This window comes from Streptomyces sp. NPDC057682 (genome assembly GCF_042799575.1).
Classification (GTDB): Bacteria; Actinomycetota; Actinomycetes; order Streptomycetales; family Streptomycetaceae; genus Streptomyces.
The window spans coordinates 163,175-220,664 of the sequence record NZ_JBHVIN010000007.1 but is presented as its reverse complement, the minus strand read 5'-3'; the positions used below and the strand labels follow the sequence as shown (position 1 = coordinate 220,664).

Here is a 57,490-nt window from a genome sequence, read left to right as displayed (position 1 = left end):
GCGGACTGCGCGTCCTCGACGCCACCTGCCCGCTGGTCACCAAGGTGCACAGCGAGGTCCGCCGCTACGCCCGACGGGGCGACCGGATCCTCCTCATCGGCCACGCCGGGCACGAGGAGAGCGAGGGCACCCTCGGCGAGGCCCCCGAACGCACCACCCTGGTCCAGAGCGTCGCGGACGTCGCCGCCCTCGACGACCCGGAGCCCGGGACCCGGGTCTCCTACGCCCTCCAGACCACCCTCGCCGTCGACGAGGCCGCCGAGGTCGTCCACGCCCTCCAGGAGCGGTTCCCCGGCATCCAGGGCCCCGGTTCCGACGACATCTGCTACGCCACCACCAACCGGCAGGCCGCCGTCCGGGCCGTCGCCGGCGACTCCGGTCTGGTCCTCGTCGTCGGTTCCCGCAACTCCTCGAACTCCGTACGGCTGGTCGAGGTCGCCGAACGGGCCGGAGCGCGGGCCCGGCTCGTCGAGGACGTCGGCGAGGTCCGGCTCGCCGAACTGCGGGACGCCGCCACCGTCGGCCTCACCGCGGGCGCCTCCGCCGCCCCCGCGCTCGTCGACGAGATCGTCCGGGCCCTGCGCGGCCTCGGCCCGGTCACCACGTCCGTGCGCCGCGTGGCCCAGGAAACAGTCACCTTCTCGCTGCCCAAGGAGCTCTCCCGATGACGGTCACCGCGCCCCGGCCCCTCGCCGTCCCCCAGGCCCCCGGACGCCTCCCGCTCCTCGGCCATGTGCACCGGCTCCTCACCCGGCCCCGCGAGTTCTTCAACTCCCTGCGCGGCAGCGGCGACATCGTCACCATCGGCCTCGGCCCGGCCCGCGCCTACGTCATCAACGACCCCGCCCTCGTGCACCGGATCCTCACCAAGGACGTCCGCAAGCTCGACAAGGGCGTCGCCTACGAGAAGTCCGCCCCCTTCCTCGGCGACGGACTGCTGAACTCCTCCGAGCCCACCCACATGGCACACCGCAGACTCGTGCAGCCCGCCTTCCACCACCACCGCATCGCCGAGTACGCCCACCACATGCGCGAGGCCGCCGACGAGGTCGTCTCCCGCTGGCAGGACGGCAGCAGGCTCGAACTCGACCAGGAGATCCACTCGTTCGCCGTCACCGTCGTCTGCCGGGCGCTGTTCTCCTCCGAACTCGGCGACAAGGTCGCGGACGAGGTCGAGGCCTCCCTGCCCGTCCTCCTCAAGGGCGTCACCCGCCGCATCGCCTTCCCCGTCGGCTGGCTGGAGAAGCTGCCCACGCCGTCCAACCGCCGTTTCGAGCAGGCGCGCGAGCGGCTGGGCGACACCCTCGGCGGCGTCATCCGCGAATACCAGCGGCGAGGCGGTGACGAGGCCGACCTGATGGCGCTGCTCCTCTCCGCCCGGGGCGAGGAGGGCCGGCCCGGACTCAGCGACGAACAGATCCACGACGAGGCGATGGCCCTGTTCCTCGGCGGTGTGGAGACCGCCCGCGACGTCCTCAGCTGGACCTGCCACCTGCTCTCCGAACACCCCGAGGTCCAGCGGAAACTGGCCGAGGAGGTCGACGGCGTCCTCGGCGGCGGCCGGCTCCTCGACCACGAGGCCGTGACGCTCCTGCCGTACACCCGGCAGATCCTCACCGAGGCCATGCGGCTCTACCCGCCGGCCTGGCTGCTCACCCGCCGCACCATCACCGACCTCGACCTGGCCGGCCACCGCATCCCGGCCGGCCGCAACGTCCTCTTCTCCCTCTACGCCATCCAGCGCGACCCCTCCGTCTACGCCCGCCCCGACTCCTTCGAACCGGAGCGCTGGGCCGGCCGGGCGGGCGGCGAGCTGCCCCGCACCTCCTACCTGCCCTTCGGCGCGGGGAACCGGGGCTGCATCGGGGAGCCGTTCGCCTGGGAGGAGATGGTCGTCTTCCTCGCCACCGCGGCCCGGCGCTGGACGCTGGAGGCCGCCCCCGGCGAGCGGATACGTCCCGTCCGCTCGCCCATGCTCCAGCCCAAGAGGCTGCCGATGATCGTGCGGGCCCGCGCCGACCGGCCCTGAGGCCCGCCGTCCCCCCGACACACGTACCACTGGAGTTGTGTTGTCCACTTCCGCCCAGACCAACACCGAGAAGCCGGCCGCCTCCGGCGACGAACGGAAGGGCCGTCACCTCGGCGTCGTCCTGACGCTCCTGGTGACCTGCTACCTCATGATCACCGTGGACAACACGGTGATGACGATCGCGCTCCCCGACATCCGCGGCGATCTCGACTTCTCGCCCACCGGCCTCGCCTGGGTGCAGAGCTCCTACACCCTCACCTTCGGCGGACTGCTGCTCCTCGGCGGCCGCACCGGGGACGTGCTCGGCCACCGCCGCACCTTCGTCTGGGGCGTGGCGCTGTTCACGCTCTGCTCGCTCGCCGGCGGACTCGCCACCGAACCCTGGATGCTGCTGACCGCACGCACCCTCCAGGGCGTCGGCGCCGCGTTCGCCTCGCCCGGGGCCATGTCGCTGCTGATCACCAACTTCGAGGAGGGCCCGCGCCGCAACCGGGCGCTCGCCGTGTACTCCACGCTCGCCGGGCTCGGCATGGCCACCGGCATGATCCTCGGCGGGGTGCTCACCGAGTACGCCTCCTGGCGCTGGGTCCTCTTCGTCAACGTGCCCTTCGGCATCGCCGTCGCCCTGCTCACCCCGCGCTTCGTCGCCGACTCGAAGCGCCACCCGGGCCGGCTGGACCTCGTCGGCGCGATCACCGCGACCGGCGGCATGGCCGCGCTGGTGTACGGGGTGATCCGGGCCTCCTCCGACGGCTGGGGCGATCCGCTCACCCTGGTCTCGTTCGCCGCGGCCGTGGTGCTGCTCGCCGTGTTCCTCACCGTCCAGGTGCGCGTCGAGACACCGGTGGTGCCGCTCGGGCTGTTCGCCAGCCGCAACCGCGCCGCCGGCTATGTGACGATCTTCCTGACCATGGCCACGCTGTTCAGCGCGCTGTTCTTCCTCTCCCAGTTCCTCCAGGGCCCCCTGGGCTTCTCTCCGGTCAGGGCCGGACTCGCCTTCCTCCCGATGGCGCTCGGCATGTTCGGCATGTCCCGGCTCACCCCGAAGCTGCTGCCGCGCCTCGGCGCCCGGCCGCTCATCGTCTCCGGGATCACCCTGGTCGTGGCCGGTGCCGTCTGGCTGGCGCGACTGGAGGCGACCACCGCGTACGCCCCGCACCTGGCCGGGCCCATGGTGCTGCTCGGCGTCGGCATCGGCGCCTTCCTGATGCCGCTCAACTCCCTGATCCTGTCCGGGGTCGCCCCGCAGCAGGCCGGTGCCGCCGCGGGCGTCATGCAGACCATGCAGCAGGTCGGCGGCTCGCTCGGGCTCGCGGTGCTGGTCACCGTGTACGGGACCACGCTCGCGCACTCCGACGCCCCCGCCGACGAGGCGGTCGCCCACAGCATGGCCAACGCCTTCATCGGCGCGACGGTCTTCTCCGCCCTCGCGCTCGTCCTGGTCGCGGTCGCCATCCGGGTCGCCGCACCCGCCGCGGTCCCGGCCGCACGGGCCGCCGCCACCCCGGAGGACCGGGACTGACCCCCGGGTGACGAGGACCTGCCCCCGGTGGGCGGGGCGCCGCCCCGCCCACCGGAACCCCTCACCAGGCGTGCCCGTCCGGCGCGGAGGCCAGGGCCCGGGACGCGGCATGGGCGACATGACGCAGCTGCCGGGTCGTCTCCGCGGGGTCCAGCCGGTGCGCGGGACCGCTCACCGAGACCGCCGCCGCCAGGGTCCGCCCCCGGCCCCACACCGGGGCCGCCAGGCACATCACCTGCGGCCGGAACTCGCCCCGGTCCACGGCGAACCCCCGACTGCGCACCAGCTCCAGCTCCCGCTGGAGCGCCGCTCCGCCGGTCAGCGTCCGGGCCGTGTGCGCGGTGAGCCGGGTCGTCAGCCACTCCTCGCGCAGTACGTCGTCGGCGAAGGCGAGCAGCACCTTGCCCATCGCCGTGCCGTGCGCCGGCAGGATGCTGCCCACCCGGACGGGCAGCGCGGCGCTGCGCACCCCGTGCAGCCGCTCCAGGCACAGCACGCCCTGGTCGCGCAGCACCCCGAGGTGGACCGCCTCGTCGGTCAGCCGGTAGAGGTCGCAGAGATAGGGCAGCAGCCGGTCGCGCAGCTGGGTGGTCCGCATGCACGGCGTTTCGCGGACCAGATCGATGATGCGGCGGCCCAGCCCGTACCCGGCCGGGCGGTGCTCCGCCAGGCCGAGTTCGGTGAGCAGGCCGAGGATCCGGTGGACGGTCGTCTTGGGCAGGCCGATGCGCCGGGCGACCTCCGAGACACCGATCGCGTTGCCGTCCCCGGGCAGGATGTCCAGGATCAGCAGCGACTTCTCCACCGCCCCCGGCGGGGTGCGGCGTTCCCCGGCCGCCGCGCCGACGGCGGTGCGGATGGCGGCGCGCGTCTCGGCGCGCGGGCCGGTACCGGCGGGCGCCGGCTCCGGCCCGCGTGCCGTCGTCCCGGTCCGGTGCGCGGCGGGCGCGCGGGTGTCGCAGGCGGTGGTCATGCGAAGGTCCCCGTCATGTCGTCCATGCTCCTGGTTCGGCGTCCGTGGGGCGGCGGGACTTTCACAACACGCCCTGAGCCCCTTCTGAACGGTGCAGGAAGCGGACGGAAAGGGCCAGCACCGCACGTGACTGTTCATCAACCTGCAAGAAGGGGTGCCGTATTCCCTGTCGTCACCGGACCGGGCGGGCCCGGGACGGCAACGGCAGTCCGTAGTGCTCGCGCAGCGTCGTGCCCCGGTACTCCGAGCGGAAGAGCCCCCGGCGCCGCAGGATCGGCACCACCTCGTCGACCAGCACCGGCAGCCCGTCCGCCAGCACGTCCGGCATCAGGTTGAACCCGTCCACGGCCCCCGACACGAACCAGGCCTCGATGGTGTCGGCCACCTGCTCCGGCGTGCCCACCGAGAGGAGATAGCCGGCCCCCAGCCCCCGGCTCAGCAGTTCCCGGACCGTCAGCCCCCCGGCCGCCAGCCGCCGGGCGTGCGGATCGGTGGACCAGTTGGCCCCCGGGCCCGACGGCGGTGCGTTCAGCAGCTCCAGCGGGACCGGGCGGTCCAGCGACAGCGCCTCGGCCGGAACGCCCAGCAGCCCTGCCAGACTCCGGATCGCCGCCGTGCGGTCCGTCAGCTCCTCCAGCCGGTCGCGGCGCTCCCACGCCTCGCGCTCGGTGGAGCCGACCGTGGTCCGCAGCCCCGGCAGGATCCGCAGCGCCGCCGGGTCCCGGCCGTACGCGGCGGCCCGGCGCCGCAGGTCCTCCGCCAGCTCGTGCGCGCCGGCCAGGTCCGCGGGCGCGGAGAACACCGCGTCGGCCACCCGCCCCGCCAGGTCCCGGCCCTCCCCGTGCCCGCCGGCCTGGAAGATCACCGGATGGCCCTGGGGCGAGGAGGGCAGCGTCAGCGCGCCGCCCACGGTGAAGTGCGTTCCCCGGTGGTCGACCGGCCGGATCCGGCCGGTGTCCGCGAACTCCCCGGTCTTCTTGTCGGCGGTCACCGCGTCGGGGTCCCAGCTGGTCCACAGGGCGCGTACGACGTCGATGAACTCGTTGCCCCGCGCGTACCGTTCCTCGCGCGTCGGCTCGGCCGCGCCGAAGTTCCGCGCCGAGTTGGCGTTGTAGGTGGTGACCGCGTTCCACGCGACCCGCCCGCCGCTGATCAGGTCGACGCCGAGGAAGCGGCGGGCGATGTTGTACGGCTCGTTGTACGTGGTCGAGGCGGTGCCGATCAGCCCGATCCGCTCCGTGGCGCGGGCGATGGCGGTGAGCAGCAGCGTGGGCTCCAGACCGTTGTAGGGCGGGCCCACCGCCAGGTCCTGGACGAGTCCCGGGGAGTCGGCGAGGAACACCGCGTCCAGCAGGCCGCGTTCGGCGGTCCGCGCGGCGTCGACGTAGGCGTCGATGTCCAGGAAGGAGAGCGGATCGGCGGCGTCCCACCGCCAGGCGGCGGGATGCAGACCGAGTCCGCCGAGGAGGTTGACGTTGAGGTGCAGTTCGCGGGGCGGGGTCACGGGTGTCATCGGAGTCCTTCGTCTCGTACGGCGGTGCGGCGCGGCGGCCGGCGGGGGAGCGGAGTCAGCCGAGCCAGGCGCCGGAGAAGCGCGGCCGGGACAGGGCGTCGAACGTCACCCCGTGGACCTTCGGGGAGAGTCCGAGCACGGTGGACGACTCGTAGAGCGGCAGCCCGTAGGCCTCGTCCACGATCAGCCTCTGGGCGGTCGCCACCAGCCGGGCGCGGGCGGCGGGATCGGCCTCGGCGGCCTGGGCGTGCAGCGCGGTGAGCAGCGGTCCGGGGCCCAGCCGCACCGCGTTCAGGCCCTCAGCGGTGTAGTAGTTGCGCAGGATGTCGGGGTCGGCGGTGGAGGCGTTGCCGAGGATGAGGTCGTAGTCGCCCGCCTTGAACGTCGCCAGGGCCTTGGCGATCGGCACCGGCTTCAGGGTCAGCCCCACCCCGACGGCCTTGAACTGCTGCTGGACCAGCTCCAGAGCGGTCTGTACGGTGCCGGCGCCGCCGAACCAGACGGTGACCAGGTTCAGCTTCTCGCCGTTCCGCGTGCGGATGCCGTCGGGGCCGGGCTTCCATCCGGCCCCGTCGAGCAGCTTCCGGGCCCCGGCCGGGTCCGTGGCCAGCCGGGCGGAGAGATCGGTGTACGCGGGCGTGGTGGAGGCCAGCACACTGCTTGCCGGGCGGTAGCCGGAGCTGAACACCGTGTCGACGATCTCCTTGCGGTCCAGGGCCTTCTGGAGGGCCCGCCGCACCGCCGCGTCCCGGGTGGCGGGGCGGGAGGCGTTGACGTTGAGCCCGTACACGAGCCCGGGGCTGGGGCGGGTGCTCAGTCCGAAGCCGGACGCCTTCAGCGTCCGCTCGTCCTGCGGCGACACGGCGCCGGTCGCGTCGAACTCCCCGGACCGCAGCCCGCCCGAGCGCACCCCCTCCTCCGGGACGATCCGGATCACCAGCCCGGACAGGTGGGGCGCCTTCGCGCCGCCGGAGCGCGCCGAGCCCCAGGCGTACCCCTCGCGGGCCCGTTCGCGCACCTGCTGGTTGCGGGTGAACCGGGTGAGGGTGAACGGGCCGGAGCCCACGACGCCCCGGGTGCAGCGCTCGCCCGGGGGCCGGCGCAGGCTCGCCGGGGCGACCATGCCCAGGCTGACCGTCGACGTGGCCTGGAGGAACTTCACATTGGGCGCGGAGAACGCGATCCGCACGGTGTGCGCGTCCACCACCGTCGTCGAGCGGTATCCCGTCAGATAGGTACCGGCCTGTACGGCCCGCGCGCCGAGCGTGCGGAAGCCGTCGAAGTTCGCCTTCACCGCCGCCGCGTCCAGCGGGGTCCCGTCGCTGAAGGTCACCCCGGGGCGCAGCCGGAAGGTGTAGCGCGTGGCGTCGGGGGAGACCTCCCAGGACGTGGCGAGCCAGGGAAGGATCTTCCCCGTCCTCGGGTCCTGGTCCGTGAGGGAGTCGACCAGGCCGCGGGCCGCGGTCAGTTCGTCGCCGTTGCCCGCCTGCTGCGGGTCGACGCACAGCACGTCCGTGCCGACGACATAGGTCAGGGTGCCGCCGGCCACGGGGGTGCCGGAGCCGGCGGCGGGCGCGGTGCCCGGGTCGGCGGAGCAGCCGGCGAGCAGCAGGGCGGCGACGGCGGCGGCGGTGGCCGGCGCGAACGCGGTACGCATCGGGGTCTCTCTCTGTCAGGGGATCGTGCGGGTGGTGCGGGGCGGTCGGTGGTGCGGGACGGTCGGTGGTACGGGACGGTCTGTCGTGCGGGACGGTCCGTCGTGCCGGCCGGCCGGGGAGGGCGGACCGGCTCAGTGCGTGCGGTGGACGACGAACTCGCCCAGGTCCGCGAGCGCCGCGGCGGCCGGCCCGTCCACCGACGCGCGGTGGATCAGCTGCCGGGCCCGGCACAGATGGCGTTCGGCGGAGTCGGCGGCCAGGGCCCGGCCGCCCGCCTCCTCGATCAGCGCGGCGGCCGCGCGCAGCTCCTCCTCGCCGCCGGAGCCCGGGTCCGCGAGCAGTGCGGCCAGCCGGCGGGCGGCCGGGGTGTCCTGGGCGAGCACGGAGACGATCGGCAGGGTCTTCTTGCCCTGCCGCAGATCGCTGTGGACCGGCTTCCCGGTGACGTCCGGGTCGCCCCAGATCCCGAGCAGATCGTCCACCGCCTGGAAGGCCAGGCCGAGATGACGGCCCATCAGGGTGAGATCGGAGACCGCGCCCGGAGCGGCGCCGCCCAGCAGCGCGCCCAGACCGGTCGCGCAGCCCAGCAGCGACCCCGTCTTGCGGCCCGCCATCGCGCTGTACTCCGCGACGGTGACGGCCCGCGGGCCGGTCCACGGACGCAGCTCGAAGGAGACGTCCTCGGCCTGGCCGTTGACCAGTTCCACCAGCGCGCCGGACAGCGCCTTCATCGCCGCTGCCCCACGCTCCCCGCCGGCCGCCCGCGACAGCGCGTCCAGCGCCAGTGCCAGCAGCGCGTCGCCCGCGAGGACCGCCGTGCCGACGCCGTACGCCTTCCACACCGCCTCGCGGTGCCGGCGCTGCTCGTCGCCGTCGATGATGTCGTCGTGCACCAGCGAGAAGGTGTGCACCAGTTCGACCGCGAGGGCGCCCGGGACCGCCGATTCCGGGTCGGCGCCGACCGCCTGGGCGGTCAGCAGGGCGAGTGCCGGGCGCAGCCCCTTGCCGCTGCCGCCGTTGCGCGGGGTGCCGTCGGCGTCCCGCCAGCCGAGCGTGAACTCGACGGTGGTGCCGATCTCCGGCGGCAGCCTGCGCACGGTCTCCCGCAGGGCCGGGGCGACCAGCGCGCGGAAGTGCTCCAGGGTCGCCTGGACGTCCGTGGACCCGGGCGCGCCGGGGACCGTCCGCACGGGCGCCTGGCTGGTCTGCTGTGTCATCGCTAGCTCTCCTGGCGTGAGGGGTCGGTGCCCGGAAGCGGCCGGACGGCGGCGTCCCGGATGGCCCGCCCGGTGGTCACCGGGCGCTCGACAGGGTGAGGCCGGCCGGACCGGCGACCCGGCCCCGCCGTTCGGGCAGCATCGGCAGCGGGCCGGTGCCGAGCGAGGCCCGCGGAACGGCCGTTCCGGCGCGGGTGCCGGGCACGGTCCGCAGCCGCCAGCGAGCGGCGATGCCCGCGAGCGTGATCGTGGTCTCGGCGGCGCCCAGCGTGTCGCCGATGCACTTGCGGCTGCCGCCGCCGAAGGGCAGGTTGAACCCGCGCGGCAGCCCCTCGGCCCGCTCCGGCAGCCAGCGGTCCGGGTCGAAGGTCTCCGGGTCGGCGTAGACCGCGGGGTTGTGGCCCAGCGCGTAGGGGCTGTACAGCACGATGGTCCCCGGCTCCAGCCGGCGGCCCGCCAGTTCCGTCGCCCGCGTCGTGGCCCGGGTCAGCAGCCAGGCCGGCGGGTACATGCGCAGCGTCTCGGTGATGACCCGGCCGGTGTACGGCAGCCGGTGCAGATCGTCGAAGCCGGGCACCCGGCCGGCCAGCACCGTGTCCAGCTCCTCGTGCAGCCGCTCCTCGATGTGCGGATGGGTGGCCAGGGTGTGGAAGGCCCAGGCCATCGTGTTGCCCGTGGTCTCGGTGCCGCCGATGAGCAGCGTCATGACCTGGTCGTGGATCTCCTCGTCGCTCAGCCCCTCGCCGGTCTCGTCGTCGCGGGTGTGCACGAGGATGGACATCAGGTCGCCGGTGTCCTCGGAGTCCGCGCTCCGGTAGGCCTCGACGGTCTCCCGGATCAGCTGGCGCATCCGGACCCGTACCTGCTCGAAGTCCCGGTTGTGGGCGGTCGGCAGCTTCTCCTGGAGACCGGTCGGGGCGATCATGCGTTTGTAGACGCCCCGCATGATGACCGGCATGCAGTACGCGACCTCGTCGATCGCCCGCCGGTCCGCGGTCGTGGCGAACATGGTGCGGGCGGTGATCTTGAGGGTGAGCCCGTGCATGGTGTCGCTGACGTCCAGCGCCTCACCGGGTTCCCACGAGGCCAGCTCCGCCTCCAGCTCCTCGCCCATCAGCCCGATGTAGCCCGGGACCCGGCTCGGGTGGAACGCGGGCTGGAGCAGCCGCCGCTGGCGCCGGTGCGGCGCCCATGCGGAGCTGACCAGGCCGTTGCCGACGAGCAGCCGGGCCTTCTCGAAGAGCGGCCCGCCCTTGTCGTAGGTCCGCGAGTCGGTGAGCACCTGCTGGGCCAGTTCGGGGCTGTGCGCCAGGTACGCCTTCTTCGGGCCGAGCCGGATCTCGACGAGATCGGCGTCGGTGGGGAGTCCGGCCAGGAACTCCAGGGGCCTGCGCCACAGCGGGAGGGCGTGGCCGAGCACCGGCACGGAGCCGGGGGCGGTGACCACCTTCCAGGGGCCGGTGCGCGCCTCGCCGCGCGCGGCCTTCGGGGCGGGCCGGGCCGCTCCGCCCGCCTCCTCGCCGGGCCCCGGACGTTCGGAGCCGGGCGAGACGATCGCCCGCAGCCGGGCGATGGCCGCCCGCTCCTCGTCGCTGGGCCGGGCGGAGGGCACGGCCTCGTCGTCCTCCGGCTCCTCCCCGGTCCCGGCGGCGGTGGCGACGGCAGCGGGGGTGGCGGCGGAGGTGGCCACGGCAGAGGGGGCGGCGGCGGGGGTGCGGGGCCGGTCGCGGAAGCGCGCGATGTCCGCGTCGAGGTCCAGCCACCCCGAGGTGGTGCCGTCCCAGACGGACCCGTCCCCGAAGTAGCGCGGGGTCAGGTACTCGAACTCCAGGCTGCCGCCCATGAGATGGTCGAGCCCGCGCAGATACCGCCGGACGTCCTCGCGCTCCCCCAGCTCCCCGGCGAGGAGCGCGTCGCGCGCCGCGATGTACGCCCGCTCGTGCTCCTCGACCAGACCGACGAGCCGGTCCACCGCCTGCTGGAGGCTCAGCCCCTCGCCCTCGGTGAGGACCCGGACGACCGTCATCTTGTCGTCCTGGGCGTGCTCCTTCCGCCAGGACAGCAGATCGTTGATGATGATCATCTGGCGGCGGCAGTGCAGGTGGACCTCGGAGAGGCGCGGGATCAGTCCGGTCATGTCGACCTCGGCGCCGTACTCCGTCATCAGCTCGATGAAGTCGCAGCCGAAGCTGTCCAGCCGGACGGCCAGGCAGCTCTCGTAGTCGGGCACCCGGTCGTTCAGCTTGGCCTGGATCTCGGTCGCGCAGCCCCGCAGGAAGGCCTCCAGGCTCGCCGCGAAGCGCCGGGTCTGCCCGGTGCTGAGCCCGGGGCTGATCCGCCGCCAGAGGTCCTGGCCGGCCCGTCCGTACGGGAACGCCGCGTCGGCGGCGACGTCCGTGTCGAAGTCCCCCAGGATCCGGGCGAAGACGGCCCGCGCGGCCTCGGCGCTGGACCCCAGGTCGCCCCGGTCCGAGACGAAGCTGTCGATCACCGTGACGTACTGGTACCAGTCCGCGATGTCGAGCGCCCTGCGGTCCGAGGCCTCCGGGACGGTCAGCGGGCCGTAGATCCCGTTGCGCTGGCGCAGGAAGTACAGCAGTTCCGCCTCACCGGCGAAGGTGTCGCCCAGGAAGCGGCGCACCCAGCCGTTGGAGGCGATCTCCAGCCGGGCGGCCTGCGGGTGGTAGACGGAGGGGAGGAGGCGGGGGAGTTCCGGCAGGAAGAACTCGGTTATCTCCGGATCGGATGACTCCGGCACAGTGAATCCTTTCTTCGGGTGCGTCGGACCGCACCGGTGGGACCATCGCGGGCAGGCGCCGACGGCGCGCGGACGCGGGCGGGGCGGAACGGGAAGGGGGATCGCCGGAACTCCCCGGCGGCGGCAGCGGCACCGGGGCGGCGGGAACGACGGCGGGGCCCCGGCTCCGGTGCGGCCCGGCGGGCGTCGCGCCCACGGAGGGCGGGGGTGGCGGCGGTGGCCCTGGCGTCGGGCCTTCGGGATGTGGGGAGGCTCAGCGGTGGGCGCGACAGCGGCGACGGCGCGCGACGGCCGCCCGGCACGGGTTCTGACCGGTCGAGGAACGCGTCAGCATGATCCGAACTCCCCCTTCGCGGAACCTTCCGACGCCCCGGATGCTAGGTCGGGTGCTCGGAGGCTGTACACGCACCCGTACCGCTGTGCGGAACGGCCGGAGCGGAGGCCCCGGTCCCGCCCGGCGGACACGGTCCCGCCCGGCCGGGGTCGCTCCCGGTGAGGTGTCCGGCCGGGCGGCGGGCATATCGTGGGCACAGCCGCGGCACGGGCCGCGGACCGGGCGCCGGGCGACGAGGTAGGACAGACTCAGTCGAAGCGCTTCGATAGTGGTCTGGACATGTTGTGCGAGGCGGGTCTAGTCTCGGATTTCCTCGCATGTCACAGACGGAGGGGATGAAGTCGAAGCGCTTCGCCCCATCTGACCCCAACTGCCGGAGCAGACCGGTTTCCGTGCCGGGCCCGACGATGTCCCTGAGGGAGAGCTGAATGGTCACCCTGGCCGAGGTCGCGCAGCACGCCGGAGTCTCCGCGAGCACGGTGAGCTACGTCCTCAGCGGGAAGCGGTCCATCTCCGTCGCCACCCGGGAGCGGGTCGAGTCGAGTATCCGACAGCTCGGCTACCACCCGAACGCGGGCGCGCGCGCCCTGGCCAGCAGCCGGTCCAACATCATCGCGCTCATGGTGCCGCTGCGCACCGACATGTACGTCCCCGTGATGATGGAGATCGCGATCGCGGTCGCCACCACCGCCAGGACCCACGGCTACGACGTCCTGCTCCTCACCGGTGAGGAGGGCCCAGCCGCCGTGCGCCGCATCGCCGGCAGCTCGCTGGCCGACGCCATGATCCTGATGGACGTCGAACTCCACGACGAACGGCTGCCGCTGCTGCGCGAGACCGACCGTGCCGCCGTCCTCATCGGACTGCCCGCCGAGACCTCCGGACTGACCTGCGTGGACCTGGACTTCGAGGCCACCGGAGCGCTCTGCGTGGACCATCTGGCCGGACTCGGCCACCGGGAGATCGCCGTCATCGGCGAGGCCGCCGCCGTCTACGAACGGCACACCGGCTTCGCCGAGCGCACCGTCGACGGGATACGGGCCAAGGCGCAGGAGACCGGGGTGCGCGTGCTGCACCGGCCCTGCGAGGGCGGTTACGCGGCGATGGCCCAGACCCTCTCCCGGATCTTCGACGAGCGCCCCGGCACCACCGGATTCATCGTGCAGAACGAGTCCGCCGTCGAACCGCTGCTCAACCTCCTGCGCCAGCAGGGCCGGGCCGTGCCCGAGGACGTGTCCGTGGTGGCGATCTGCCCCGAGCAGGTGGCCTCCCAGGCCTCCGTGCGGCTCACCTCCGTCGCCATCCCCGCCCAGGAGATGGGCCGCCGCTCCGTCGAGCAGGTGGTGGCCAAGCTCTCCGGCCGCGGCACCGACGAGGTCGAGCTGCTGGCCCCCGAACTGACGGTCCGTGAGAGCACCGGTCCGGCACCCGTGTGACGGACGCGCCCGCGCGCACCCGAAGGAGCCGGCCCCCGCCAGGGGACCGGCTCCTTCCACGTACGGGCGGATCAGCCCCGGGGCCGCCGAGGCCTCAGCTCCAGCACGTGGTCCTCGCCCGCCGTGAGCTCCAGAGGAGCTCCGGGGGGTCCGGCGCAGGCGGGCGCGAGGGTGAGGTGGCCGCTCGTGCGGACATCGATCCGGGCGTCCCGCGTGGGGTGCAGCACCGCCGTCGCAGAGCCGTCGGAGCGCCACCGCAGATCCAGCGACGCCCCGAACCGGGTGCGTACGCCGCGCAGTTCACCGCCCGGACAGTTCGCAGGCGGGGCGGGCAGCAGCACCAGCCGGCCCGGTGCCGACTGCACCAGCGACTCGATGACCGCCGCGGGCAGCGCGTGGGCGGCGTCCGCGTTGTACACGTTGCGCGCGGGATAGTGCGAACTCATCAGCGAGTCGTGGAAGAAGTCGCCCGCCAGCACTGCCCGCAGCGCCGCCGAGACCCGCCCGCCGTCCCGCAGCCGGGCCGCGACCAGGGCCTGGTGCAGATGCCCGTGCGCGGAGTCGTTCTCCGAACCGCGCAGCTCCAGCGCCCGGTGGGCGGCGGCCGCCAGCTCCGGGGTGTCGTACGGATTGATCTCGTCCAGCGGCCACACCGGGTACAGATGGCTGAGGTGGCGGTGGTCGTACGTCTCCGCCAGGCCCGGCCACGCCCACTCGGCGAGCGCGCCGTCCTCGTTGACCCGGTACTCGGGCAACCGCCCGGCCAGCTCCCGCCGCCGGGCGGAGTCCGGATGGGTGGGGGAGCGCTCGGCCGACGCGAGCAGCGCGTGCCGGGCGGCGGCGATGTCCATGGTGGCGTTGACCGTGCCCCAGCTCGCGTTCGCCGGACGGTTCTCCGGCGAGTACGAGGGGACGATCGCCACCCGGCCGTCCGGCCCGGTGCGGCTCAGGAAGTCCTCGTAGAACAGCGCCACCTCGTGCAGCGCCCCCACCAGCCGGGGATCGGTCACCCCGCAGGTCTGCGCGTACGCGAGCAGCGGCTCCAGCAGCCAGTCGGCGCCCGCCGTCCACAGATGGAGGGGATAGGCCCGCTGGTAGTGGCGGGTGTGGCCGGACTCCCCGTCGGTGTGCGAGGGCGCGACGACACCGCGCGCGCCGAAGACCGCCCGCGCGTTGTCCCGCCAGTCCGCCAGCTGCCCGTACACCAGCGCGGCGTGCGCCTCCGACACCTCGGGCAGCGCGCCGGCCGCCGCCGAGGCCACCTGGAGATTGAGATTGGCGTTCGTCGTGAACGCCCCCGACCACGCCGTGTCCCAGTCGCCCGTCCACAGCCCGGTCAGCCGGGGCGGCAGCATCCCCGAGGAGGACAGCAGATGGTAGCGGCCGGCCGCGAACAGCCGTTCCAGCAGCGCGGGGGAGTCCGGAAGTCGCAGCAACGCGCTCCCGGGCAGAGCTCGTTCGGCCGGATCGGCGTCCAGCGTCAGTCGAGCCCGCTCGAACGCCGGGCGGTGCAGGGCGACATGACGTTCCAGCAGCTCCTCGTACCCGTCCGCCGGCAGCGCGGCGCACTCCGCCGCCGGGTCCGCCTCGCCCGTGTGCCGGCGCACCCGGGTGAGCAGCAGCAGACTCCGGGCGCCCTCGACCCGCAGGCCCTCGCCGGCCACCGACACCCGGCCGCCGTCCACCCGGAGCACGCTCACCCCGGTGTAGGACAGCGCGCTGTCCGGATAGGCCGCGCGCAGCGTGAGCCGGCCCCCGCCCGGGGTCAGCACCGCGCCCCGGCCGACGCCCAGCCTCGGCGGCGCCCCGGGCAGCGCCGGGTCCAGCGCCACGTCCACCGTGAGCCCCGGACCCGAGACGTGCTGCACCACCACGTCGTCCGCGCGCGAGACGAACACCCGGCTGCGCCGGCCCTCGCTCACCGCCGTGACCTCACCGGTCGCGAAGTCGACGCTCCGGCGGTAGCCCGGCGGAACCGGCTCCCCGTCCGCCCGGGACGCCGTGCCCGGGGCCGGGGTGATCCGGGTCCGGAACGCGGGGTGGAAGGGCTGCACCCACACCAGCGGCCGACCCTCGCCGAAACGTTCGGCCGCCGCCGTGTCCCCCGCGAGCAGGGCGCTCTGCACCCGGCCCAGCCGGTCCGCCAGCTCCGGCGGACGCACGTTCTCGCTGCCGTTCGGCCGGACCAGACTGTGGTGGTTGACCACGACCCGGTCGTCCACCGGATCGCCCAGGACCATCGCCCCGTGCCGCCCGTTCCCGGCGAGGAAGGCGTCCTCCCAGCGCGCGGCCGGGCGCGGCTCCCACGTACCGCCGACAGGCGTGCGGTCCGTCACGGCGCCGCGCTCCGCAGCACCGCCACGCCGAACCGCCCCAGCTCGACCCGGTCCTCCACGCTCACGCCGGTCAGCAGGTCCTCGTGCGCGCCCGGCACCTCGACGGTGACGCTCCCGCGCCCGTGGTGGAGCAGGAACAGCAGCTCCCCGCGCCGCACCGCCTCCACCCCGGCGGGCAGCCCCGCCAGCACCGGCCGCGCCCCGGCCTCCCGCACCACCTCCGCCAGCAGGGCCCGCAGCGCGTCGGGCTCCGGCAGCGTCGACACGTACCGGGCCCGGCCCCTGCGCAGCACCGCGGGCAGCCCGGCCAGCTCGCCCGACCGGTAGGAGGAGACCACCTCGGCGTCCGCCGCGGCCGTCAGCTCCTCCGACCAGAGCGTGCCCCGGAAACCGTCGCACTCCACCGAGGCGTCCGCGTCCAGCGGCCACCAGTCGTGCAGCGTACGGATGCCGAACAGGTCCCTCAGCCGGGCGTCCATACCGCCCGGCCGGATCCGGTCGTCCACGTCCGCGATCCCGCTGAAGAAGCCGCAGACCACGGTCCCGCCGCCCTCCGCGTACGCCACGAGGTTGTCGACCGCCCCGTCGCCGAGCAGATACAGATGGGGTACGACCACCACCTTGATCCGGCTCAGGTCCGCGTCCGGTCGGGCGAACTCGGTGACGACCCCGCTCTCCCACAGCGCCCCGTGCCAGCGCCGGATCACCTCGGTGTAGTCCAGCAGCGAGGACGGCCTGCCCTCCTGCGCCCCGGCCCACCAGGCGTCCCAGTCGTGCAGGACCGCCACGTCCGCGGGCACCTCGCCGCCGGCGACCGCCGGGCCGAGCGCGGCCAGCTCCCGGCCCAGCCGCTTGACCTCGGCGAAGGCGCGGCCCTCCTCGCCCGCGTGGCCGACCATCGCGGAGTGGAACTTCTCCGAGCCCTGCCGGGACTGCCGCCACTGGAAGTAGCAGACCGCGTCCGCTCCGCGCGCCACGGACTGGAGCGACCAGAGCCGGTTCAGCCCCTCGGGCTTGGGCCGGTTGACGTCCCGCCAGTTGACCGCCCCGGTCGCCTGCTCCATCAGCATCCACGGACCGCCGGCCTGCGAACGCGTCATGTCCGCGATCATCGCGTTGTACTGCCCGCCGCGCGGGTCCCGCGAGTCCGGGTAGATGTCGACCGAGACGATGTCCTCCTGCGCCGCCCACGCCCAGGCGTCCTGCCCCGACCACAGCGGCATGAAGTTCGTCGTCACCGGGACGCGCGGGGTGTGCCGCGCGACGATGTCCCGCTCGGCGACATAGCACTCCATCAGCGCGTCCGAGGTGAACCGCTTGAAGTCCAGCACCTGGGTCGGGTTCTTCATGTACTGCGCGGTGCGCGGCGGCAGGATCTCCGTCCAGGAGTCGTAGCGCTGGCTCCAGAACGCCGTGCCCCACGCCGCGTTGAGCTCCTCCACCGTGCCGTACCGGGTACGCAGCCAGCGCCGGAAGTGCGCCGCGGTCTCGTCGCACCAGCAGTGCGTGCAGTACTCGTTGTTGATGTGCCACACCGTGAGCGCCGGATGGTCCGCGTACCGCGCCGCCAGGTCCTCGGTGAGCGCGGCCGCGTACCGCCGGTAGACCGGCGAACTCGGGCAGAACTGCTGGCGCGAGCCGTACCAGACCACCGAGCCGTCCTCCGTCCGCGGCAAGGTCTCCGGATGCCGCGCCCCCATCCACGGCGGCGGGGACGCGGTCGGGGTGGCGAGGACGACACCGATGCCGTTCGCGTGCAGCAGATCCATCAGCCGGTCCAGCCAGCCGAACTCCCGGGCTCCCGGCCGTGGTTCGATCCGTGCCCAGGAGAAGACGCCGAGGGTCACGGAGTTGACCCCGGCCTCCTTCATCAGCCGGACGTCGTCCTCCCAGACTTCCTCGGGCCACTGCTCGGGGTTGTAGTCGCCTCCGAAGAGGATGCGGCCACGGGCTGCGTCGCGCAGGGACGGCATGGCGTCTCTCGTTCCTTACTCGGGTTCCGCGTACTGGATGCCGCGGCCGTTGGTGCCCAGGTAGACACGGCCGTGGACACGGGGGTCACCGGTGATGACCTGGCCGGTCCACCCCCACTGGTGGGCGTCGTCGTTGATCCGGACCCAGGTGGCGCCCGCGTCGTCCGAGCGCAGCACCGCCACGCCGTCGTACGCCGCCGGGACCCGCCCGGTCTGGAAGACGGCCGGGTAGCCGGGGCCCGGCCGGCCCCGTCCGGCGCGCGGGGCGGCCTTGCCGAAGCCCAGCGCGTGCGAGGCCGTGCAGCCGGGCACCGGGGCGAAGGTCCGCCCGCCGTCGGTGGACCGCAGCAGCCCGTTGTCCTTCGCCGACAGCCAGAGGTCGCCGCTGCGCCCCGGGGTCGCGGCCACCGTGAACTGGACGTCCCCGTACGGCAGTCCGTCCGCGCCCCGGCTGAAGGTCAGACCGCCGTCGGTGGACCGGAAGAGCACCCCGGTGTCCGTGTCGTAGACGTAGAAGCGCCTCGGGTCGACCGGGTCGGCCACCGGGGTGCCGCCCCTGGGGAAGCTCGCGACCTCCGCCCAGGTGGCCCCGCCGTCCGTGGAGCGGTGGGCGGGGTACTTGGTTCCGTCCCAGTGGACGAACGACCACAGCAGCGTCGCCCCGTCGGCCGAGACCGCGACCGGTCCCGGCGCGGAGGGCGCGATCTCCGGCTGCGCGGCGAACGGGCGCCAGGTGCGCCCGCCGTCGTGGGAGTGCGCCCCGGCGGCGTCCGAGCCGGAGGGCCAGCCGGTGCGCACCACGTACGAGGGCTTCAGCGCGGCCTGCGCGAGCCCGGTCGCCGTTCCGAACACCGGCTCCGAGGCCATGCCCCGCGAGGGGGACGAGGTCAGCGACTCGTGGTACATCACGCCGATGTCGCCGAGCCCGCTCAGCAGCCGGGCGCCCCCGGCCGGCGGGGCGATCAGGAACCGCACCGAGGACTCCTCCAGACCCCGGATCTCCGGTGCCCAGTGCACCAGGTCCCGCGTTCCGTAGACCGTGGCGCCCGTGCCGAAGACCAGGTGGTGCGAGTCGAACGGGTCGACGGCCACGGCCTGGATCCACCAGCCGAACTTGGCGCCCTCGCCGCCCCAGCGCAGATACGGGGTCTCCGCGACGTCGAGGACCGCGGTGTCCTTGAGCGAGGTCCAGGTGGCGCCCGCGTCCGTGGAGCGGAACACCGTGTCGACCTGGGCCCAGCGGTTGTTGGTGGTGACCACGAGGGTGCCCGCCCGGCGCGCGTCCACCGCGACTCCGCCGTAGCCGAAGCCGTCGCCGGCCGCCGCGTCGGGGGCCACCGGGGTGACCTCGCTCCAGGCGCCCGTGACCGTGTCCAGCCGGTGCACCGAACCGTCCGCCTGCCCGTTGGGACCAGGGGCGTCCGCGTAGGTGACGTACAGCGCGCGGCCCCGCGCGTCGTACGCGGCCCTGACCGGAACCTTCACCGACGCGCCGCCGGACGGCTGTCCGGGCACGGCCTCCCAGCCGCCGGAGCCGTCGGTGCGGTACAGCGCGGTGCCGCCGTCGCCCCAGCCCGCGTACACGGTGCGTCCCGCGGCGGCCAGGAACATCACGCCCTGCCCGCTCGCCGAGGGGGTCGCCGGGAAGGCGGCGGCCGACCAGGTCCGGCCCCGGTCGGCGGAGCGCAGCAGTCCGTCGTGCCGGGTGCCGAGCCAGAGCGTGTCGCTGTCCCGGGGGTCCACGAGCAGCCGCTCGCCGGCACCGCGCCCGTCCTCGTTGGCGCCCAGCCGCACGGTCAGATCGGTGCGCTGCCAGGTGGTGCCCCGGTCCTCGGAGCGCAGCACGGCCCCGGGGCTCGCCCAGTCCTGGGCGTAGGTCCCGCAGGCCAGGTACAGCCGGTCGGGGTGGGCCGGGTCGACGGCCATGGCCTCGATCCCGAGGAGGTTCCAGTCGTCCCAGCCGAGGTGGTCGGTGAGCGCGGTCCACCGGGCCCGCCGGTCGTCCCAGCGGTAGGCGCCGCCGATGTCGGTGCGGGCGTAGGCGAGCCCCTTCACCGCCGGGTGGAAGAGCAGCCCGGTGACGAAGCCGGTCCCGCCGATCGCGGCGGTGCGCCAGCGGTGCGGTGCGGCGGCCGGCCGGGCTCCGCCCTTCGGGGCGGCCGAGGCGGTGCCCGCGAGGGGCAGGGCGGTGGCCGCGGCGACGGTGGCGGCGGCGCCGAGGACGGTTCTGCGGCTGGGCGTGGGCGCGGACGAAGCGCGCATGGCGAAACACCTTCCGGACAGAGGGGAGGGAAGAAGGGGGGCGCCGGGCCGGGGGAGCGGCCCGGCGGCCACCGTGCGCGGTGCGGGGCGTGGTCAGCCCTTGACGGCGCCGGTGAGCATGCCCTTCTGGAAGTGCTTCTGGACGAAGGGCGACAGCACCGCGACCGGGATCAGGGCGAGGATCATCACGGCCATCTGCACGGAGAGGCTGTTGATCTGGCCGCTGCTGACGGCCGCGCCCATGGCGCCCGGCGGGACCTGGTGCTGGAGGACCAGCTGACGCAGGATCATCTGGAGCGGGTACTTGTCGCTGTCCTGGATGTAGAGCATCGCGTTGAACCACTGGCTCCAGTAGCCGACCGCGTAGAACAGCGAGATCACGGCGATCACCGCACGCGACAGCGGCATGATGATCTGGAGCAGGATGCGCCACTCGCCGGCGCCGTCGATCCGGGCGGCGTCGATGAGTTCGGGTGCGGTGTCCATGAAGAACCCGCGCAGGACCAGCACGTTGAAGACGCTGATCGCGCTGGGCAGGATCATCGACCAGTAGCTGTTGCTCAGTCCGATCCCGGTGACCAGCAGATACGTGGGGATGAGGCCGGCGCCGAAGAACATCGTCGCCATCAGCGTCATCAGCAGCGGGCGGTGCGCGTAGGAGTCGCGGCGGCTCAGCCCGTAGGCGCACAGGATCGAGACCACCATGCTCACCGCCGTGCCGACGACGGTGAGGCCCACGCTGACGGCCGCCGCCCGGGTCACCGCGCCGCCGCTGAGCAGTTCCTTGTAGGCGACGAAGGTGATGCCCTTGGGCCAGACGACCAGACCGCCGGCGTCGTTGATCGCCTTGGTGTCGGAGAGGCTGGTGACGAGCACCACCCAGATCGGCACGATGATGACCGCGCAGATCGCGACGAGGCCGAAGCCCTTGAAGGCGAGGCCCGCCTTGGTGGGCTCCTCCTCCCACACGGGGCGGGGTTCGATGCGCAGGGCCCGCTGGAGCGGGGTCTCGGTGCGCGGAGCCGGGGCGGCCGGGTCCTTGCCGAGGTCCAGGAGAGTTGTCATTTCTTGGAGTACACCCCCTGCTCGCCCAGCATGTGGGCGACCTTGTTGGCACCCAGCACCATGGCGACGCTGAACAGTCCCTTGAAGATGCCGGCGGCGGCGGCGTAGCCGAAGTCACCGGTCTTGATGCCCGTCCACCAGATGTAGGTGTCCAGGATTTCCGAGGCGCCCGGTCCGACCTGGTCGCGCTGGAGCAGGATCTGCTCGAAGTCCAGGTTGAGCGCGCTGCCCACGCGCAGTACGAGCAGCAGGGCGATCACCGGCCGGAGCGCCGGCAGGGTGACGTGCCACATGCGGCGCCAGCGGCCGGCCCCGTCCACGGCCGCGGCCTCGTACAGATCGGTGTTGACGGCGGCGAGCGCGGCGAGGAAGACGATCACGCCCCAGCCGGCGTCCTTCCACACGGCCTGGGCGCTGACCAGGAACTTGAAGAAGCCCGGATTTGTCATCAGGTCGAAGCCGCCGTGGCCGTGTTCGCGCATCCACTGCGCGACCAGCCCGGCGCCGCCGAACATCTGCTGGAAGACGGTGACGACGAGGACCCAGGAGAAGAAGTGCGGGAGGTAGACGATCGCCTGCACCCAGGCCCGGACCCGGGTACTCATGATCGTGTTGAGCAGGAGCGCGATGGCGATCGGGATGGGGAAGAAGAGGACGAGCTGGGTGAGGAAGATGACCAGCGTGTTGATCAGGACTTCCCAGAACCGGTAGTCCTCGAAGATCCGGGTGAAGTTCTCGAAGCCGATGAACGGGCTGCCGGTGATGCCCAGGTCGTAGACGTCGTAGTCCTGGAAGGCGACGACGTTCCCGAGCAGCGGGATGTAGTTGAAGATCAGCAGCAGCGCGATCGCGGGCAGCGTCATCAGGACGAGCGTGCGGTCCCTGCGCAGCCGGTGGCGCCAGGTGATGCCGCCTGGCTGCGGCGGGCCGGCCTTGGCCGCCTTCCGCGCTCTCTTCGTCCCTGTGCTGCGTCCGCCGCCGGACGCCCTGGTCCTGGCCGCCCTGCCGTTGTCCTCGCCGTCACCCTCGCCGCTGCCGCCGGCCGGGGCGCTCGCCCCGTCGGAGGTGCGGTCCGGGTCGGCCGTCACCGTGGCCCGTGGCTTCACCCTGTGCTCCCCATGTCGTTCTCTCGGCCCTGGGCCGCCGGGCGTCGGATGCCCGGCGGCCGTTCTGCTGTGGCGTGTACGCCGGCGCGCGGTGGACGCGTCAGTTTCCGGAGCCGTTCTTGTCGAGAATGTCCTGGTACCAGGCGCGCAGCTTCTCGCCGCCGCTCTTCTTCCAGGTGTTCACGGCCTCGTCGATGTCGCTGACCTTCTTGCGGCCGCGGCGGATGTCCTTCTGGAGGTCGTCGAACGGTGTGTAGAGGGAGGCGTAGCGCTGGGGCTCGACGACCTGCATGCCGAAGAAGAGGGGCTTCTTGACGTACGGGGCCTGGCGGGCCATCCAGCCGGCGTAGTCCTTGGCCAGCTGCGGCTGGTCCGGGTAGGCGATCGCGGTGGGCGGCGAGGCGACGAAGAGCAGGGTGGAGGGCTGGGCCTCCTCCACGCCCTGCGGGGTGTAGGTCGGGGCGCCGTCCTTGATCGTGTAGTGGGTGCCCTTGACGCCGTAGTTGGTGAGCATGAACTCCTCGGTGCCGAAGGGCGCCGCCGCGTAGTCGGCGATCGCGAGGAACTCCTCGATCTTCTCCTTGGGGAGCTTCTTGCTGAGGAAGGTGAAGATGCCCGCCGGGTCCGACTGCCACAGGACCGGCTTGCCGCCGTCGTCGTGGAAGAAGTCGAGCGCCTGCATGTCGAACTTCGGGTTGGACGCGGCCTGTTCGGTGACCATGCCCTTCCAGCCACCGGTGCCGTCGTTGTACATGATGGTGTGGCCGCTGGTGAAGCGGATCTTGGCGTCGGCGTCCTTGCCGGCCTCGGCGTCCGGGTGGACGTAGCCGCCGTCGTGGAGCTTGCGGGCGAAGGCGAGCGCCTCGCGGTACTCCTTGGTCTCGATCTTGTGGACCAGCTTGCCGTTCTCCAGCTGCCAGTAGTGCGGGGCGTCGGGCAGCACGCCGAAGATCATCTGGATGCAGACCCAGAGGTCGTCGAAGGCCCAGACCTTCTTCTTCGGGTTGGTGTACTCCTTGCCGAAGGCCAGCAGGTCGTCGGCGCTGGCCGGCATGGCGCCGGAGCCGGTCAGGTCCTTGCGGTAGAAGAGGGCGTTGCCGAGGATCGGGTTGGGCATGGGCAGGCCGCGCAGCTTGCCGCCGAAGACCGAGTACTGCCAGGCGCCGGTCGGGATGTTCGCCAGGTTCGGGTACTTCTTGACCGCGTCACCGGCCAGATACGGGGTGAGGTCGGCGAACTTGGCGACGATGGCGTTGCGGATCTGGCCCTGCATGTTCCAGCCGGGGATGGTCATGGCGTCCGGGATGTCCGAGCCGGCGAGGACCGCGCCGATCTTCTCCTGGTACGTGTTGCCGTCCTGCGGGTCGAAGTCGAGGGTGGCGCCGACGGCCTTGTTCACGGCCGTGTAGTACGGGTTGTTCTTCTTCGGGACGGTGCCCCACAGCGGGGTCATGACGCGGAACTTCGATCCCTTGCCCGGAACGGACTTCACCGAGACGGCCAGGGGGTCCGGCAGCTTCGTGAAGCCGGGGCTCGATCCGTTGACGCTCGCGATGTCCGGCTCGACCAGGTTCAGCGGGACGTAGTTCGGGACGACCTTCTTGAGCTCCTTGCCCGTCGTCGTCCCGTCCTTCTTCGCGGACCCGGAACCGCCGCACGCGGCGAGCAGCGGCACCCCACCGGCCACGGCGACGGCGGCGACCGCGCCCGTGGCGAGGAAGCTTCTCCGGCTCGGGGCCGTGGAGGAGGGGATGGAATTCGGCGTCATTGCGTCAACCCTTCGAAGCGCACCAGGACGACACGTGGCGGACGGCCGCCGTTCGGTTCCTGTGTCTGAGGTGGGGCGTTGCTGGCTGGACCGGTCCGACCGGGTCCAGGTGAAGCGGTTCAACAGGGAAGCGGCGGATCCTGCTGCCGCCCCCGGAAATCATGGGCGCGAGGCGCCCCATCGAGACTTCGTCGAAGCGCTTCGATGTTGCAGCGAGGTTAAGTGAAGGGTTCCGGTCGCACAAGAGTCCGTTTCCAACTTCATGGCTCCCGTTTCCGAACCGTTTCCTGGGGTGATCCGAGTCTGTGCGGCACCTGAGGAGGTGACGGGGCCTTGACACCTGTGGGGTTGGCCGTTGAGCATCGAAGCGCTTCGAAAGATCTTCCGGCGCCTTCTCGGTGTGCGCATGAGCCAACCGACCCGGAACACCACCCACCTCTCCAAGGGGATCCGCACGTGACGGAACAACCGCAGCCCTTCCGCGATCCGCAGCTGCCCTTCGCCAAGCGCATCGACGATCTGCTTCAGCGGCTCACGCTCGACGAGCGGATCGCGATGCTGCACCAGTTCGCACCGGCGGTCGACCGGCTCGGGCTCGCGCCCTTCCGCACCGGCCAGGAGGCCCTGCACGGGGTGGCCTGGATGGGGCCGGCCACGGTGTTCCCGCAGGCCGTCGGCCTCGGCGCCACCTGGAACGACGAACTGGTGCGCCGCGTCGGCGAAGCGGTCGGCAACGAGGTCCGCGCCAAGCGCGCCGACGACGACCGCATCGGCCTCAACGTCTGGGCCCCGACCGTCAATCTGCTCCGCCACCCGCTCTGGGGGCGCGGCGAGGAGGGGTACTCCGAGGACGCCCGGCTGACCTCCGCCATCGCCGTCGCGTACACCCGGGGACTCCGCGGCGACCACCCGCTCTACTGGCGCACCGCCCCCGTCCTCAAGCACTGGCTCGCCCACAACAACGAGACCGGACGCGACGTCACCTCGTCCTCCGTCCGCCCCCGGGTGCTGCGCGAGTACGACCTCAAGGCCTTCGAGGACGCCGTGCGCGCGGGCGCCGTGGCCGGGGTCATGCCCGCCTACAACCTGGTCAACGGCCGCCCCAACCACGTCTCGCCGCTGCTCGCCGAGTACCTGCGTGCCTGGACCGACCGCTCCCTGGTGGTCTGCTCCGACGCCGGAGCCCCCTCCAACCTGGTCGACTCCGAGCACTACTTCGACACCCACGAGGAGGCGACGGCCGCCGCCCTGCTGGCCGGCGTGGACAGCTTCACCGACCACGGTCAGGACTCCACCGTCATGACCGGCCGGATCAAGGGCGCCCTGGAACGCGGGCTGCTCGACGGGCACGACATCGACACCGCCGTCCGGCGCCTGCTCGAACTGCGCTTCTCGCTCGGCGAGTTCGACCCCGAGAGCGACCCGTACGCGGACGCCGCCGCCTTCGACACCGAGGAGCACCGGGCCCTCGCCCTGGAGGCCGCCGAACAGGCCGTCGTCCTCCTGAAGAACGACGGCATCCTGCCGCTCGACCCCGGTGCCGGGAAGACCGTCGCCGTGGTGGGGCTCCTCGCCGACGCGTGCAAGCTCGACTGGTACAGCGGCACCCTGATCCACCGCTCCACCCCGCTCGACGGGATCCGCGAGCGCTTCGGCGCCGACCGCGTCGTCTTCGCCGAGGGCGCCGACCTGGTCCGGCTGAAGTGCGCGGACGGCTGGCTGCGGATCCCCGAGGCCGCCGGTGCCGCGGACTCCGCGCGCGGTGCCGAGGGCGCGCTCGACCCGGCCCTGCTCGCCGGACGCACCGACCTGCCCCCGCTCACCTGCGGCGACACCCCGTCCGAGCTGGCCCTGATCGACTGGGGCAACGGCGTCCTGACCTTCCGGGAGCCCGAAGGCCGCTATCTCTCGGTCGCCGAGGACGGCTATCTGCGCGCCTCGGCGGACGAGCCCGGCGGCTGGATCGTTCAGGAGACGTTCCGTCTGGAGGCGGCGGAGGGTCACGACGGCGGTCACCGCCTTCTGCACATAGGTACGGGTGGGTACGTCTCTGTCGCCGCCGACGGCGTAAAGGTTGCCGCCCCGGGCGAAGAGGATTCCCGGACCGCCGCGACGGTCTTCGAGACCGAGACCGTCGAGCGCGGCGAGGACGCCGTCGCCCGCGCGGCCGCCGCCGCGGACACCGTGGTCGTGGTCGTCGGCAACGACCCCCACATCAACGGCCGCGAGACCGAGGACCGCCCGACCCTGGACCTCCCCGCCCAGCAGGAACGCCTCTGGCGCGCCGCCCACGCCGCCAACCCGCGCACCGTCCTGGCGGTCACCTCGCCCTATCCGTACGCCCTCACCGACGCCGCCGCCACGCTGCCGGCGCTCCTGTGGACCGCGCACGGCGGCCAGGCCGCCGGCACGGCGCTCGCCCGGGTCCTGTCGGGCGACGTCTCCCCGGCCGGCCGGCTGCCGCAGACCTGGTACACCTCCGACGCGGAACTGCCCGATCTGCTGGACTACGACATCATCGGCTCCCGGCAGACCTACCTCTACTACGAGGGCACCCCGCTCTACCCCTTCGGCCACGGCCTCTCGTACAGCTCCTTCACCCACAGCGCGCTGACCGCCGCACGCGACGGCGATCTGCTCCGGGTCGCGTGGACGGTGACCAACACCGGCACCACCGACGCCGACGAGGTCGCGCAGCTCTACGTCCGCGCGGTCGACCCCTCCGTCGTCCGTCCCGTGCGCCAGCTCGCCGGACACCGCAGGCTGCACCTGGCGGCCGGCGCCTCCGAGCGGATCGACCTCACCCTGGCGCTGTCCGAGATCGGGCACTGGGACGTCGCCCACGGCCGCTGGACCGTCGAGCCCGGCGCCTACGAGATCCAGGCCGGCGCCTCCAGCGCGGACATCCGGCTGATCGCCGTCGTCGACATCGACGGCGAACCCGCCGGCCCGCGCCCCGTCCTGGACCGGGGACTGGAGGCCGCCGACTACGACGAGCAGCTCGGCACCGAGATCGTCGACCGCGCGAAGCGGGCCGGCGACGCCGTCACCGCCGTCGCCGAGGCCAACGAACTCCTCTACCGCCGCTGCGACTTCGCGGCCGGCGCCGGATCGGCCGAGGTGCTCGCCTCCGGCGAGGGTGCCGTCGTGCTCACCGCCGGCTCCACCACCGTCACCGTGCCGGTCGCGCCCACCGGCGGCCCGTACGACTACCGCGCCGCGACCGCGCGCCTGGACGTCTCCGGCACCACCGATCTGCGCATCACACTGCGGGGCACGGTGCGCCTGGCCCGGATCGCCTTCAGCGGGGCCGGCGCGTGAGCCGTACCGCCCGCACCCCCGCCCGCATCCTGCCCCGGCAAGGAGTCCGCACATGAAGTTCACCGACGGCTTCTGGCTCATGCGTGAGGGCGTACGCGCCTCCTACGCGACCGAGATCCGCGATCTGCGCGCCGACGGCGACCGGTTCACCGCCTACGCCGCCGTGAAGCGCGTCGCCGCCCGAGGCGACACCCTGAACACCCCGCTCCTCACGGTCGACTGCTTCTCCCCGGCCGAGGGCGTCATCGGCGTCCGCGTCACCCACCACGCCGGGCGCGTCCACCACGGACCGGACTTCGACCTGCCCGGACGCGACCCGTCCGCCGCCGGCGCCCGCGTCCGGCGGGACGGCGCGGTCACCGAACTGACCAGTGGGCCGCTCACCCTGCGCATGGACGGCGACGGCCCCTGGGGCATCAGCTTCCTCGACGCCGACGGCCGTCGGCTGACCGGCGTCGACAGCAAGGGCACCGCTTTCGCGACCCTCCCCGACGGCAGCCACCACATGGTGGCCCAGCTCGCCCTGGACGTCGGCGAGAACGTCTACGGCCTCGGCGAGCGGTTCACCCCGTACGTCAAGAACGGCCAGACGGTGGACATCTGGCAGGCCGACGGCGGCACCAGCAGCGAACTGGCCTACAAGAACATCCCGTTCTACCTGTCCTCGCGCGGCTACGGCGTCTTCGTCAACCACCCCGGCAAGGTCTCCTTCGAGATCGGCTCGGAGTCCGTGGGCCAGGTGCAGTTCAGCGTCGAGGACCAGTCGCTGGAGTACTACATCGTCGCAGGGCCGACACCCAAGGAGGTCCTGGCCCGCTACACCGCCCTCACCGGCCGCCCGGCCCTCCCGCCGGCCTGGTCCTTCGGGCTGTGGCTCACCACCTCCTTCTGCACCTCCTACGACGAGGAGACCGTCACCTCCTTCGTCGACGGCATGGCCGAGCGCGAGATCCCGCTCTCCGTCTTCCACTTCGACTGCTTCTGGATGCGCGAGTACCAGTGGTCGGACTTCCTCTGGGACCCGGACGTCTTCCCGGACCCGGAGGGCATGCTGGCCCGGCTCAAGGAACGCGGGCTGCGCATCAGCATGTGGATCAACCCGTACATCGCCCAGAAGTCCGCCCTGTTCGCGGAGGGCGCCGAGCACGGCTATCTGGTGCGCCGCCCCAACGGCGACGTCTGGCAGTGGGACCTCTGGCAGCCCGGCATGGCGCTGGTCGACTTCACCAACCCGGCGGCGCGCGCCTGGTACACCGGCAAGCTCCGGGCCCTGCTCGACCAGGGCGTGGACTGCTTCAAGACGGACTTCGGCGAGCGCGTCCCCACCGACGTCGTCTGGCACGACGGCTCCGACCCGGAGCGCATGCACAACTACTACGCCCAGATCTACAACCGCACCGTCTTCGAACTCCTGGAGAAGGAGCGCGGTCACGGCGAGGCCGTCCTCTTCGCCCGCTCGGCGACGGCCGGCGGCCAGCAGTTCCCCGTCCACTGGGGCGGCGACTGCTTCGCCTCCTTCACCGCCATGGCCGAGTCGCTGCGCGGCGGGCTCTCCCTGTCGCTCTCCGGCTTCGGCTTCTGGAGCCATGACATCGGCGGTTTCGAGGGCACCCCCGACCCCGCCGTCTTCAAACGCTGGCTGGCCTTCGGCCTGATGTCCTCGCACAGCCGGCTGCACGGCAACGTCTCCTACCGCGTGCCGTGGGCCTTCGGCGAGGAGGCGGTGGACGTCGCCCGCACGTTCACGCTCCTCAAGCACCGCCTGATGCCGTACCTGTACCAGGCGGCCGTCACCGCCCACCGCACCGGTGTCCCGGTGATGCGCCCGATGCTGCTGGAGTTCCCGGGCGATCCGACCACCCGGATGCTGGACCGCCAGTACATGCTGGGCCCGGATCTGCTGGTCGCCCCCGTCTTCACGGAGGACGGACAGGTCGAGTACTACGTCCCCGAGGGCACCTGGACCGTCCTGCTGACCGGCGAGACGGTCACCGGACCGGTCTGGCGCCACGAGACGCACGGCTTCGACAGCCTGCCGCTCCTGGTCCGTCCCGGCGCGGTCCTGCCCTGGGGCGCCGACGACCAGCGCCCCGACGGCGACTGGCTGGACGGGCTCACCCTGCGGGTCTTCGGCGGGGCGCCCGACGGGGAGACGGTGTCCGTCACCGTGCCGGACCCGACCGGTGAGGAGGCCGCCGTCTTCCGGGTGGAGCGCAACGGGGAGACCCTGGCCGTCACCGCCGAGGGCACCGACCGCCCGTACCGCGTGGTCGCCGAGACGACGGGTGCCGAGGCGGAGGGCACGGGCACGGTGGTGCTCGGCGGCGTCTGACCCGGTGGACACGGTGCGGGGCGGGCAGCGTACGGCTCCCCGCCCCGCAGTGCGTGTACGGGCCCCGGCTCAGCGGGTGGCCGCCGCCAGGGCCGCGTCCGCCGCGTCCCGCGTGGAGTGCCAGAGCGTGGTCACCGGCGACCAGACCCGGATGCCCGCGTCCATGCCGACCGACGCGGCGGAGAAGGTGACCCCGTAGTGCCCCGGATCAGCCGCCACGGAGATGCTGCCGACCACGTGCCCCTGGTCGGAGCCGCGCTCCGCCGTCCGCACGGCGGCGTACCCGCGCTCGCCCGGTGAGAGGACGTACGGCCCGCTCGTCGCGGGCGGCACGGGCTCGGCCGAACCGTCCAGGCCCGTGAACGTGACGGTCGGGATCCGGTCCACCGCGCAGCTCCGCGCTCCCTGGTTGGCGACGGCGATCCGGGCCGTGCCGGACTCCGCGCCGGGCGACGCGGTGATCCGCAGGACCTTCTCCCGGCAGGGCGCGGGAGCGGCGGACGTCCCGGCGGTGGCGGTGCCCACGGCACCGGTGGCCGTCAGGGCCAGGGCGGCCGCGGTGGTCAGCGCGGCGGTGAGGGCGGAACTCGGACGCATGATGCTGCTCCCCTTGGATCGACAGCCTGCGAGCGCGGCCTGACGGCCCCGGTGGCCGGTGAGGGCCGACAGGAACAGTCTGAAGGGTATGCCGGATTAATGACGACAGATCGGACATGTTCGTTACGTATCCGTGGTGATCCGCGACCCGGCCGGGCCGGGCCCGGCCCGGCCCGGCATCGCGGAGCACGTCACGATGGCGGACCGTGCGGGAACGTGCCTGAAGTCTTTGACGCTTCGGCGAGGGCGGTGCTCTACTCCCTGCCATGACGACTGCGACGAAGCTTCCGCCCGCCCCTGTCATCGACGAGACCGTCCGGCTCCTCACCGAGCACTACGTCTTCCCCGAGATAGCCGAGCAGCTCGCGGACCTGCTGCGACGACGGCTCACCGAGGGCGCCTACGACGTCGACGACGCCGAGGAGCTCGCCCGGCTGGTCACCGCGGACCTGCAGTCCGTCAACGGCGACCGGCACCTGAGACTGAAGCACCACGCCGACCCGGTGTCCCCGAAGCAGGGGGCGGCCACCCTGGACGCCATGCGCCGGGACTTCGACGCCTCGCTGGGCGGTGCGCCCCGGGTGCAACTGCTCGACGGAGGGGTCGCCGTGGTGGAGCTGGCGCCGATGCTGTTTCCGCTGGAGTGGGCCGCCGAACCGCTGAGTGCCGCCCTCACTCTGGCCTCCCGCGCCCAGGCGCTCATTGTGGACCTCCGCGACAACCGGGGCGGCGACCCGGACACGGTCGCCTTCGTCTGCAGCTACCTGCTGGACCAGCGCACCCACCTCAACACCATGCACTGGCGCAGCGGTGAGCGCAGCGAGCAGTCCTGGAGCCTGCCGCACGTCTCCGGCGCGCGCTTCGGCGGCAGCAAGCCGTTGTACGTGCTGTCCAGCGACAGGACCTTCTCTGCCGCCGAAGAGCTGGCCTACGACCTCCAGCAGCTCGGCCGCGCCGAAGTCGTCGGCGAGGCCACCCGCGGCGGCGCGCACCCGTGCCAGGGCTGGACCGTGCACCCCCACCTGGAAGCCACCGTTCCCGTCGGCCGCGCCGTCAACCCCGTCTCCGGCGCGAACTGGGAGGGCACCGGTGTGCAGCCGGACGTCCCGTGCGCCGCTGCTGATTCCCTCGACCGCGCTCACGCGCTGGCCCTCGCCCGACTGGCAGGCTGACCCGGTCCGGGCTCCAGTGCCCCCCACGCCCTAGCGGCGCGCCCGGACCGTGGCCAGCATGTCGCGGTCCGGCTGGAGGGTCAGGGTCGGGACCGGGTTCACCGTGCCCGGGTCGACGTCCAGGTCGAAGCGGCGGGCCAGCACCGCGAGGATCAGCACCGCCTCCACCATCGCGAAGCGGGTGCCCAGGCAGACCCGGGGACCGCCGCCGAAGGGGAACCAGGCGTACTCCGCGATCTCCTCGCCCGCCTCCGCGTCCCACCGCTCCGGCCGGAACGCCTCCGGCTCCGGGAACCACCGCGCGTCCCGGTGCGTCGCCCACTGGCTGCTCCACACCCTGGTCCCCTCCGCCACCGGCAGCCCGCCGATCCGGGCGCCCTCCTTGGCCACCCCGGTGACCAGCCAGATCGTCGGGTACAGCCGCAGCGTCTCCTTGACCACGGCCTGGGTGTAGGTGAGTCGCGCGTAGTCGTCGAATCCGGGGTCGCGGTCGCCGAGGACCCGGTCCAGCTCCTCGGTGAGCGCGGCGCGCGCTCCCGGGGTGCGGGACAGCAGGTACCACGCCCACACCAGCGTCGAGCTGGTCGTCTCGTGGCCGCCGATGTACAGCGTGACGGTCTCGTCGCGTATCTCCCGGTCGCTGAGGCGGGCGCCCGTCTCGTCCACGGCGGTGAGCAGCCGGCTGAGCAGGTCCGGACGCTCGTCGGTGCCGTCGCGGTGACGGGCGACGACCCGGCCGACCTCGGCGTCGATGACGGCGGCGGCCTTCCTGATCCTGGCCCGCCCCGGCGTGGGCACCCAGTCCGGCAGCAGGGCCCCGATTCCCGCGAACTCCTTGCCGATCTCGGCCTGGGCCACGTCCATGGCCCGGCCCATCGCCTCGGCGTCGGCCGGGGTGTCCACGCCGAAGATCGTCCGGACCGCGATCTTCTGGGTGAGCGCCGCCATCTCCCGCTTGACGTCCACGCGTTGGCCGTCGGCCCAGGTGTCCGCCAGCTCCACCGCGCTGTCCGCCATGGTCGCCGCGTACGACTTCACCTGCTTGGGGCGGACCGAGGGCTGGACGAGCGAGCGCTTGCGCCGCCAGTCGGTGCCGCGTGCCACCACGACGCCGTTGCCCATCACCGTACGGAACGCGATGCCGAGCGCCGGCTGGTCGAAGGTGCGCTCCGTCTCGGTCAGCAGCTCGCCGATGCACTCCGGATCGGCGACGAACAGGCAGTCGTTCGGGCCGAAGCGCCACCGGACCAGGTCCCCGTGGGAGCGCAGCCGCTCGAAGAAGGCGAGGGGGTTCCTGCCGAACTGCGGCATGTTCCCGAGGAAGGGCACCCCCCGGGGGCCGGGGACGATGCGGTGGCCGCGCGGCGCGGCGTCGACGGCCGGCCCGGTCTCCGTGGACATGGAAGGTCTCCGCTCTGACGGTCCGGCCGGGGCGATCGCGTGTCACCGGCCTTGTGACGTACGTGAGTTGCCGAGCCTAGCCCGGACATGACACACCTGCCGCCCCGCTCCGGACGCATCCGGCCACCGGGACCCCCGACGGTCCGTGCCGCCTGAAGGGCGCACCCGTTTGCCTAGACCCCTTAGGCACGCGCATGATGAGGGAGGAGCGAGGCGACGGCGGCGAGGAGGAGGCGATGGTGCGCGCGGGACTGACCCCGGACCGGCTGGCACGGGCCGGCGCGGAACTGGCCGACGAGGCCGGTTTCGACGCCGTGACCGTCTCCGCCCTGGCCCGCCGCTTCGATGTCAAGGTCGCGAGCCTCTACTCGCACGTCAAGAGCTCCCACGACCTCAGGACGCGCATCGCCCTGCTGGCCCTGGAGGAGATGGCCGACCGGGGCACCGCCGCCCTCGCCGGACGCGCGGGCAAGGACGCCCTCGCCGCCTTCGCGCACGTCTACCGTGACTATGCCCGCGAGCACCCCGGCCGCTACGCCGCCGCCCAGTTCCCCCTCGACCCGGAGGCGGCCGCCGCGAGCGCCGGAGCCCGGCACTCCCGGATGACCCGGGCCATCCTGCGCGGCTACGACCTGGCCGAACCCGACGAGACCCACGCGGTCCGGCTCCTCGGCAGCGTCTTCCACGGCTTCGTCACCCTGGAACTGCGCGGCGGCTTCAGCCACAGCGTCCCCGACTCCCAGGAGTCCTGGGAACGGTCCGTGGACGCGCTGGACGCCCTGCTGCGGAACTGGCCGTCGGCCTGAGGGAAAACCCGCTTCCCCGGCGGTCCCGGGGCCGGGGAGGATCCGGGGCATGGACCACGATCCGTTGATGACGCGGGACCGCCGGCTGTGGGAGTGCCTGGCGGGGGTGCCCGGAGCCTTCTCCCTCTCCGGCGGCCCGGTCGTGGTCACCGCTCCCGGCTCGGCGCTCGCCCCGCCCTCCTGGGTCGGCACGGTCCGCCTGGGGGACACCGCCCTGATCACGGCACCCACGGACGCCTCCGCCTGCGCCGTGCGCCGCGCGCTCGACGGCCTCCCGCCCGCCGCGCTCACCGACCCCGCCCGGATCGCCGCCCTGCTGCCGGTCGCCGAGGTGCTGGGACCGGCCACCCTGGCGTATCCGGAGCCCGGGGACTTCCGGCCGCACCCCGCCCCGGACGGAACCGTCACCACCCTGCCCGCCGGCCACGCCGAACTGTTGGGCCTCCTCGGCGCGGTGAGCGAGTCGGACGCCGACGAGTGCGGTCTCGACGAGCTCACCTCGCCCGCCTTCGTCGTACGCGACGACGGGGGAGCGCTGCTCGCGGCGGCGGGCTACCAGGACTGGCCGGCGGACACGGCCCACCTGTGCGTGCTGACCGCACCACGCGCCCGGGGCCGGGGACTGGCCCGCCAGGTGGCCTCCGCCGCGACCGCGCACGCCCTCGCGGCCGGACGCCTGCCCCAGTGGCGGGCGCGCCCGGAGGCGTCGCGACGGGTGGCCCGAGCCCTCGGATTCCGGGAGCTGGGACGTCAGTTGAGCGTGCTGCTCGCCGAGGCTCCGCCCGCCGCCGACACCGGCGACGGAAAGGGGCGGGAACTGTCGGCCGACAGCTCCCGCCCCTTTCCGCCCGCTCCGGCGTCAGACGCCAGGCGGAACGTGTGACGGGCGGCCCCGGCCGCGCGTCACGGAGTAGCCGAAGACGGCCGCGAGAGAGGCCAGGACACCGCCGCCGGCCGTCCACAGCCAGCGGCTCGTCCACCAGCCGCCGGCCCAGCCGTCCTCGGGCTCGGCGCGGACGGCGACCGGGGCGGGGGAGGCGACGGAGGCCGCCGTGCCGGTCGTGGAGATGCCGGGGACGAGCGGCTGGGAGAGATGGCCGTCCACGTCGGTGGCGCCGCTCCTGTCGGCGGAGGTGACCTCGAACTCCGTACGCACGGGGAGTCCGAGGTCGGCCGACGGCAGGTCGACGACCGTCAGCCGCGCGTAGTAGCTGCCGGGCAGCGGGTCGTTCGCCCACGGCTCGGACCAGGCCCGCACCACCCGCAGCACACAGGTCAGTTCGACCGACGCGGCGTCGGCGGCGGCCTTGCCGGTCTGCTTGCCGTACATGCAGGCCTGGCGGCGGCGCAGTCCGTCGTACACGTCGATCTGCCAGGTCGAGGCACCGTGCCGGGTGGCGGCCTCGGGAAGCGTGACCTTCGCCCGGACCGTGGGCCGCTGACCCGCGTCGGCGGGGAAGACCCAGTACAGGTAGTCGCCCGTGGAGGCACCGGCGGTGGCGGTCTGGCCCTGCTCGACCGCCGTGGCGGTACGGAAGGCGGTGCCGGCCTCGGTGGGGCCGGAGCCGTCGCCGGAGGCGCCGGGGCTCGGCGACGGATCGTCCGCGACCGCGGCGCCCGCCCCGGTGAGCAGAGCCAGGCCGGTCAGCAGCGCGCCCGCGAGCACGCGTCTCGTACGGAACATCAGTTGGTCCTCCAGACGGCGACGCGCCAGCGTGAGATCCAGCCCGTCAGCAGACCGGCGATCAGACCGGTGAGGGTGAGCAGGCCCAGCAGCCACCAGCCGTGTCCGAGCCCGAACGCGGCGGCGTCCGAACCCTGGTCGGGGGCGTCCACCAGGTCGATGGTCAGCTCGACCGGCAGACCGGGGGTGGTCTTCACCGAGGCGGCGGCGGAGTAGGAGTGGGAGACCTGGAGGCAGACCGTCTCGGCGGCCGGCTTGTCGTTGTCGTCCACCTCGGGCTTCGGGTAGCGCAGCCCGGAGGAGATGGCGTCGGTCCGTCCGGTGCCGGACTCGGAGCCCCGTACGATCTCGCGGCCGTGCACGGTCACCGCCCGCAGCAGCATGCCGTAGTCGTTGTTGACCGCGCGGTCGGCGAACACACTGGCCGAGGCCCGCAGTTCCTGGCCCGGCAGCACGTCGACGCGGTACCAGCGGTGCTCGGAGAACTTCGCGCGGTCGGTGTAGAGGCCCGGCTTCAGCTGCGGGGCGTCGGTGCAGCTGCCCGCGCCCTCGGTGGCGACCGGGGTGACCACGGGCTCGGCGGCCCGGTCCACCAACTGCTTCACACGGCCGGAGAGTTCGTCGGTGTGCTGGACGGCCGTGTAGGTGCCGCCGGTCGCCTCGGCGATGCAGGTGAGCTGCTGGCGGATCTTCGCGTTGGGCACCAGACCGAGGGTGTCGATCACCAGGTGGATGCCGCGCGCCGCGATGTCGCGGGCGACCTCGCACGGGTCGAGCGGGCCACAGGTGTCCTCGCCGTCACTGATCAGGACGATGCGGCGGGTGGACTCACCGCCCTTGAGGTCGTCGGCCGCGCCCAGCAGCGCCGGTCCGATCGGGGTCCATCCGGTGGGCGCCAGGGTGGCGACCGCCGTCTTGGCCTCGGTGCGGTCCAGCGGGCCGACCGGGTAGAGCTGCTTGGTGTCCTTGCAGCCGACCTTGCGGTCCTCGCCCGGGTAGTCGGCGCCGAGCGTGCGGATCCCCAGCTCCACGCTCTCGGGCACCGCGTCCAGCACCTCGTTGAACGCCTGCTTGGCGGCGGTCATCCGGGACTGGCCGTCGATGTCGCGGGTGCGCATCGAGCCACTGACGTCGAGGACCAGCTCGACCTTGGGAGCCGGCGGCGGCAGGGTGTCGTTGGCCGACGCGGGGAGAGCCGTGCCGAGCCCGGCGGTCAGGGTGGCGAGCAGAATGCCCACCCCGACCGTCAGCCTTCTTCTTATGATCATCGCCCGGATAGTAGTGAACATCTGTTCGCTGACCAAAACGGCTGGTGGACCGCCGGGCCCGGCGCACGACGGGTCATGACGGCAGGTCAGTCCTGCTTGCGCAGGATGTAGAGGTCCCAGGAGTCCGGGTCGCCCCGGTACGCGTAGAGCTTGGGGCGCTCCTCGGTGCCCAGGACGTACCACCAGGTGGCCACGTCGTCGCAGCCGGAGAGGGTGAGCGTCGTCTGCTGGGCGCTCGGGCCGTCACCCGGGTCGAACTCCCAGGTGCCGGTCCCGTCGCAGTCGCCCGCCGGAGCTCCGAAACCGTCGTGCTCGTCGAGGCCGGACGCCGTGGCGAGGCCGCCGTCCGCGAGGGTGAGCGTTCCGCCGTGACCGTCGGACCAGCTCCCGGCCAGCGTGGCCGGGGACATCCGCGGAGGCTCGTAGACGGTGGCCAGGCCCGTCCCGTACGCCGTGGCCCAGGCGGCCGCCGTCAGGGCGACCGCGGCGGCCCCGCCGCACGCGGTCCGGAGGAACAGGCTCACCCCGCGCCCCCGCCAGGTGTCCCGCAGGGCGAGCCGGGCCGTCAGGACCGCCGCGGAGAGCGCGACGGTCACCGTCGCCCAGCACCAGAGGGACGCCCCGGGGCCCGCGCCGAGCGCGGCGGCCGCTCCCGCCACAAGTCCCGCCTCCACGACGGCCGTTGCGGGAACCCACCACCAGACGTCGGCCCGCCCGGTCGCGGAACGCCCCAGCCGCCTCGCCAGTGGGACGGTCGGCATGACCAGGGCGGCCGAGAGCACGAGGCACACGACGCCGACGAACAGGGCCAGGAAGGGGAGCAGGATCAGCCCCAGCCCGAGATTGCCGATCACGTTCGGTGCCTCGTCCGACAGCTCGTCGAGGCGCAACGACGCCCCGGCCACCGCCGCGGCGGACAACAGCACCGCGGTCGACGTCCACAGGGCCGTACTTCTCTGACTCGTGGTGGCCATGGCCGACCTTTCCCCCGGCTGTCGTGGCACAGCCATCCGCAGGGGAATGTCTCACGGGCGGCCGGGCCGGCGCGGGGCGGGGTGCCGCAACGGTGGGTCCGCCGCCAGGCCGGTGCGGGGTGCCGCAACGAGGGTTTACCGCGCCGCTCCTCCCAGCAGCGGGCCCGCCGCCCGCTCCAGGACCGAGCCGACCCGCTCCCAGGTGGCGAGGTCCCGCTCCACCGCGGGCAGCTGCCTCTCCTCGCCGGTCTCCCAGCCGGAGGCGAGGGCGACCGGGTCCTCGCCCGTGGCCGCCGACGCGGCGAGGGCGGCGGCGCCGAGGGCGACGAGTTCGCCGGCGGCGGGCAGGATCACCGGGCGGCCGGAGAGCCGCCGTACGGTCTCCACCCAGACGTGCCCCTGGGCGCCGCCGCCGATCAGGCGCAGCGGACGGGCCGCGACCTCGGGGTCCTCCGGGTCCAGCCCGCAGGCCCGCAGCAGCGCGTCGAGCGCGCGGAGCACGGTGACGACGGCGCCCTCGTAGGCCGCGCCGAGGAGCTGCCGGGCGGTGGTGTCGTGCCGGAGACCGGTCAGGAGCCCGGCGGCGGCGGGCAGATCGGGGGTCCGCTCGCCGTCCAGGTAGGGCAGCAGGACGGTTTCCCCACCGGGCTCGGCGTCCGCGCGGTCCAGGCCCAGCAGCGCGGCCACCTTGTCGACGGCGAGCGTGCAGTTGAGCGTGCAGGCCAGCGGCAGATAGGTGCCGTCCGCGCCGGCGAACCCGGCCAGCGCGGGGGAGGCGGGCCGGGTCCGGGAGGCGCTGAAGACGGTGCCCGAGGTGCCGAGGCTGAGCACCGGGTGGTCCAGGAGCCCGGCACCCCCGAGCCCGAGGCCGACCGCCGCGCCCATGTTGTCCCCGGTGCCCGCGGCGACCGCGATGCCCGCGGGCAGGCCCAGTGCGGCGGCGGCCTCCTCGGTGAGCCCGCCGGCGCGGGCCGCGCCGCTCGGGGCCACCTCGGGCAGCAGCGTGGCGTCGAGGCCGAGCAGGGCGAGCAGTTCGGGGTCGTAGGCGCCGGTGGCCGTGGAGTACCAGCAGGTGCCCGAGGCGTCGCCGGGGTCGGTGACCGCGCGGCCGCAGAGCCGTTCGGTGAGGAAGTCGTGGGGGAGGCGGACGGCGGCGGTGGCGGCCGCGGTCTCCGGTTCGTTCTCGCGCAGCCACTGCCACTTGGACGCCGTCATCGAGGCGACCGGCACCGAGCCCGTACGGGCGGTCCATGCTTCGGCGCCGCCCAGCGCCTCGGTGAGCGCGGCGGCCTGCGGGGCGGAGCGGGTGTCGTTCCAGAGGAGGGCGGGGCGCAGCGGGGCCCCGTCGGCACCGAGGACCACCAGACCGTGCTGCTGCCCGGCGACGGCGATCCCGACGACGTGACGGGCCTCGGCGCCCGACTCCTTCAGCCCGGCGGCGACCGCCTCGCACAGGGCCCGCCACCACACCTCGGGATCGCTCTCCCGCGCCCCGCCCTCGCCGGTCACGACGTGCGCGGCCCGGCCGACGGCGAGCAGCCGTCCGGTGGCGCGGTCGACGAACGCGGCCTTCGTGGACTGCGTGGAGCTGTCCACACCGATGACGACCTCGTGCGGCGGCATGGCTGACCTCATTCTCGGGGTTCGGGGTCCCGGGCCGCGTGCCCCGCGCCACGGGTATTTGATCGTACACAAAACAAATTACGTGATCGCATCCGATCGGACCAGGGGGTGTTCCGGATTTCCGGCGCGTTCGAACAGGCTTCGGTGCGAGGGTCTGCGGATTGTCGATGCAGGGGGGTTACGTCGGCCCGGGGGTCCGTGCATGATTAGTCATGACAGTGAACAAATAGAGGTTCGGCCGCTCGACCGGCTGCGGACCCCTGGCACCGAAGGCGGCTGACCATGACGGAACGCTTCACGCCCACCCCCCAGGACAAGTTCTCCTTCGGTCTGTGGACCGTGGGCTGGCAGGGGCGCGACCCGTTCGGCGACGCCACCCGGCCGGCCCTCGACCCGGTCGAATCCGTCCAGCGGCTCGCCGAGCTGGGGGCGTACGGTGTGACGTTCCACGACGACGACCTCATCCCCTTCGGCTCCACGGACACCGAGCGCGAAGGGATCGTCAAGCGCTTCCGCCAGGCCCTCGACGCCGCCGGACTCGTCGTCCCCATGGCGACGACCAACCTCTTCACCCACCCCGTGTTCAAGGACGGCGCCTTCACCGCCAACGACCGGGACGTCCGCCGCTACGCCCTGCGCAAGACGCTGCGCAACATCGACCTCGCCGTCGAACTCGGCGCCACCACCTACGTCGCCTGGGGCGGGCGCGAGGGCGCCGAGTCCGGCGCGGCCAAGGACGTCCGGACCGCGCTCGACCGGATGAAGGAGGCCTTCGACCTGCTGGGCGACTACGTCACCGAGCAGGGCTACGACCTGCGCTTCGCCATCGAGCCCAAGCCCAACGAGCCGCGCGGCGACATCCTGCTCCCCACCATCGGCCACGCCCTCGCCTTCATCGAGCGCCTGGAGCGCCCCGAGATCGTGGGCGTGAACCCGGAGACCGGCCACGAGCAGATGGCCGGACTCAACTTCCCGCACGGCATCGCCCAGGCCATCTGGGCCGGCAAGCTCTTCCACATCGACCTCAACGGCCAGTCCGGCATCAAGTACGACCAGGACCTCCGCTTCGGCGCCGGCGATCTGCGCCAGGCCTTCTGGCTCGTCGACCTGTTGGAATCGGCCGGCTACGAGGGGCCGCGCCACTTCGACTTCAAGCCCCCGCGCACCGAGGGCTACGACGGCGTCTGGGCCTCCGCCGCCGGCTGCATGCGCAACTACCTGATCCTCAAGGAGCGCGCCGCCGCCTTCCGCGCCGACCCGGCCGTGCAGGAGGCGCTGCGCGCCTCCAGGCTGGACGAGCTGGCGCAGCCCACCGCCGCCGACGGCGTCGCCGGGCTGCTCGCCGACCGCTCGGCCTACGAGGAGTTCGACGTGACGGCCGCCGCCGAGCGCGGCATGGCCTTCGAGGCCCTGGACCAGCTGGCGATGGACCACCTGCTCGGCGTCCGCTGACAGCGCGACGGAGCAACGGGAGAGGGGGACGCGGCCCGAGCCGCGTCCCCCTCTCCTTGTGCTCCCGTCCCTGTGCTCCCGGTCTCAGACCGGGGTCCGGCCCGCGTACGCCGCGGGGTCGGCCAGCACATCCGTCATCACCAGGGCCGCCGCGCCCCGGGCCGCGTCGCCCGCCACGGACGAGGCGCGCAGCCGGCCGCTTCCCGGCGTCCATAGCCCGGACACCACCCGGCCGGTCAACTCCTCGTCGGCCGGCGGGGCCAGCCACGGCATCAGGCTCCGGTAGATCCCGCCGAGCACCACCGCGTCCGGGTCCAGCAGATTGACGGCCCCCGACAGCACCCGCCCGAGCATCCGGCCCGCCCCGGCGACGGCGTCCACCGCGCGCGCGTCCCCGGCCCGGGTGCGCCGCTCCAGTTCGACGACGCCCGCCCCGGTGCCGCTCTCCGGGATCCCGGCCGCCCGCAGGAGCGCCGCCTGACCCGCGTACTGCTCCAGACAGCCGCGCGATCCGCACCGGCACTGCGGACCGGCCGTGTCGACCACCACATGGCCGATCTCCCCGGCGAAGCCGTGCGCGCCGCGCAGCAGTTCGCCGTTGATCACGAGGGCGCCGCCGACGCCGATCTCACCGGTCAGATAGAGGAAGGACCGCACCCGCCCCAGCCCGCCGAACCACAGCTCGGCCAGGGCCGCGAGGTTGGCCTCGTTCTCCGAGCTGACCGTCAGCGGCGCGTGCCCCGGGCGCTCGGCGGCCAGCGCGGCGGCGAACAGCTCCTCGGCCGGCACCTGGTTCCACCCCAGGTTCGGGGCCTGGCGCACCGCGCCGTCCGAGACCAGTCCCGGCAGGGCCAGGGCCACCCCGACCGGGTGCAGCTCCTGCTCGCGCGCCGACTCCAGGGTGCGCGCGGCGATCCGCGCGGCGCGTGCCAGCACCTCGCCGGGCGGGGCGCCCCGGTTGTCGAGGTGCTCGGTGAGCCGGACCCGGCCGGTTCCGGCCAGATCGACGACGCACACCGAGACGTAGTCGATGTTGATCTCGACCCCGAGCCCGGACGGCCCGGTGCGGGCCGTCTTCAGCGCGGTCCCCGGACGGCCCGCCTGGCCGCTGAAGGTCTTGCCCGATTCGGTGAGGAACCCGCTGTCGATCAGCTGCTCGACCAGCGAGGACACGGCGGCCCGGGTCAGCCCCACCCGCGCGGCCACCCCGGCCCGGGTGGCCTCGCCCTCGCCCTCGTCCCGGACGGCCCGCAGCACGAGGCTGAGATTGCTGCGCCGGACGGTGTCCTTGTCGGCCTTGGGCCCCAGCGGTGTGAGGTTGCTCTTCATATCGGTCCCGAGCCTATGCGATGCCGTACGCCAGTACGGGCGGGATGTCCCGGTCCCGGCCGCGTACGGCAGGGACCGGGACCGGGGCGGCGCTCAGGCGCCGGCCCCGCGCTCCTTGAGCATGTCCGCCATGAGCGCGATCTCCGACTGCTGGCCGAGCACCATGCCCGAGGCGAGATTGCGGATCTCCTCGGTCCGGGCCGAGGAGGCGGCGGCGCGGGCCATCTCCGCCCCGGCCCTGTGGTGCGCGGTCATCAGCTTCAGGTACATCACCTCGGCCGTCCGGCCCTTCGCCGCGCGCAGCGCGTCGAGTTCGGTGCGGGTCGCCATGCCGGGCATCAGCGCGCCGTCGCCGCGCGGCGTGAAGGTGTGCCCCATCCACTCCATGGGCGGACCGGGCGAGCTCTTCGCCCGGTCCCAGGTCTCCAGCCAGCCCAGCATCATGCCGCGCTGGTTGGCCTGGGTGTTGATGATGTCGTACGCCAGTCGGCGCACCGCCTCGTCGGAGGTGCGGTCCCGGACGATGAAGGACATCTCGACGGCCTGCTGGTGGTGGACCGACATGTCACGGGCGAAGCCGACGTCCGCCGAGGACTCGGCGGGCGCGGCGGAGGACGAGGCGGCGGCCTTCGGCGCGGACGAGGACGCCGGGCGCGCCACCATCACCACCACCAGGACCAGGGCCAGCAGCAGCACCGCCCCGCCGGCCAGCAGCATCGGCCGCGAGGTGCGGTCGTCGGCCGTCACTGAGCGATCCCGCCTGTGCAGGCGGCGCCCGGCTCGGGGGTCTGCGCGCCCTGGACGTACTTCGTGAAGAACTGCGCGACCCGGGGGTCGGAGGCGCTCTTCACGGCCAGCTGCTTGCCCCAGGCGCTGAGCATCAGCGGGGATCCCTGGTCCTCCAGCGGGCTCATCAGCGAGTACGAGGTCGCCGACACCTTCTTCTCCAGTGCCTTCACATCGTCCGCGTCCGCCTTGCTCGTGTACGTGACCCAGACGGCGCCGTGCTCCAGGGAGTGGACGGCGTTCTCATTCGGTATCTCCTTGCTGTACACATCGGCGTCGCAGTTCATCCAGACCGGGTTGTGGTCGCCGCCCACCGGCGGGTTCATCGGGTAGTCGACCTTCTTCTCGACATGGTTCTGGGTGAGCTTGTCCCAGCTCTTCTCGCCCTCGACCGGCGAGGCCTTGGCGGCCGTCTCGGCCTTGTCCTGCTCGTCGGCGGCGTTCATCAGATAGCCGCCCCCGACGACGAGGCCGGCCACGACGACGACGGCGGCGGCGATGGTGAGGACGCGGCTGCGGCGCTCACGGGCGCGCTCCTGGCGCCGCGCCTCCTCCAGCTTGGCGCGGCGGGCGGCGGAGGCGGAGTTCTGGTTCTTGGCGGAAGCCATGGGGTTCCTCGGATTCGGTGACACGGACGGGACGCGGACATGCGGCAGCGGTTCCCGGACGGAGGGGGAGGCGCCGCGGTCGTACGGGCGGGCGCGGTCCCGGAGGGGAGCGCGGTCCTGCCCGGGGACGGTCCTAGATCCGTTGCACCTGGAGGGAGAAGCGGTCGACGTCGCCGACGGCGTCGTTCGACGGTCCGCGGATGGCCGAGGCCCCGGTGAGCGGTGCCGGGACGAGCGGGACGGCTGCGGTGGGCAGGGCCACGGGGGAGGGCTGGACGGGCAGCACGACCGGGGCCGAGTGCTCGGCCGTCCCGCTGCACGAACTGCCCGGACCCCGCTCGCGCGGGGCGTCGATCACCACGATGTCCACGGCGTCGCCGTGCACCGGGGGAACGGCCCAGACGGACGCGGGGGCGAACCGGCCGTGCTCGGCGGTGGGGGCGGGGTGCTCCGCGTCGAGCGAGCAGCACATGAGCAGGGCGACGAGGGCGAACGCCCAGCCGAGCAGCGCGGACGCGCGGGCGTGCCGCCGTCGCTCGGTGCGTTCGCTCAGCCAGGTCACCCGCGCATGATACGTGGTGTGTGAAGTTTCAATCAGGGTGAGGGCGGGCCGGGGAACCTGTGGATCGCCGGACGGGGGGTTCACGTTTCGGCCGGGCGGGATAGTGTGCCCCGGTGACCACGCACTCGAACGTATCTGCGGGCTGGTATCCGGATCCGCACGGCGCGCCCCAGCTGCTGCGCTACTGGGACGGCTCCCAGTGGACCGAGCACACCAACCCGGCCGGCGGTCAGGCCCAGGCTCCGGCGCAGACCGCCCAGCCGCAGACCGCCCAGCCGCAGGCCCCGGCCCAGGTGCCGCAGCAGCATCAGCCGCAGGCGGCCGCGCAGCAGTACCCCCAGCAGCAGGCGCCCGCCCAGCAGCAGCACGCGATGCCGCAGCAGGGCGTTCCGCAGCAGCAGGGCGGCGTCCCCGGTGCCGGTTCGCTCTTCAACCAGCAGGTCCTGGTGGTCAACCAGAAGGCCAAGCTGATCGAGGTCACGAACGAGTACAGCGTCTTCGACCAGCAGGGCAACACCATCGGCTCGGTCGTCGAGGTCGGTCAGAGCGCGCTGCGCAAGGTGCTCCGCTTCCTTACGAGCGTCGACCAGTTCCTGACGCACCGGCTGGAGATCCGTGACGCCTACGGGCAGCCGCAGCTCCTGCTGACCCGCCCGGCCAAGTTCATCAAGTCCAAGGTCATCGTGCAGCGCCCGGACGGGCAGCCGGTCGGCGAGATCGTCCAGCAGAACGCCATCGGGAAGATCAATTTCGCGATGATGGCCGACGGTCGCCAGGTCGGCGCGATCAAGGCCGAGAACTGGCGGGCCTGGAACTTCGCGATCGTCGACCACAACGACGCGGAGATCGCCCGGATCACCAAGACCTGGGAAGGCCTCGCGAAGACGCTGTTCACCACGGCGGACAACTACGTCCTCCAGATCCACTACCAGCTCCCCGAGCCGCTGCTGAGCCTCGTGGTGGCGACCGCGCTGACCGTCGACACCGCCCTGAAGCAGGACTCCCGCGGCCTCGGGTGAGCCCGCGGCCCCTATTCCGTACGCGACCGCCCGCGTCCCCGCCGATGAGCCGGGATGCGGGCGGTCGTGTGTGCGGGGAGCACCGGGGCACCTCCACCCAGATGTTTTACAGGTGTAATACCTGTTAAGGTGTATGGGTGAGTGATACATCTACCCGGTCCCGGCAGCCCTCCGTCCGACGCGTCCCGCTGGTGGCGCCGCTGCGCCTGGCCCGCCCCTCGGACATGTGGTTCAAGCCCGCGACCAGCGTGGTGGTCGCCACCGCCGTCCCCAACCTGGTGCTCTACTCCCTGGACCGCCTCGACCTCGTGATGTACACGATGGCGGGCTCGCTCTGCGCGCTGTACGGGCACAACCTGCCCTACGCGCGCCGCGCCCGGACGGTCGTCGGCGTCGTCCTCGGCATGATCGCCGGGCTGGCCGTCTCCCTCGTCACCGCCTCGCTGACCGGGTCGACCGCCGTGCTGATCGCGGTCGGCGCGCTCCTCGCCGCCGGGCAGAAACTGCTCTGCGACGCCACCCGCGTCGGCCCGCCCGGACCCGTGATCTTCACCTTCGTCAGCTCCGCCGCGCTGTTCGCCCCACAGCGCCTCGGCCAGGTCCCCGCCCACCTCGCCCTCACCCTCGCCGCGGGCGCCGTCTCCTGGCTGGTGACCGTCGCCCCCGCCCTGGCCCGCCGGGAAGGGCCCGAGCGCCGCGCCACCGCCCGCGCCCTGAACGCCGCCGCCGCGTACGCCGAGGCCCCCGGCCACCGCACCCGCCGCGCCGCCGTCCTCGCCGTGCACGCCGCCTGGCAGACCCTCCTCGCGGCCGGCCGGCCCACCCCGGTCCGCCGCGCCCTGGAGCGCCTCGTCGTCCACGCCGAGACCGGCCTGTTCGACGGCGACCGCACCGCGGACCGGGGCGCCGCCGACGCGGCGCGCCTGCGCGACTGGGCCCGGCGCACCCGTGCCCGCGGCCCCGTCCCCACCCCCGAACCGGCCCCCCGCACCGCCCAGGAACTCTTCGGCCTCGACGCCGAACGCGCCGCCCGCGCAGGCTCCCCGCGCGCCCTGCTCCGCCGCCTCGCGCCCGGCTCCCCGCTCCTGCCGGTCGCCGCCCGCACCCTCATCGGCTGCGCCCTGGCCGGATACATCTGCTCGGCCGTCGGGGTCGGCCGCCCCTACTGGGCCATCGTGACCGCCGCCTCCCTCTACCAGGCCAACCTCACACTGTCCTGGAACCGCACGCTCCAGCGCACCCTCGGCAATCTGATCGGCGTCCTCGTCTTCGCCGCGGTGCTCCCGCTCACCCGCCTCGACCCGCTGGTCCTGATCGCCTTCTGCCTCTTCTTCAGCTTCGCCGCCGAGGCCCTGATCACCCGCAACTACTGGCTCGGCTCCATCGCCGTCACCCCGATGGCGCTCCTCGTCCTGGAGTACGCCGGAAGCCACCCGGCCGGTGAACTCATCGGCGACCGGGTCCTGGACACCGTGATCGGCGCCGCCGTCGGCTTCCTCGCCGCGGCCCTGGTCACCAACCGGCGCGCCGGCGGACGCGTCGAACAGGCCCTGGCCGCCACCGAGCGCGCCCGCGCCCACGCCGTCCGCACCCTCGCCGAGCCCACCGCCGGACCCGCCGCGCTGGACGCCGCCCGCCGCCGGCTCACCGGCTCCCTCGTCGAACTGCGCGAGGCGGACGACACCGCCTCCGGCGAATGGTGGCAGCGCGCCCTGCCCGGGGAAGCGGTGCTCGCCGCCGAGCGGGCCGGACACCGTACGCTCGCGGCTACAGCGAACCGGCACGGGTCCACGGCCCCGGCCCAGGAGAACGGAGCGATGTGACCGACGACATCGTCGCCTCGGTGGTACGGCAGTGGCAGGCCGTCAATCCGGAACTCGACACCGGCCCGATGGAGCTCATCGGCCGCATCAACCGCTGTTCCGCCCTGCTCCAGCAGGCCGAGGACGCACCGCTGCGCGAGGCCGGTCTGACCCGCGCCGAATTCGACCTGCTCGGCGCCGTACGGCGGACCGACCGCGCGCTGACCCCCGGGGAACTGGCCCGGGAGACCTTCTCCTCGGGCGCCGCCGTCACCAAACGGCTGCGGGTCCTCCAGGAGCGCGGTCTGGTCGACCGCCGGGGCGACGCCCGCGACCGCCGGGTCGCCCATGTCCACCTCACCGAGGAGGGGCGCGCCCTGGTCGACGGACTGCTGCCCCGGCAGCTCGCCTACGAACGCGCGGTGCTGGCCGGGCTGGACGCCGGGACCCGTGAGCGGCTCAGCGCCCAGCTCAGCGAACTGCTGGTCCAGCTGGAGGGCCGTATCGGCGGCGCCCGCCGCTGAGCCCCGGGGCCGGTACCTCCTCGGCCCCGTCCGGCCCCGGCCCCTCCGCCGCGCGGGACCGCCGCAGTTGCTCGGCCCGGCGGGCCAGTTCGCCGTCGCCGCCCCGGTGCGCCGGAGCGCACGCCGTCAGTGCCAGCCGGTCGCGCCAGGCGGCGCCGGTCAGCGGGACGGCGACCGCGTACACGCCGTCGACCGCCTCGCCCCGGCCGAAGGCGTGGCCCCGTTCCCGCACCTCGGCGAGTTCGTCGAGCAGCGCCGACCGCGAGGTGAGGGTGCGGGGCGTCACCGCCTCCAGCCGTTCCGACGGATACAGGGCGCAGATCTGTTCGACGGTCATCCGGGAGAGCAGGAGTTTTCCGCCCGCCGTGGCGTGCGCCGGGCGCGTACCGCCGGGCTCGGGCGCCACCCGTACGGGATGGCCGGACTCCCGGGCATCGGTGACCACGATCCGGTCGCCGAGCAGGGCGACGCTCTGCACGGTCTCGCCGGTCCGCCGCACCGCGTCGTCGAGCACGGCGCCGGCCCGCTCCCGCACGGCCGGGTCGAAGCCGGCCGGACGGCCCAGCCGCACCAGCTCCGGACCGGGGCGGTAGCCCCGCGCCGAGGCGTCGCGGACCACGAAGTCCCGTCCCTCCAGCGTGCTCAGCACCCGGTGCGCGGTGGAGCGGCCGACGGCCAGGAGCCCGGCCGCCTCCGTCACGGTCAGTGCGTCGTGCGTGAGGAACAGACGCATCATCCGGAGCCCGGTGTCCAGCGATTCGATCGTGTAGTCCCGTGCCCGACCCATGAGATATGTGTTCCCCTTCCCGTCCCGGACGCCCCCTGCCACCCCTGCGGTGGACAGGATTCTGTTCCTTTCGATCCGCTTCGATCACATGTGCGCTCGTCCCGTGCTGCGGGACGGCAGCGGTCGCACGGGCGTCGGATACATGCCGTATCACCGTACTCCCCAAGCGAGTTGACCATCCCATGTCCCGCTCAGCGGAACTCTCCCGGGTGATTTCTCCACATCACCGTTCCCCGTCACTCCCCGCGCACGCGCGTTGGCGGTCCGTGCAAAAACTCGTGAGTGTATTACCGCGCGCTGCCTCGCGCAGGGGGTTGGGTGAATGTGCCGAAGCACTGTTTCGATCTGACTAAGCTCACGCGCAGTGAAGTCGAGTTGGCACGAAAGTCGAGTGCTTGTTCCCTATGCGTCTGCACGCACCGTATGCCGCCGTACTTCATGTTTTCTTCCCGAATCAACCGCCAGAGGTTCTAGATGGCTCGTGTTGAATCACCGCCGACCGACGGGGGAACACCCGTCGTCCGTGCCCTGTTGCTGCCCGTGGTCACGGTGGCCGGAGCAACCGCCGCCGCCATGGCGCTGGTTGCCGGGCCCGCCCGCATACCGGTCGCCGTGTGCGGTGCCGTCACCGCCGCCGTGGTCGCCGTGCTCAGCTACCGGCTCGCCCGCCGGGCACGGACCATCCGTCGGCAGCGCGCCCACTACGAACAGCGCGTCACCGCGCTGGAGCGGCGCATCGCCACCCACGACGAAGAGACCGTGCGCATCAGCAAGGAGCTGCTGCCGTCCGCGATCCACCGGCTGCGCGTGGGCAACTCGCCGGACGAGGTGCTGCGCGACGTCGTGGACGGCGACCCGGTCTACCGCCATCTCCCGGACGCCCAGCGCTCGCTCGTCTACACGGTGCTGGACATCATCGACAACGAGGAGGCCACGCGTGACTCCGCGCAGCGCGCCTTCGTCAACGTCGCCCGCCGCGTCCAGGCGATCGTCCACCGCCAGGCCAGTGAACTGCGGGAGATGGAGGAGCACCACGGGCGCAACCCCGACGTCTTCGACGACCTGCTCCGCATCGACCACGGCACCGCGCTGATCGGCCGGCTCGCCGACTCCATCGCCGTCCTCGGCGGTGCCCGGCCCAGCCGCCAGTGGCCCAAGCCCGTCCCGCTGTTCAGCGTGCTGCGCGGCGCGATGTCGCGCATCCTGGAGTACCCGCGCGTCGATCTGCACTCGATCGCCAAGGTCGCCATCATCGGCACCGCGGTCGAACCGCTCATCCACGCCTGCGCCGAACTCCTCGACAACGCGACGCGCTACTCGCCCCCGCAGACCCGCGTCCACGTCACCGCGGTCGAGGTCCAGACCGGCATCGCCATCGAGATCGAGGACGGCGGCGTCAGCCTCAGCGAGGAGGCCCGCGCCCGCGCCGAGAACATGCTCGCCCGCGCCCAGGCCGGCTCCAGCATGAACGACCTCGGCGAGTCCCCGCGCCTCGGCATGGCCGTCGTCGGCCGGCTGGCGCGCATGTACGACCTCCAGGTCTCGCTGCGCCAGTCCGCGTACGGCGGTGTCCGCGCGGTGCTCATCGTGCCCCGCTCCATGATCACCACCGGCCCTGCGCCCGGCATCGCCCACGGCATCGGTGCCACCTCGCGGCCCACCAGCGACATCGACCTCGCGGACATCAAGCACGTCGTCCCGGCCCGCAGCACCCACCGCAAGCCGCGTCCCGCCGTCACCCGGCCCGCCACCGGACCGGTCGCGTCCGACCCCCGCCCCGCAGCCCCGGCCACCCCGGCCGTCGCCATGGAGGACGACGTGCCCGTCGTCACGGAGTGGACCGCCGGCGGCCTGCCGCAGCGCCGCAGCCGCGGCCGCGCACCGCTCGGATCGCACAACCTCCCCGCCCAGGCCACGGACTCCGGCGCCGGACGCACCAACGGCCACGGACGGAGCAACGGCCAGGACGGCGCCAAGGAGCCGCCGCCCGGAATCTGGCTGGAGGCGTTCACCAAGGCCGCCAACGGAGTGCCCCAGGAGCCCAAGGCGGACGAAGACTCTGACGATGCGTGGGACAAGGGAGACCTGAAGTGATCCAGCAGCGGGGCAACATGGACTGGATGCTCAAGGAGCTCGCCGACGACGTCCCGGACGTCCACCAGATCGTGGTCCTCTCCGCGGACGGGCTGCGCATCGCCCAGCACGGCGGCGACCCCGACGTCGCCGACCGGCTGGCGGCGGCCTGCGCCGGGCTGCAGAGCCTGGCCGCCGCCGTCGCCTCGGAGATCCCGTACAGCGACGGCCGGATGCGGCTCGTCGTCATCGAGGTCACCGGCGGCTTCTTCTATCTGATGGCCGCCGGGGCCGGGGCGTACCTCGCGGTGCTCGCCGGGGAGACGGTCGACGCCGGGCTCGTCGGCGCGCGGATGCGCGACATGGTCGTCCGCATCGGCGGCCATCTCACGAGCCCGCCCCGGCACGACGGGCAGACCGGATGAGCGCTCCCCGACGAGAGCGCCGCAAGGCCGACCCGGCACTGAGCGATCCGGAACGGCTGTACGTCATCACCGGCGATCCCGACGGCAGCGAGCGGGCCGCGCTCGACCTGGTCACGATGGTGGTGGCCAAGGCGCAGCCGAGCCCGACGGTCCAGCCCGAACAGGCCGTGATCCTGCGGCTCTGCCAGGCCCCGTTATCCGTCGCGGAGATCTCCGCCTACCTCGGTCTGCCCTTCAGCGTGGTGACCTCGCTCCTCACCGAACTCCTCGCCACGGAACTGATCGAATCGCGCGCGCCGATCGTCCGCGCGACCCTCCCGGACAGGTCCCTCCTCGAAGCGGTGATGCATGGACTTCAGAAACTCTGACACGATCACGGGCCCCCGCAGCGAGGACGTCCTGCCCACCACGGCCACCGCCGCGGTGAAGGTCGTGATCGTCGGAGGGTTCGGGGTCGGCAAGACGACCATGGTCGGCTCGGTCAGCGAGATCCGGCCGCTCACCACCGAGGAGACGATGACCCAGGCCGGGGTCGGCGTCGACGACAACTACGGGGTGGAGACCAAGACCGCCACCACTGTCGCCATGGACTTCGGCCGGATCAGCATCAGCGAGGAACTGATCCTCTATCTGTTCGGCACCCCCGGACAGGAGAGGTTCTGGTTCCTCTGGAACGGGCTCTTCGAGGGCGCGCTCGGCGCCGTCGTCCTCGTCGACACCCGTCGGCTCGAAGTCAGTTTCGACGTCATCGGACGGCTGGAGGAGCGCGGCGTCCCGTTCGTCGTCGCGATCAACACCTTCCCCGGCGCTCCGAAGCACCCCGTGGAGGCGCTGCGCGCCGCACTCGACCTGCCGGACGAGGTTCCGATGGTCGACTGCGACGCCCGGCTGCGCACCTCCAGCCGCGATGTGCTGATGACCCTGATGCGTTATCTGCACAGCCTGGCCGTCCCCCTCGGCTGATCCCAGCCCCCGGTGCGCGTGCCCCCACCGCGCACCCCCATCCGTTCTGACCCGGCAGTCCCATCCCTGGAGCGATTGTGACAACCCCCTTCCACTACGAGCCCGGCGAGGCCTCGGGCCCCTTGCCGCCCCCCGGGTGCCCGGCCCACGACATGGGCGTCGGCCCCGGCGGACTGCGCCGGTTCTACGGCCCGGAGGCCGAGCGCGACCCGCACGGTCTGTACGACAAGCTGCGCGCCGAGCACGGACCGGTCGCCCCCGTCCTCCTCCACGGCGACGTGCCGGCCTGGCTGGTCCTCGGGCACAGCGAGAACCTGCATGTCACCCGGACGCCCTCGCAGTTCTCCCGCGACTCCCGCCGCTGGCGGGCGCTGCAGGACGGCAGCGTGGCCCCGGACCACCCGCTGGCGCCGATCTTCACCTGGCAGCCGATCTGCGTCTTCGCCGACGGCGCCACCCACGAGCGTCAGCGCGGTGCCGTCACCGACTCCATGAACCGGATCGACACCCGCGGCGTACGCCGCCACATCAACCGGTACAGCAACCGCCTCGTCAACGACTTCTGCCGGAAGGGCCGCACCGACCTGGTCGCGGACTTCGCCGAGCGGCTGCCGATGATGGTGATGTGCGCGATCCTCGGCATGCCCGAGGAGTACGACGACCGCATGGTGCAGGCCGCCCGCGACATGACCCGGGGCACCGCCACCGCCGTCCAGAGCAACGCCTATGTGCTGGCCGCGCTCAACCGCCTCGTCGAACGCCGCCGGCGTGAACCCGCCGACGACTTCGCCACCTGGCTCGTCGAGCACCCGGCCGCCATGACCGACCAGGAGGTCGCGGAGCATCTGCGGCTCATCCTGATCGCCTCCTACGAGGCCACCGCCAACCTGATCGCCAACGTGCTGCGCATGGTCCTCACCGACCCCCGGTTCCGGGCCCGGCTCAGCGGCGGCCACATGACGGTCCCCGAGGCCGTGGAGCAGACGCTCTGGGACGAACCGCCGTTCACCGCCGTCTTCGGCCGCTGGGCCGTCGGCGACACCGAACTGGGCGGCCAGCGCATCAAGGCGGGCGACGCCCTGATCGTCGGCATCGCCCCGGCCAACACCGACCCGGTCGTCCGACCCGACCTCGACGCCAACATGGACGGCAACCGCGCCCATCTGGCCTTCAGCGGCGGCCCCCACGAGTGCCCCGGGCAGGACATCGGGCGGGCCATCGCGGACGTGGGGATCGAGGCCCTGCTGATGCGCCTGCCCGACCTCGAACTCGCCGTCGACGAGCGCGAGCTGCGCTGGGTCGGCAACATCATGAGCCGTCATCTCATGGAGCTCCCGGCCGAGTTCGGCGCGCGCGCCCCGCAGGACGACCGGGAACCGCCCTCCATGGGCAAGCCGTCCCAGTCCGTCCGCCAGGACTGGGAGGTGCAGTCCGCGGTGCGCCATCAGCCGCCGACCCCGGGCCGTGCCACGCCCGTCCCCGACCCGGCCGAGGCCGGCGCGGTCACCGCCCCCGCCGGTGTCACCGTCACCGCCGACGGTTCCGCCGACGGCTCCGCCACCGGCCTGATCCCGCAGCAGCGCAGGCCCGGCGCCCCGGCGCGGCTCTGGCGCGTCGTCACCCGCTGGTGGACCGGCTCCTGACCGGTTCCGCCGAACGGGCCCGGGGAGGGCGGGCCGAGAACCCGCCGCCCCGGGCCCGTCGCGTCACCTCTCGTCCCGCCCGTCCCACGTACCATGCGGAAGCGTGAAGCTCACCATTCTGGGCGGCGGCGGATTCCGGGTTCCCCTGGTGTACGGGGCGCTGCTCGCCGACCATGCCGAGGGCCGGGTCACGGCCGTCACCCTCTACGACACGGACGCCGGCCGGCTGGCCGCCGTGGCCCGGGTCCTCGCCGAACAGGCCGAGGGCATCGCGGACGCGCCCGCTCTCGTCGCCACCACCGATCTCGACGAGGCGCTGCGCGGGGCCGACTTCGTCTTCTCCGCGATCCGGGTCGGCGGTCTGGCGGGCCGGGCGGCCGACGAACGGGTCGCGCTGGACCTGGGTGTGCTGGGCCAGGAGACGGTCGGCGCGGGCGGCATCGCCTACGGGCTGCGCACCGTGCCCGTCGCGGTCGAACTGGCCCGCAGGATCGCCCTGCTGGCCCCGGAGGCCTGGGTCATCAACTTCACCAACCCCGCGGGCCTGGTCACCGAGGCGATGTCCCGGCATCTGGGCGACCGCGTCATCGGGATCTGCGACTCGCCCGTGGGCCTCGGCCGGCGCATCGCGCTCGCCCTGGGCGCCGATCCGGCCCGCGCCCGGATCGACTACATCGGCCTCAACCATCTGGGCTGGGTGCGCGGACTGCACGTCGAGGGGCGGGATCTGCTGCCCCGGCTGCTGGCCGACCCGGAGTTGCTCGGCACCTTCGAGGAGGGCCGGCTCTTCGGCGCCGACTGGCTGCGCTCCCTGGGCGCGGTCCCCAACGAGTACCTGCACTACTACTACTTCAACCGCGAGGCGGTCCGTGCCTACCAGGAGGCGGAGCGGACCCGGGGCGCCTTCCTGCGCGACCAGCAGGAGGGCTTCTACGGTCTGATGAAGGACCCGGCCACCCCCGCCCTGGCGACCTGGGACCGCACCCGTGCCGAGCGCGACGCCACGTACATGGCGGAGAACCGGGACGCGGCCGGGGCCGGTGAGCGCGACGACAGCGGGATGGACTCCGGGGGCTACGAGCAGGTCGCGCTCGCCCTCATGCGGGCCGTCGCCCGGGACGAGCGGACCTCGCTGATCCTCAACGTCCGCAACCGCACCACCCTCGCCGCCCTGGACGCGGACGCGGTGATCGAGGCGCCGTGCCTGGTCGACGCGAACGGCGCCCACCCGCTGGCCGCCGACCCGCTCCCGTACCACGCCGTCGGGCTGGTCACGGCGGTGAAGGGGGTGGAACGGGCGGTGCTCGACGCGGCGGAGAGCGGTTCCCGGGCCGACGCGGTCAAGGCCTTCGCCCTGCACCCGCTGGTCGACTCGGTCTCGGTCGCCCGCCGGCTGGTGGACGGCTACACCGAGGCACACCCCGCGCTCGCCTATCTGCGCGGGCGGTAACCGGAACGCTCAGGGCGTCGGGACGACCCGGCGCCCGCCCGAGGGGGTCCAGGACGGTGCCACCCCGGTCACCTGGCAGACCATCAGGTACAGCGGGATGGGCGGGGTGTAGGGCGTCCGGCTGTCGGGCTGGTGGATCAGCCGGGGACGCACCGCGGGGACGCAGGCGCCCCGGGCGTACGCGGTCTGCGCGGGCCAGTCGAGGTCCTGGTCGGATCCGGCCGGGACGATCCACCACCACTGGTCCGCGTCGGCGAAGACACAGCCGGTGCGCGGCAGATGGGACATCAGCCGGAAGCCGTAGCGCGCGGGCACCCCGACCGCGTCGCAGCCCAGGCTGGCCGAGAGGGTGTCCGGAACCGGCAGCCGGACCCTGCCGGGGCCCGACGGGCCCCCGGTCTTCTGGGTGCGCCGGGTGCCGAGCAGATGGGACATGGCGTTCTTCAGCATGAGTGCTCCGAGCCGTGCGGCAGTTCCGCCCAGACGATGCGGCCCGAGCCGCCCCGGGCGTCGCGGGACCCCCAGGCGCTGCACAGCGCGTCCACGAGCAGCAGACCGCGTCCGTGCTCGTCGTCGCCGCCCGCGGACAACCGCGGGCCGCCGGGCTGGTGTCCTTGGTCCTGTACGGCGATGCGCAGCCCCCGGTGGAGGCGGTGCAGCTCGCACACGACGCGATCGCTCGCGGTGTGCACCACCGCGTTGGTGACCAGCTCGGACACGATGAGGACTGCGGCCTCGTGCGTGTCGCCGTCCAGCCGCCAGGCGTCCAGCCGGGCGCGGGTCAGACGTCGGGCACCGGCGACCGACTCGGGGTGCGCGGGCAGCGCGAAGCAGTACCGGAGCGCTTCGGTCCCGGGGCTGAGGTCCATGAGCCGGGGGATGAGCGCACTGCCAGGTGCCACGACCGATTCCTCACAGTGGGGGCTGTGTCACGCTTCGCGATCTTCCTGAAAAGGGCGGGGCATGACGAGTGAACTGGTTCACTCCCCAACTCTCCCCCTGTCGTGAACACTTGGCAAGGGGCACTCTGAAAATTCCAGAGTGGCTGTGTTCTTGGTGGCGGGCGCATGGCACACTGCTGCCAAACAGCGCATGGGGAGGTCTGAAGTGAGCGAACCGCGGTCCGCCCCGACCGTGGGCCAGGTCGTTCTCGGAAAGCGCCTGCAGGAACTGCGGGTCCGCGCCGGCCTGAGCCGCGACCAGGCCGCCAAGGTGCTGCGCGTCGCCCCCGCGACGGTCCGCAGGATGGAGACCGCCGAGGTCGCGCTCAGGATCCCCTACGTCCAGGCGCTGCTGAGGGCCTACGGGATCTCCGAGGACGAGACCGACGCCTTCGTCGACCTCGCCGAGGAGGCCAACAAGCCCGGCTGGTGGCAGCGTTACCACGATGTGCTGCCCGACTGGTTCAGCATGTACGTCAGCCTGGAGGGCGCCGCCAGCCTGCTGCGCATGTACGAGCCGCACTTCGTCCCCGGACTGCTCCAGACCGAGGACTACGCGCGTTCCGTCATGCGCACCGGGGCGGTCGGCCAGACCAGGCCCGAGGACATCGAACGCCATGTGGCGCTGCGCATGCAGCGGCAGTCCCTGCTCACCCGGCCGGACGCCCCCAGGCTCTGGGTCGTGATGGACGAGACGGTGCTGCGCCGCCCCGTGGGCAGCCCGCAGGCCATGCGCGCCCAGGCCGACAAGCTGCTCGAAGCCACCGAGCTGCCTCATGTGACGCTCCAGATCGCGGAGTTCTCCACCGGGCACCACCCCGGTACCTACGGCCCGTTCGTACTGTTCCGGTTCGCCGTCCCGGAACTGCCGGACATGGTCTACAGCGAGTACCTGACCGGGGCGGTCTACTTCGACGCCCGCCCCGAGGTGGCCTCGTACCTGGAGGTCATGGACCGCATGGCGGCCCAGGCCGCGACTGCACAACGCACGAAGGAAATCCTCCGGGACTTCCGCAAGGAGCTGTGAATGACACCCATATACAACGGCATGCCGGCCGCCGACCTCGGCGACGAGGGCTGGTACAAGCCGTGGAGCGGTGGCAACGGCGGCAACTGCGTCGAGGCGATGAAGCTCTCCGACGGACGGATCGCGATGCGCCAGTCCGCCGACCCCGACGGACCCGCCCTCATCTACTCCCACCGTGAGATCGCCGCCTTTATCCAGGGAGCCAAGGCCGGACAGGCCGACTTCCTCCTGACCTGACGGGCGGTGCGCGCACGGTTCGCGCGTTCTCCACCCAGCCGTACGCCGACCACCGATCCAAGGAGCGCGCCATGACCGGGCACGAGCCCCCCGTCGAGATCGACACCAGCAAGCCGCATCCCGCGCGGATGTACGACTGGTTCCTCGGCGGCAAGGACAACTACCCGGTCGACGAGCAGATGGCCCGGCAGTTGCTCGCCCTGGACTCCCGGGGCCGCGACATGGCCCGGGTCAACCGGGCGTTCATGCACCGGGCCACCCGCTGGCTCGCCGAGGACGGCATCCGCCAGTTCCTCGACATCGGCACCGGCATACCGACCGAACCCAACCTCCACCAGATCGCCCAGCGCACCGCGCCGGAATCCCGCGTCGTCTACTGCGACAACGACCCGATCGTCCTGGCCCACGCGGCGGCCCTGCTGCGCTCCACCCCCGAGGGCGCCACCGAGTACATCCAGGCCGACGCGCGCGAGCCCGGCACGATCCTGGAGGCGGCCGGCCGGGTCCTCGACTTCGACCGGCCGATCGCCCTGTCGATGCTGGCCCTGCTGCACTTCATCGACGACGAGGACGGCGCCGCGGAGCTGGTCGGCCGGCTGGTCGACCAGCTCGCCCCCGGCAGCTACCTCGTCCTGTCGCAGACCACCGGCGACTTCGACCCGGCGGGCGCGGCCCAGGCGGTCGAGCTGTACCGGGCGCGCGGGATGGCGCTGCGCCCGCGCAGCCGGGCCGAG

46 protein-coding genes (2 of these 46 cut by a window edge) are annotated in these 57,490 nt (G+C 73.0%); 22 read left to right on the top strand and 24 right to left on the bottom strand.

All coding sequences use genetic code 11. The annotated features are described in order from the left end of the window. The 3 genes in view from ispH to ACFVDM_RS15205 are tightly spaced (at most 37 nt apart) and all read left to right on the top strand, a layout consistent with a single transcriptional unit that may run on beyond the window. On the top strand, positions 1 to 668 hold the 3' portion of the coding sequence (gene ispH / locus ACFVDM_RS15215; RefSeq protein WP_383638592.1) for a 4-hydroxy-3-methylbut-2-enyl diphosphate reductase. The gene continues 493 nt to the left of window position 1, outside the view; only the last 668 of its 1,161 coding nucleotides appear in the window; the start codon falls outside the window, past its left edge; the stop codon is at positions 666 to 668. Further along, positions 665 to 2,029, top strand: coding sequence for a cytochrome P450 (locus tag ACFVDM_RS15210; protein ID WP_383638589.1), 1,365 nt, complete (start codon positions 665 to 667; stop codon positions 2,027 to 2,029). The genes ispH and ACFVDM_RS15210 overlap by 4 nt, the downstream gene beginning before the upstream one ends. 37 nt (positions 2,030 to 2,066) lie before the next feature. After that, positions 2,067 to 3,551: an MFS transporter gene (locus tag ACFVDM_RS15205; RefSeq protein WP_383638586.1), complete on the top strand. Its 1,485-nt coding sequence runs from the start codon at positions 2,067 to 2,069 to the stop codon at positions 3,549 to 3,551. A gap of 61 nt (positions 3,552 to 3,612) precedes the next feature. On the opposite strand, the gene ACFVDM_RS15200 is transcribed toward ACFVDM_RS15205, so the two are convergent. From ACFVDM_RS15200 to ACFVDM_RS15180, 5 genes are all read right to left on the bottom strand, one after another. Next, positions 3,613 to 4,524, bottom strand: a complete 912-nt coding sequence (locus tag ACFVDM_RS15200; protein ID WP_383638583.1) for an IclR family transcriptional regulator — start codon at positions 4,522 to 4,524, stop codon at positions 3,613 to 3,615. A 172-nt stretch (positions 4,525 to 4,696) separates the two neighbouring features. Beyond that, positions 4,697 to 6,037, bottom strand: a complete 1,341-nt coding sequence (locus ACFVDM_RS15195) for an NtaA/DmoA family FMN-dependent monooxygenase (RefSeq protein ID WP_383638580.1) — start codon at positions 6,035 to 6,037, stop codon at positions 4,697 to 4,699. A gap of 55 nt (positions 6,038 to 6,092) precedes the next feature. Next, a complete protein-coding gene (locus ACFVDM_RS15190) occupies positions 6,093 to 7,694 on the bottom strand; it encodes an ABC transporter substrate-binding protein (RefSeq protein WP_383638577.1) in 1,602 nt (533 codons plus the stop codon). A gap of 132 nt (positions 7,695 to 7,826) precedes the next feature. Beyond that, positions 7,827 to 8,912: a polyprenyl synthetase family protein gene (locus ACFVDM_RS15185; RefSeq protein WP_383638574.1), complete on the bottom strand. Its 1,086-nt coding sequence runs from the start codon at positions 8,910 to 8,912 to the stop codon at positions 7,827 to 7,829. A gap of 76 nt (positions 8,913 to 8,988) precedes the next feature. Then, on the bottom strand, positions 8,989 to 11,670 hold the full coding sequence (locus ACFVDM_RS15180; protein ID WP_383638571.1) for a cytochrome P450: 2,682 nt from the start codon (positions 11,668 to 11,670) through the stop codon (positions 8,989 to 8,991). A 762-nt stretch (positions 11,671 to 12,432) separates the two neighbouring features. On the opposite strand from ACFVDM_RS15180, the gene ACFVDM_RS15175 reads away from it, so the two are divergent. Beyond that, on the top strand, positions 12,433 to 13,440 hold the full coding sequence (locus ACFVDM_RS15175; RefSeq protein ID WP_383638568.1) for a LacI family DNA-binding transcriptional regulator: 1,008 nt from the start codon (positions 12,433 to 12,435) through the stop codon (positions 13,438 to 13,440). Positions 13,441 to 13,511: 71 nt separating this feature from the next. Here the strand turns inward: ACFVDM_RS15175 and ACFVDM_RS15170 are convergent, their stop codons facing one another. The 6 genes from ACFVDM_RS15170 to ACFVDM_RS15145 all read right to left on the bottom strand — a co-directional run bounded on the left by ACFVDM_RS15170 (position 13,512) and on the right by ACFVDM_RS15145 (position 23,950). Then, positions 13,512 to 15,776, bottom strand: coding sequence for a glycoside hydrolase N-terminal domain-containing protein (locus tag ACFVDM_RS15170; RefSeq protein ID WP_383638565.1), 2,265 nt, complete (start codon positions 15,774 to 15,776; stop codon positions 13,512 to 13,514). Beyond that, a complete protein-coding gene (locus ACFVDM_RS15165) occupies positions 15,773 to 17,749 on the bottom strand; it encodes a beta-galactosidase (protein ID WP_383638562.1) in 1,977 nt (658 codons plus the stop codon). The genes ACFVDM_RS15170 and ACFVDM_RS15165 overlap by 4 nt, the downstream gene beginning before the upstream one ends. Before the next feature lie 15 nt (positions 17,750 to 17,764). Next, positions 17,765 to 20,011: a 1,4-beta-glucanase gene (locus tag ACFVDM_RS15160; RefSeq protein ID WP_383638559.1), complete on the bottom strand. Its 2,247-nt coding sequence runs from the start codon at positions 20,009 to 20,011 to the stop codon at positions 17,765 to 17,767. Positions 20,012 to 20,104: 93 nt separating this feature from the next. Further along, the gene (locus tag ACFVDM_RS15155) at positions 20,105 to 21,076 is read right to left on the bottom strand and encodes a carbohydrate ABC transporter permease (RefSeq protein WP_383638556.1); all 972 of its coding nucleotides are present in this window, start codon (positions 21,074 to 21,076) and stop codon (positions 20,105 to 20,107) included. Beyond that, entirely contained in the window at positions 21,073 to 22,182 is a 1,110-nt protein-coding gene (locus tag ACFVDM_RS15150) for an ABC transporter permease (protein WP_383638553.1), read from the bottom strand. The genes ACFVDM_RS15155 and ACFVDM_RS15150 overlap by 4 nt, the downstream gene beginning before the upstream one ends. 100 nt (positions 22,183 to 22,282) lie before the next feature. After that, on the bottom strand, positions 22,283 to 23,950 hold the full coding sequence (locus ACFVDM_RS15145; protein ID WP_383638550.1) for an extracellular solute-binding protein: 1,668 nt from the start codon (positions 23,948 to 23,950) through the stop codon (positions 22,283 to 22,285). Between the two features lie 456 nt (positions 23,951 to 24,406). Here ACFVDM_RS15145 and ACFVDM_RS15140 point away from each other — a divergent pair, with 456 nt between their 5' ends. Together ACFVDM_RS15140 and yicI are read left to right on the top strand one after the other, a co-directional pair. Beyond that, positions 24,407 to 27,271: a glycoside hydrolase family 3 C-terminal domain-containing protein gene (locus tag ACFVDM_RS15140; RefSeq protein ID WP_383638547.1), complete on the top strand. Its 2,865-nt coding sequence runs from the start codon at positions 24,407 to 24,409 to the stop codon at positions 27,269 to 27,271. 52 nt (positions 27,272 to 27,323) lie between these two features. Beyond that, the gene (yicI, locus tag ACFVDM_RS15135) at positions 27,324 to 29,603 is read left to right on the top strand and encodes an alpha-xylosidase (protein WP_383638545.1); all 2,280 of its coding nucleotides are present in this window, start codon (positions 27,324 to 27,326) and stop codon (positions 29,601 to 29,603) included. 69 nt (positions 29,604 to 29,672) lie between these two features. Here the strand turns inward: yicI and ACFVDM_RS15130 are convergent, their stop codons facing one another. After that, the gene (locus ACFVDM_RS15130; protein ID WP_383638542.1) at positions 29,673 to 30,200 is read right to left on the bottom strand and encodes a DUF4232 domain-containing protein; all 528 of its coding nucleotides are present in this window, start codon (positions 30,198 to 30,200) and stop codon (positions 29,673 to 29,675) included. Positions 30,201 to 30,466: 266 nt separating this feature from the next. Between ACFVDM_RS15130 and ACFVDM_RS15125 the strand changes: the two genes are divergently transcribed. Beyond that, positions 30,467 to 31,372 carry a S41 family peptidase gene (locus ACFVDM_RS15125; protein ID WP_383638539.1) on the top strand — a complete coding sequence of 302 codons (906 nt, stop codon included), beginning with the start codon at positions 30,467 to 30,469 and terminating at the stop codon, positions 31,370 to 31,372. Between the two features lie 30 nt (positions 31,373 to 31,402). On the opposite strand, the gene ACFVDM_RS15120 is transcribed toward ACFVDM_RS15125, so the two are convergent. Continuing rightward, positions 31,403 to 32,773, bottom strand: coding sequence for a cytochrome P450 (locus ACFVDM_RS15120; RefSeq protein ID WP_383638536.1), 1,371 nt, complete (start codon positions 32,771 to 32,773; stop codon positions 31,403 to 31,405). A gap of 236 nt (positions 32,774 to 33,009) precedes the next feature. On the opposite strand from ACFVDM_RS15120, the gene ACFVDM_RS15115 reads away from it, so the two are divergent. Continuing rightward, positions 33,010 to 33,579, top strand: coding sequence for a TetR/AcrR family transcriptional regulator (locus ACFVDM_RS15115; protein ID WP_383639159.1), 570 nt, complete (start codon positions 33,010 to 33,012; stop codon positions 33,577 to 33,579). A gap of 49 nt (positions 33,580 to 33,628) precedes the next feature. Then, a complete protein-coding gene (locus ACFVDM_RS15110; RefSeq protein ID WP_383638533.1) occupies positions 33,629 to 34,462 on the top strand; it encodes a GNAT family N-acetyltransferase in 834 nt (277 codons plus the stop codon). Here the strand turns inward: ACFVDM_RS15110 and ACFVDM_RS15105 are convergent. The 4 genes from ACFVDM_RS15105 to xylB all read right to left on the bottom strand — a co-directional run bounded on the left by ACFVDM_RS15105 (position 34,439) and on the right by xylB (position 39,128). Continuing rightward, complete coding sequence (locus ACFVDM_RS15105; protein ID WP_383638530.1) at positions 34,439 to 35,263, bottom strand: hypothetical protein; 825 nt, start codon at positions 35,261 to 35,263, stop codon at positions 34,439 to 34,441. The genes ACFVDM_RS15110 and ACFVDM_RS15105 overlap by 24 nt on opposite strands. Then, entirely contained in the window at positions 35,263 to 36,531 is a 1,269-nt protein-coding gene (locus ACFVDM_RS15100) for a VWA domain-containing protein (RefSeq protein WP_383638527.1), read from the bottom strand. The genes ACFVDM_RS15105 and ACFVDM_RS15100 overlap by 1 nt, the downstream gene beginning before the upstream one ends. An 86-nt stretch (positions 36,532 to 36,617) precedes the next feature. After that, positions 36,618 to 37,505, bottom strand: coding sequence for a hypothetical protein (locus tag ACFVDM_RS15095; protein ID WP_383638524.1), 888 nt, complete (start codon positions 37,503 to 37,505; stop codon positions 36,618 to 36,620). A 135-nt stretch (positions 37,506 to 37,640) separates the two neighbouring features. Then, positions 37,641 to 39,128: a xylulokinase gene (xylB, locus tag ACFVDM_RS15090; protein WP_383638521.1), complete on the bottom strand. Its 1,488-nt coding sequence runs from the start codon at positions 39,126 to 39,128 to the stop codon at positions 37,641 to 37,643. Between the two features lie 282 nt (positions 39,129 to 39,410). Between xylB and xylA the strand changes: the two genes are divergently transcribed. Further along, positions 39,411 to 40,580, top strand: coding sequence for a xylose isomerase (xylA, locus tag ACFVDM_RS15085; protein WP_383638518.1), 1,170 nt, complete (start codon positions 39,411 to 39,413; stop codon positions 40,578 to 40,580). Between the two features lie 84 nt (positions 40,581 to 40,664). On the opposite strand, the gene ACFVDM_RS15080 is transcribed toward xylA, so the two are convergent. From ACFVDM_RS15080 to ACFVDM_RS15065, 4 genes are all read right to left on the bottom strand, one after another. Continuing rightward, positions 40,665 to 41,909, bottom strand: coding sequence for an ROK family protein (locus ACFVDM_RS15080; RefSeq protein ID WP_383638515.1), 1,245 nt, complete (start codon positions 41,907 to 41,909; stop codon positions 40,665 to 40,667). 93 nt (positions 41,910 to 42,002) lie between these two features. Continuing rightward, positions 42,003 to 42,626, bottom strand: coding sequence for a DUF305 domain-containing protein (locus ACFVDM_RS15075; RefSeq protein WP_383639156.1), 624 nt, complete (start codon positions 42,624 to 42,626; stop codon positions 42,003 to 42,005). Between the two features lie 26 nt (positions 42,627 to 42,652). Next, positions 42,653 to 43,303: a DUF3105 domain-containing protein gene (locus ACFVDM_RS15070; RefSeq protein WP_383638512.1), complete on the bottom strand. Its 651-nt coding sequence runs from the start codon at positions 43,301 to 43,303 to the stop codon at positions 42,653 to 42,655. 133 nt (positions 43,304 to 43,436) lie between these two features. Next, the gene (locus ACFVDM_RS15065) at positions 43,437 to 43,865 is read right to left on the bottom strand and encodes a hypothetical protein (RefSeq protein ID WP_383638509.1); all 429 of its coding nucleotides are present in this window, start codon (positions 43,863 to 43,865) and stop codon (positions 43,437 to 43,439) included. A gap of 113 nt (positions 43,866 to 43,978) precedes the next feature. On the opposite strand from ACFVDM_RS15065, the gene ACFVDM_RS15060 reads away from it, so the two are divergent. From ACFVDM_RS15060 to ACFVDM_RS15050, 3 genes are all read left to right on the top strand, one after another. Beyond that, complete coding sequence (locus tag ACFVDM_RS15060) at positions 43,979 to 44,884, top strand: phospholipid scramblase-related protein (protein WP_383638506.1); 906 nt, start codon at positions 43,979 to 43,981, stop codon at positions 44,882 to 44,884. Between the two features lie 137 nt (positions 44,885 to 45,021). Then, positions 45,022 to 46,707, top strand: a complete 1,686-nt coding sequence (locus tag ACFVDM_RS15055) for an FUSC family protein (RefSeq protein ID WP_383638503.1) — start codon at positions 45,022 to 45,024, stop codon at positions 46,705 to 46,707. Continuing rightward, a complete protein-coding gene (locus ACFVDM_RS15050; RefSeq protein WP_383638500.1) occupies positions 46,704 to 47,210 on the top strand; it encodes a MarR family winged helix-turn-helix transcriptional regulator in 507 nt (168 codons plus the stop codon). Before ACFVDM_RS15055 ends, ACFVDM_RS15050 begins: the two co-directional genes overlap by 4 nt. Here ACFVDM_RS15050 and ACFVDM_RS15045 read toward each other — a convergent pair. Continuing rightward, entirely contained in the window at positions 47,158 to 47,997 is an 840-nt protein-coding gene (locus ACFVDM_RS15045; protein WP_383638497.1) for an IclR family transcriptional regulator, read from the bottom strand. The genes ACFVDM_RS15050 and ACFVDM_RS15045 overlap by 53 nt on opposite strands. 474 nt (positions 47,998 to 48,471) lie before the next feature. Between ACFVDM_RS15045 and ACFVDM_RS15040 the strand changes: the two genes are divergently transcribed. The 6 genes from ACFVDM_RS15040 (at position 48,472) to ACFVDM_RS15015 (ending at position 54,551) form a co-directional block, all read left to right on the top strand. Then, positions 48,472 to 50,091: a sensor histidine kinase gene (locus ACFVDM_RS15040; protein WP_383638494.1), complete on the top strand. Its 1,620-nt coding sequence runs from the start codon at positions 48,472 to 48,474 to the stop codon at positions 50,089 to 50,091. Continuing rightward, on the top strand, positions 50,088 to 50,495 hold the full coding sequence (locus tag ACFVDM_RS15035) for a roadblock/LC7 domain-containing protein (RefSeq protein ID WP_383638490.1): 408 nt from the start codon (positions 50,088 to 50,090) through the stop codon (positions 50,493 to 50,495). Before ACFVDM_RS15040 ends, ACFVDM_RS15035 begins: the two co-directional genes overlap by 4 nt. Next, positions 50,492 to 50,863, top strand: coding sequence for a DUF742 domain-containing protein (locus tag ACFVDM_RS15030; protein ID WP_383638487.1), 372 nt, complete (start codon positions 50,492 to 50,494; stop codon positions 50,861 to 50,863). Before ACFVDM_RS15035 ends, ACFVDM_RS15030 begins: the two co-directional genes overlap by 4 nt. Continuing rightward, on the top strand, positions 50,844 to 51,458 hold the full coding sequence (locus tag ACFVDM_RS15025; protein ID WP_383638484.1) for an ATP/GTP-binding protein: 615 nt from the start codon (positions 50,844 to 50,846) through the stop codon (positions 51,456 to 51,458). The genes ACFVDM_RS15030 and ACFVDM_RS15025 overlap by 20 nt, the downstream gene beginning before the upstream one ends. 77 nt (positions 51,459 to 51,535) lie before the next feature. Continuing rightward, positions 51,536 to 53,101, top strand: coding sequence for a cytochrome P450 (locus tag ACFVDM_RS15020; RefSeq protein ID WP_383638481.1), 1,566 nt, complete (start codon positions 51,536 to 51,538; stop codon positions 53,099 to 53,101). A gap of 103 nt (positions 53,102 to 53,204) precedes the next feature. Beyond that, a complete protein-coding gene (locus ACFVDM_RS15015) occupies positions 53,205 to 54,551 on the top strand; it encodes a 6-phospho-beta-glucosidase (protein ID WP_383638478.1) in 1,347 nt (448 codons plus the stop codon). A gap of 9 nt (positions 54,552 to 54,560) precedes the next feature. Here ACFVDM_RS15015 and ACFVDM_RS15010 read toward each other — a convergent pair whose 3' ends face one another. Together ACFVDM_RS15010 and ACFVDM_RS15005 are read right to left on the bottom strand one after the other, a co-directional pair. Continuing rightward, positions 54,561 to 55,001: a hypothetical protein gene (locus ACFVDM_RS15010; protein WP_383638475.1), complete on the bottom strand. Its 441-nt coding sequence runs from the start codon at positions 54,999 to 55,001 to the stop codon at positions 54,561 to 54,563. After that, a complete protein-coding gene (locus ACFVDM_RS15005) occupies positions 54,995 to 55,453 on the bottom strand; it encodes an ATP-binding protein (RefSeq protein WP_383638472.1) in 459 nt (152 codons plus the stop codon). The genes ACFVDM_RS15010 and ACFVDM_RS15005 overlap by 7 nt, the downstream gene beginning before the upstream one ends. Before the next feature lie 205 nt (positions 55,454 to 55,658). Between ACFVDM_RS15005 and ACFVDM_RS15000 the strand changes: the two genes are divergently transcribed. The 3 genes from ACFVDM_RS15000 to ACFVDM_RS14990 form a co-directional block, all read left to right on the top strand. After that, positions 55,659 to 56,519 (top strand): helix-turn-helix domain-containing protein, encoded by an 861-nt coding sequence (locus ACFVDM_RS15000; protein WP_383638470.1) that lies wholly within the window; start codon positions 55,659 to 55,661, stop codon positions 56,517 to 56,519. After that, a complete protein-coding gene (locus tag ACFVDM_RS14995) occupies positions 56,520 to 56,756 on the top strand; it encodes a DUF397 domain-containing protein (RefSeq protein ID WP_383638467.1) in 237 nt (78 codons plus the stop codon). It begins immediately after the preceding gene. A gap of 71 nt (positions 56,757 to 56,827) precedes the next feature. After that, positions 56,828 to 57,490, top strand: partial view of an SAM-dependent methyltransferase gene (locus ACFVDM_RS14990; RefSeq protein WP_383638463.1) — the 5' portion only. The gene runs 144 nt beyond the window's last position; the window shows 663 of its 807 coding nt (coding positions 1-663); the start codon lies at positions 56,828 to 56,830; the stop codon falls past the right edge of the window.

Bases quoted from the DNA above. Each gene is read 5' to 3' on its own strand.
- ACFVDM_RS15210 (WP_383638589.1), top strand. From the start codon at position 665: ATGACGGTCACCGCGCCCCGGCCCCTCGCCGTCCCCCAGGCCCCCGGA.
- ACFVDM_RS15200 (WP_383638583.1), bottom strand. From the start codon at position 4,524: ATGACCACCGCCTGCGACACCCGCGCGCCCGCCGCGCACCGGACCGGG.
- ACFVDM_RS15195 (WP_383638580.1), bottom strand. From the start codon at position 6,037: ATGACACCCGTGACCCCGCCCCGCGAACTGCACCTCAACGTCAACCTC.
- ACFVDM_RS15190 (WP_383638577.1), bottom strand. From the start codon at position 7,694: ATGCGTACCGCGTTCGCGCCGGCCACCGCCGCCGCCGTCGCCGCCCTG.
- ACFVDM_RS15185 (WP_383638574.1), bottom strand. From the start codon at position 8,912: ATGACACAGCAGACCAGCCAGGCGCCCGTGCGGACGGTCCCCGGCGCG.
- ACFVDM_RS15175 (WP_383638568.1), top strand. From the start codon at position 12,433: ATGGTCACCCTGGCCGAGGTCGCGCAGCACGCCGGAGTCTCCGCGAGC.
- ACFVDM_RS15165 (WP_383638562.1), bottom strand. From the start codon at position 17,749: ATGCCGTCCCTGCGCGACGCAGCCCGTGGCCGCATCCTCTTCGGAGGC.
- ACFVDM_RS15160 (WP_383638559.1), bottom strand. From the start codon at position 20,011: ATGCGCGCTTCGTCCGCGCCCACGCCCAGCCGCAGAACCGTCCTCGGC.
- ACFVDM_RS15155 (WP_383638556.1), bottom strand. From the start codon at position 21,076: ATGACAACTCTCCTGGACCTCGGCAAGGACCCGGCCGCCCCGGCTCCG.
- ACFVDM_RS15145 (WP_383638550.1), bottom strand. From the start codon at position 23,950: ATGACGCCGAATTCCATCCCCTCCTCCACGGCCCCGAGCCGGAGAAGC.
- yicI (WP_383638545.1), top strand. From the start codon at position 27,324: ATGAAGTTCACCGACGGCTTCTGGCTCATGCGTGAGGGCGTACGCGCC.
- ACFVDM_RS15130 (WP_383638542.1), bottom strand. From the start codon at position 30,200: ATGCGTCCGAGTTCCGCCCTCACCGCCGCGCTGACCACCGCGGCCGCC.
- ACFVDM_RS15125 (WP_383638539.1), top strand. From the start codon at position 30,467: ATGACGACTGCGACGAAGCTTCCGCCCGCCCCTGTCATCGACGAGACC.
- ACFVDM_RS15120 (WP_383638536.1), bottom strand. From the start codon at position 32,773: ATGTCCACGGAGACCGGGCCGGCCGTCGACGCCGCGCCGCGCGGCCAC.
- ACFVDM_RS15115 (WP_383639159.1), top strand. From the start codon at position 33,010: ATGGTGCGCGCGGGACTGACCCCGGACCGGCTGGCACGGGCCGGCGCG.
- ACFVDM_RS15110 (WP_383638533.1), top strand. From the start codon at position 33,629: ATGGACCACGATCCGTTGATGACGCGGGACCGCCGGCTGTGGGAGTGC.
- ACFVDM_RS15105 (WP_383638530.1), bottom strand. From the start codon at position 35,263: ATGTTCCGTACGAGACGCGTGCTCGCGGGCGCGCTGCTGACCGGCCTG.
- ACFVDM_RS15100 (WP_383638527.1), bottom strand. From the start codon at position 36,531: ATGATCATAAGAAGAAGGCTGACGGTCGGGGTGGGCATTCTGCTCGCC.
- ACFVDM_RS15095 (WP_383638524.1), bottom strand. From the start codon at position 37,505: ATGGCCACCACGAGTCAGAGAAGTACGGCCCTGTGGACGTCGACCGCG.
- xylB (WP_383638521.1), bottom strand. From the start codon at position 39,128: ATGCCGCCGCACGAGGTCGTCATCGGTGTGGACAGCTCCACGCAGTCC.
- xylA (WP_383638518.1), top strand. From the start codon at position 39,411: ATGACGGAACGCTTCACGCCCACCCCCCAGGACAAGTTCTCCTTCGGT.
- ACFVDM_RS15080 (WP_383638515.1), bottom strand. From the start codon at position 41,909: ATGAAGAGCAACCTCACACCGCTGGGGCCCAAGGCCGACAAGGACACC.
- ACFVDM_RS15075 (WP_383639156.1), bottom strand. From the start codon at position 42,626: ATGCTGCTGGCCGGCGGGGCGGTGCTGCTGCTGGCCCTGGTCCTGGTG.
- ACFVDM_RS15070 (WP_383638512.1), bottom strand. From the start codon at position 43,303: ATGGCTTCCGCCAAGAACCAGAACTCCGCCTCCGCCGCCCGCCGCGCC.
- ACFVDM_RS15045 (WP_383638497.1), bottom strand. From the start codon at position 47,997: ATGGGTCGGGCACGGGACTACACGATCGAATCGCTGGACACCGGGCTC.
- ACFVDM_RS15040 (WP_383638494.1), top strand. From the start codon at position 48,472: ATGGCTCGTGTTGAATCACCGCCGACCGACGGGGGAACACCCGTCGTC.
- ACFVDM_RS15030 (WP_383638487.1), top strand. From the start codon at position 50,492: ATGAGCGCTCCCCGACGAGAGCGCCGCAAGGCCGACCCGGCACTGAGC.
- ACFVDM_RS15025 (WP_383638484.1), top strand. From the start codon at position 50,844: ATGGACTTCAGAAACTCTGACACGATCACGGGCCCCCGCAGCGAGGAC.
- ACFVDM_RS15010 (WP_383638475.1), bottom strand. From the start codon at position 55,001: ATGCTGAAGAACGCCATGTCCCATCTGCTCGGCACCCGGCGCACCCAG.
- ACFVDM_RS14995 (WP_383638467.1), top strand. From the start codon at position 56,520: ATGACACCCATATACAACGGCATGCCGGCCGCCGACCTCGGCGACGAG.